General features: G+C 62.5%; 59 protein-coding genes. 19 read left to right on the top strand and 40 right to left on the bottom strand.

Annotation, left to right across the window (positions count from 1 at the left end):
- Positions 1–492 precede the first annotated feature (492 nt).
- From J3A72_RS02350 to J3A72_RS02265, 18 genes are all read right to left on the bottom strand, one after another.
- Positions 493–834: a hypothetical protein gene (locus J3A72_RS02350; protein ID WP_209571868.1), complete on the bottom strand. Its 342-nt coding sequence runs from the start codon at positions 832–834 to the stop codon at positions 493–495.
- 1,502 nt (positions 835–2,336) lie between these two features.
- On the bottom strand, positions 2,337–2,531 hold the full coding sequence (locus J3A72_RS02345) for a hypothetical protein (RefSeq protein ID WP_209571866.1): 195 nt from the start codon (positions 2,529–2,531) through the stop codon (positions 2,337–2,339).
- A 57-nt stretch (positions 2,532–2,588) separates the two neighbouring features.
- Complete coding sequence (locus J3A72_RS02340) at positions 2,589–2,816, bottom strand: hypothetical protein (RefSeq protein WP_209571864.1); 228 nt, start codon at positions 2,814–2,816, stop codon at positions 2,589–2,591.
- A gap of 31 nt (positions 2,817–2,847) precedes the next feature.
- Complete coding sequence (locus J3A72_RS02335) at positions 2,848–3,342, bottom strand: hypothetical protein (protein WP_209571862.1); 495 nt, start codon at positions 3,340–3,342, stop codon at positions 2,848–2,850.
- Between the two features lie 95 nt (positions 3,343–3,437).
- Positions 3,438–3,743, bottom strand: coding sequence for a hypothetical protein (locus J3A72_RS02330; protein WP_209571860.1), 306 nt, complete (start codon positions 3,741–3,743; stop codon positions 3,438–3,440).
- Complete coding sequence (locus J3A72_RS02325) at positions 3,743–4,066, bottom strand: hypothetical protein (protein WP_209571858.1); 324 nt, start codon at positions 4,064–4,066, stop codon at positions 3,743–3,745. The genes J3A72_RS02330 and J3A72_RS02325 overlap by 1 nt, the downstream gene beginning before the upstream one ends.
- A gap of 67 nt (positions 4,067–4,133) precedes the next feature.
- Positions 4,134–5,930 carry an autotransporter domain-containing protein gene (locus J3A72_RS02320; protein ID WP_209571890.1) on the bottom strand — a complete coding sequence of 599 codons (1,797 nt, stop codon included), beginning with the start codon at positions 5,928–5,930 and terminating at the stop codon, positions 4,134–4,136.
- A 204-nt stretch (positions 5,931–6,134) separates the two neighbouring features.
- Positions 6,135–6,968, bottom strand: a complete 834-nt coding sequence (locus J3A72_RS02315) for an LPD29 domain-containing protein (RefSeq protein ID WP_209571856.1) — start codon at positions 6,966–6,968, stop codon at positions 6,135–6,137.
- Positions 6,969–7,971: 1,003 nt separating this feature from the next.
- Positions 7,972–8,301, bottom strand: coding sequence for a hypothetical protein (locus J3A72_RS02310; protein WP_209571855.1), 330 nt, complete (start codon positions 8,299–8,301; stop codon positions 7,972–7,974).
- Positions 8,294–8,542, bottom strand: coding sequence for a hypothetical protein (locus J3A72_RS02305; RefSeq protein WP_209571853.1), 249 nt, complete (start codon positions 8,540–8,542; stop codon positions 8,294–8,296). The genes J3A72_RS02310 and J3A72_RS02305 overlap by 8 nt, the downstream gene beginning before the upstream one ends.
- Positions 8,539–8,766, bottom strand: a complete 228-nt coding sequence (locus J3A72_RS02300; protein ID WP_209571850.1) for a hypothetical protein — start codon at positions 8,764–8,766, stop codon at positions 8,539–8,541. Before J3A72_RS02300 ends, J3A72_RS02305 begins: the two co-directional genes overlap by 4 nt.
- An 800-nt stretch (positions 8,767–9,566) precedes the next feature.
- Positions 9,567–11,318 (bottom strand): DNA primase, encoded by a 1,752-nt coding sequence (gene dnaG, locus J3A72_RS02295; RefSeq protein WP_209571848.1) that lies wholly within the window; start codon positions 11,316–11,318, stop codon positions 9,567–9,569.
- A 5-nt stretch (positions 11,319–11,323) separates the two neighbouring features.
- Complete coding sequence (locus tag J3A72_RS02290; protein WP_209571846.1) at positions 11,324–11,761, bottom strand: hypothetical protein; 438 nt, start codon at positions 11,759–11,761, stop codon at positions 11,324–11,326.
- A gap of 488 nt (positions 11,762–12,249) precedes the next feature.
- Positions 12,250–12,510, bottom strand: coding sequence for a hypothetical protein (locus tag J3A72_RS02285; RefSeq protein ID WP_209571844.1), 261 nt, complete (start codon positions 12,508–12,510; stop codon positions 12,250–12,252).
- A gap of 47 nt (positions 12,511–12,557) precedes the next feature.
- Positions 12,558–14,537 (bottom strand): ParB/RepB/Spo0J family partition protein, encoded by a 1,980-nt coding sequence (locus J3A72_RS02280; protein WP_209571842.1) that lies wholly within the window; start codon positions 14,535–14,537, stop codon positions 12,558–12,560.
- A gap of 53 nt (positions 14,538–14,590) precedes the next feature.
- Positions 14,591–14,809: a hypothetical protein gene (locus tag J3A72_RS02275; protein WP_209571840.1), complete on the bottom strand. Its 219-nt coding sequence runs from the start codon at positions 14,807–14,809 to the stop codon at positions 14,591–14,593.
- 36 nt (positions 14,810–14,845) lie between these two features.
- The gene (locus J3A72_RS02270) at positions 14,846–15,157 is read right to left on the bottom strand and encodes a hypothetical protein (protein WP_245336350.1); all 312 of its coding nucleotides are present in this window, start codon (positions 15,155–15,157) and stop codon (positions 14,846–14,848) included.
- Positions 15,158–17,062: 1,905 nt separating this feature from the next.
- Positions 17,063–17,449 carry a hypothetical protein gene (locus J3A72_RS02265; protein ID WP_209571838.1) on the bottom strand — a complete coding sequence of 129 codons (387 nt, stop codon included), beginning with the start codon at positions 17,447–17,449 and terminating at the stop codon, positions 17,063–17,065.
- A 454-nt stretch (positions 17,450–17,903) separates the two neighbouring features.
- Here J3A72_RS02265 and J3A72_RS02260 point away from each other — a divergent pair, with 454 nt between their 5' ends.
- Positions 17,904–18,335, top strand: coding sequence for a GntR family transcriptional regulator (locus J3A72_RS02260; protein WP_209571836.1), 432 nt, complete (start codon positions 17,904–17,906; stop codon positions 18,333–18,335).
- A 591-nt stretch (positions 18,336–18,926) separates the two neighbouring features.
- Here J3A72_RS02260 and J3A72_RS02255 read toward each other — a convergent pair.
- From J3A72_RS02255 to J3A72_RS02175, 17 genes are all read right to left on the bottom strand, one after another.
- Positions 18,927–20,156, bottom strand: a complete 1,230-nt coding sequence (locus tag J3A72_RS02255; protein ID WP_209571834.1) for a DUF1173 domain-containing protein — start codon at positions 20,154–20,156, stop codon at positions 18,927–18,929.
- A gap of 7 nt (positions 20,157–20,163) precedes the next feature.
- Complete coding sequence (locus tag J3A72_RS02250) at positions 20,164–20,592, bottom strand: hypothetical protein (protein ID WP_209571832.1); 429 nt, start codon at positions 20,590–20,592, stop codon at positions 20,164–20,166.
- 670 nt (positions 20,593–21,262) lie between these two features.
- Entirely contained in the window at positions 21,263–21,742 is a 480-nt protein-coding gene (locus J3A72_RS02245; RefSeq protein WP_209571830.1) for a hypothetical protein, read from the bottom strand.
- 74 nt (positions 21,743–21,816) lie between these two features.
- On the bottom strand, positions 21,817–22,326 hold the full coding sequence (locus tag J3A72_RS02240) for a hypothetical protein (RefSeq protein ID WP_209571828.1): 510 nt from the start codon (positions 22,324–22,326) through the stop codon (positions 21,817–21,819).
- Complete coding sequence (locus J3A72_RS02235; RefSeq protein ID WP_209571826.1) at positions 22,326–22,859, bottom strand: hypothetical protein; 534 nt, start codon at positions 22,857–22,859, stop codon at positions 22,326–22,328. Before J3A72_RS02235 ends, J3A72_RS02240 begins: the two co-directional genes overlap by 1 nt.
- Positions 22,856–24,370: a hypothetical protein gene (locus J3A72_RS02230; protein ID WP_209571825.1), complete on the bottom strand. Its 1,515-nt coding sequence runs from the start codon at positions 24,368–24,370 to the stop codon at positions 22,856–22,858. The genes J3A72_RS02235 and J3A72_RS02230 overlap by 4 nt, the downstream gene beginning before the upstream one ends.
- Before the next feature lie 4 nt (positions 24,371–24,374).
- Positions 24,375–25,421: a type II secretion system F family protein gene (locus tag J3A72_RS02225; protein ID WP_209571823.1), complete on the bottom strand. Its 1,047-nt coding sequence runs from the start codon at positions 25,419–25,421 to the stop codon at positions 24,375–24,377.
- Positions 25,422–25,441: 20 nt separating this feature from the next.
- On the bottom strand, positions 25,442–27,322 hold the full coding sequence (locus J3A72_RS02220) for an ATPase, T2SS/T4P/T4SS family (RefSeq protein WP_209571821.1): 1,881 nt from the start codon (positions 27,320–27,322) through the stop codon (positions 25,442–25,444).
- Positions 27,322–28,122 carry a hypothetical protein gene (locus J3A72_RS02215; protein WP_209571819.1) on the bottom strand — a complete coding sequence of 267 codons (801 nt, stop codon included), beginning with the start codon at positions 28,120–28,122 and terminating at the stop codon, positions 27,322–27,324. The genes J3A72_RS02220 and J3A72_RS02215 overlap by 1 nt, the downstream gene beginning before the upstream one ends.
- 3 nt (positions 28,123–28,125) lie before the next feature.
- Complete coding sequence (locus tag J3A72_RS02210; protein ID WP_209571817.1) at positions 28,126–28,707, bottom strand: prepilin-type N-terminal cleavage/methylation domain-containing protein; 582 nt, start codon at positions 28,705–28,707, stop codon at positions 28,126–28,128.
- 16 nt (positions 28,708–28,723) lie between these two features.
- On the bottom strand, positions 28,724–29,737 hold the full coding sequence (locus J3A72_RS02205; RefSeq protein ID WP_209571815.1) for a type II secretion system protein: 1,014 nt from the start codon (positions 29,735–29,737) through the stop codon (positions 28,724–28,726).
- Between the two features lies 1 nt (position 29,738).
- On the bottom strand, positions 29,739–31,523 hold the full coding sequence (locus J3A72_RS02200) for a hypothetical protein (protein ID WP_209571813.1): 1,785 nt from the start codon (positions 31,521–31,523) through the stop codon (positions 29,739–29,741).
- Entirely contained in the window at positions 31,523–32,080 is a 558-nt protein-coding gene (locus J3A72_RS02195; RefSeq protein WP_209571812.1) for a TcpQ domain-containing protein, read from the bottom strand. The genes J3A72_RS02200 and J3A72_RS02195 overlap by 1 nt, the downstream gene beginning before the upstream one ends.
- On the bottom strand, positions 32,067–32,327 hold the full coding sequence (locus J3A72_RS02190) for a hypothetical protein (RefSeq protein WP_209571810.1): 261 nt from the start codon (positions 32,325–32,327) through the stop codon (positions 32,067–32,069). The genes J3A72_RS02195 and J3A72_RS02190 overlap by 14 nt, the downstream gene beginning before the upstream one ends.
- The gene (locus tag J3A72_RS02185; protein WP_209571808.1) at positions 32,324–32,554 is read right to left on the bottom strand and encodes a hypothetical protein; all 231 of its coding nucleotides are present in this window, start codon (positions 32,552–32,554) and stop codon (positions 32,324–32,326) included. The genes J3A72_RS02190 and J3A72_RS02185 overlap by 4 nt, the downstream gene beginning before the upstream one ends.
- Before the next feature lie 119 nt (positions 32,555–32,673).
- Positions 32,674–33,054 carry a hypothetical protein gene (locus tag J3A72_RS02180; RefSeq protein WP_209571806.1) on the bottom strand — a complete coding sequence of 127 codons (381 nt, stop codon included), beginning with the start codon at positions 33,052–33,054 and terminating at the stop codon, positions 32,674–32,676.
- Between the two features lie 34 nt (positions 33,055–33,088).
- The gene (locus J3A72_RS02175) at positions 33,089–33,691 is read right to left on the bottom strand and encodes a hypothetical protein (protein WP_209571804.1); all 603 of its coding nucleotides are present in this window, start codon (positions 33,689–33,691) and stop codon (positions 33,089–33,091) included.
- A 580-nt stretch (positions 33,692–34,271) separates the two neighbouring features.
- Here J3A72_RS02175 and J3A72_RS02170 point away from each other — a divergent pair.
- The 17 genes from J3A72_RS02170 (at position 34,272) to J3A72_RS22925 (ending at position 50,943) form a co-directional block, all read left to right on the top strand.
- On the top strand, positions 34,272–34,652 hold the full coding sequence (locus J3A72_RS02170; protein ID WP_209571803.1) for a hypothetical protein: 381 nt from the start codon (positions 34,272–34,274) through the stop codon (positions 34,650–34,652).
- Positions 34,653–34,677: 25 nt separating this feature from the next.
- Positions 34,678–34,980, top strand: coding sequence for a hypothetical protein (locus J3A72_RS02165; RefSeq protein WP_209571801.1), 303 nt, complete (start codon positions 34,678–34,680; stop codon positions 34,978–34,980).
- 30 nt (positions 34,981–35,010) lie between these two features.
- Positions 35,011–35,316: a VirB3 family type IV secretion system protein gene (locus tag J3A72_RS02160; protein ID WP_209571799.1), complete on the top strand. Its 306-nt coding sequence runs from the start codon at positions 35,011–35,013 to the stop codon at positions 35,314–35,316.
- On the top strand, positions 35,313–37,709 hold the full coding sequence (locus J3A72_RS02155; protein ID WP_209571797.1) for a hypothetical protein: 2,397 nt from the start codon (positions 35,313–35,315) through the stop codon (positions 37,707–37,709). The genes J3A72_RS02160 and J3A72_RS02155 overlap by 4 nt, the downstream gene beginning before the upstream one ends.
- 6 nt (positions 37,710–37,715) lie before the next feature.
- Positions 37,716–38,390: a type IV secretion system protein gene (locus J3A72_RS02150; RefSeq protein ID WP_209571795.1), complete on the top strand. Its 675-nt coding sequence runs from the start codon at positions 37,716–37,718 to the stop codon at positions 38,388–38,390.
- Between the two features lie 13 nt (positions 38,391–38,403).
- Positions 38,404–38,670 carry a hypothetical protein gene (locus J3A72_RS02145; RefSeq protein WP_209571793.1) on the top strand — a complete coding sequence of 89 codons (267 nt, stop codon included), beginning with the start codon at positions 38,404–38,406 and terminating at the stop codon, positions 38,668–38,670.
- Positions 38,671–39,002: 332 nt separating this feature from the next.
- Entirely contained in the window at positions 39,003–40,127 is a 1,125-nt protein-coding gene (locus J3A72_RS02140) for a type IV secretion system protein (RefSeq protein WP_209571791.1), read from the top strand.
- A 98-nt stretch (positions 40,128–40,225) separates the two neighbouring features.
- A complete protein-coding gene (locus J3A72_RS02135; RefSeq protein ID WP_209571788.1) occupies positions 40,226–40,960 on the top strand; it encodes a type IV secretion system protein in 735 nt (244 codons plus the stop codon).
- A 23-nt stretch (positions 40,961–40,983) separates the two neighbouring features.
- Entirely contained in the window at positions 40,984–41,805 is an 822-nt protein-coding gene (locus tag J3A72_RS02130; RefSeq protein ID WP_209571786.1) for a TrbG/VirB9 family P-type conjugative transfer protein, read from the top strand.
- Positions 41,798–43,078, top strand: a complete 1,281-nt coding sequence (virB10, locus tag J3A72_RS02125; protein WP_209571785.1) for a type IV secretion system protein VirB10 — start codon at positions 41,798–41,800, stop codon at positions 43,076–43,078. The genes J3A72_RS02130 and virB10 overlap by 8 nt, the downstream gene beginning before the upstream one ends.
- Complete coding sequence (gene virB11, locus J3A72_RS02120) at positions 43,075–44,121, top strand: P-type DNA transfer ATPase VirB11 (RefSeq protein ID WP_209571783.1); 1,047 nt, start codon at positions 43,075–43,077, stop codon at positions 44,119–44,121. The genes virB10 and virB11 overlap by 4 nt, the downstream gene beginning before the upstream one ends.
- Complete coding sequence (locus tag J3A72_RS02115; RefSeq protein WP_209571782.1) at positions 44,118–46,052, top strand: type IV secretory system conjugative DNA transfer family protein; 1,935 nt, start codon at positions 44,118–44,120, stop codon at positions 46,050–46,052. Before virB11 ends, J3A72_RS02115 begins: the two co-directional genes overlap by 4 nt.
- Before the next feature lie 135 nt (positions 46,053–46,187).
- Positions 46,188–46,868: an LPD7 domain-containing protein gene (locus J3A72_RS02110; RefSeq protein WP_209571780.1), complete on the top strand. Its 681-nt coding sequence runs from the start codon at positions 46,188–46,190 to the stop codon at positions 46,866–46,868.
- 75 nt (positions 46,869–46,943) lie between these two features.
- Positions 46,944–48,308: an LPD7 domain-containing protein gene (locus J3A72_RS02105; protein WP_209571778.1), complete on the top strand. Its 1,365-nt coding sequence runs from the start codon at positions 46,944–46,946 to the stop codon at positions 48,306–48,308.
- 57 nt (positions 48,309–48,365) lie between these two features.
- Complete coding sequence (locus J3A72_RS02100) at positions 48,366–48,623, top strand: hypothetical protein (protein ID WP_209571776.1); 258 nt, start codon at positions 48,366–48,368, stop codon at positions 48,621–48,623.
- Positions 48,620–49,726: a zeta toxin family protein gene (locus tag J3A72_RS02095; protein ID WP_209571775.1), complete on the top strand. Its 1,107-nt coding sequence runs from the start codon at positions 48,620–48,622 to the stop codon at positions 49,724–49,726. Before J3A72_RS02100 ends, J3A72_RS02095 begins: the two co-directional genes overlap by 4 nt.
- 776 nt (positions 49,727–50,502) lie before the next feature.
- A complete protein-coding gene (locus tag J3A72_RS22925; protein WP_245336349.1) occupies positions 50,503–50,943 on the top strand; it encodes a hypothetical protein in 441 nt (146 codons plus the stop codon).
- A gap of 174 nt (positions 50,944–51,117) precedes the next feature.
- Here J3A72_RS22925 and J3A72_RS02085 read toward each other — a convergent pair whose 3' ends face one another.
- Together J3A72_RS02085 and J3A72_RS02080 are read right to left on the bottom strand one after the other, a co-directional pair.
- Positions 51,118–52,320: a zeta toxin family protein gene (locus J3A72_RS02085; protein WP_209571773.1), complete on the bottom strand. Its 1,203-nt coding sequence runs from the start codon at positions 52,318–52,320 to the stop codon at positions 51,118–51,120.
- Positions 52,320–52,766, bottom strand: coding sequence for a hypothetical protein (locus tag J3A72_RS02080; protein WP_209571771.1), 447 nt, complete (start codon positions 52,764–52,766; stop codon positions 52,320–52,322). The genes J3A72_RS02085 and J3A72_RS02080 overlap by 1 nt, the downstream gene beginning before the upstream one ends.
- Positions 52,767–53,104: 338 nt before the next feature.
- On the opposite strand from J3A72_RS02080, the gene J3A72_RS02075 reads away from it, so the two are divergent.
- Positions 53,105–53,362 (top strand): hypothetical protein, encoded by a 258-nt coding sequence (locus J3A72_RS02075; RefSeq protein WP_209571769.1) that lies wholly within the window; start codon positions 53,105–53,107, stop codon positions 53,360–53,362.
- Between the two features lie 3 nt (positions 53,363–53,365).
- Here the strand turns inward: J3A72_RS02075 and J3A72_RS02070 are convergent, their stop codons facing one another.
- From J3A72_RS02070 to J3A72_RS02060, 3 genes are all read right to left on the bottom strand, one after another.
- Positions 53,366–54,400: a relaxase/mobilization nuclease domain-containing protein gene (locus tag J3A72_RS02070; RefSeq protein ID WP_209571767.1), complete on the bottom strand. Its 1,035-nt coding sequence runs from the start codon at positions 54,398–54,400 to the stop codon at positions 53,366–53,368.
- Positions 54,397–54,735 (bottom strand): hypothetical protein, encoded by a 339-nt coding sequence (locus tag J3A72_RS02065; RefSeq protein WP_209571765.1) that lies wholly within the window; start codon positions 54,733–54,735, stop codon positions 54,397–54,399. Before J3A72_RS02065 ends, J3A72_RS02070 begins: the two co-directional genes overlap by 4 nt.
- 657 nt (positions 54,736–55,392) lie before the next feature.
- The coding region (locus J3A72_RS02060; RefSeq protein WP_280953960.1) for a KorB domain-containing protein at positions 55,393–56,202 on the bottom strand (810 nt) is incomplete at its 5' end.

Here is a 56,202-nt window from a genome sequence, read left to right as displayed (position 1 = left end):
CGAAGCGCTGGAACGGCCGGCACATCTGCCGCGCAGCGGCCGCCTGCAGGCATGCACCTGGTCGGCGTCGGCTGCAGCCGGCGCGGGCCAGCACCTTGCCGGCGCCGCCGCTGCAGGGCGGCGTCGGCCGCGCCGGGCGCCCCATGCGCCTGGCGCTGGACCTGCAGGCGCGCAGCGCCGGAACGGTCGGCATTCTGGCGGGCGCCGCCCGCCTGCAGACGCACCTGGCCAGCGCCGGCGGCCGCCGGCGCTGGCCAGCTCCGGTCACACGCTCAGGCGCCCTTAGATCCAACTGTAAGCGCCCCCGACCGTAATGGCCGGTGGCGCGCAATCCTCACGAAGTGGGGCAGGGATTCGCCATAACAGCCGTGTAGTGGAGCCTGAAGCTAAATGTGGCGAGCCGCGTCGACGCATGTCCGAAATGGTTGGCCACAAATGCAGGGACCAGGTAGTGCCGCCGGTTCCTCAGATTCTTCGTTCGCAGGCGCGCTTTCATTCTTCGCCCGCCGCGCAGGTCAACCGCTCGCAAAGGGCATCAATGTCGGTGTCACAGATGCGGGGGAGCAACCCGCTATCGGTGAGGATGGCGTCGATGTCGGGCGGCAGCGTGTCGGAATTCTGAAGCAACCGCAGGCCCGCGAGCACCGCCGCCAGATGCAGCGGGTTACTGAGCTGGAATGCGGTCCCGCCGAGGGTGTCGGCGAAGCACTGCATGATGCGCTCCTGCTTCTCTGCCAGCATTTCCCCATTGAGCTTGACCGCAGCAATCCACCGGCCACCCTCGATCAAGGTGTAGTGATTCGCATCGCCATCGGCGTGATAAGTGAATGTCATCCTCTTCTCTCTCGTCATCGGGACCAAATCGCCCGTGGCTGCCTCCTCGCAAGGAGGCAGCGGCCGGCGATCTGACTTACAGCGCGACGGTCACACCGCCGAATGGCACCTCATCTACGGCACCCACCCGCCCGGCGAGCAGTCCCTGCAGGAGCTGTCGCATACGGTTTTTGTCGTAGCAAACGCCATTGCCCCACGCACCCGCGTATGTGAGCTGGCCGCTCACGGCCCCAATTCGCACCTCGACGCCTACCTCTCCGCTTGCAGCGCGGTAGCGCCCCACGACGTGGTAGCCGCAGGCTGAAATAGCCTCAGGGGTGGCCGGTGCGCTGGTGCCGTTCTGGCGAGTGTGCTGAGTGTTCATTCTGGTCCTGTCGGTTCAGTTGAGGGCTGTGCTGCTTGGCTGGCGGCCTGTTCACAGGCAGGTGTGCCGCGCGCACCTGCATGTGCAACCCCGGCCAGCCGGCCCAGGGGCGGGTCAAGGGGCACAGCGGCTTGCCGCTGTGAGTCGACGGGGACTGGCGCGGCCCGCAGCCGCAGGCGAGGACACGGGTCCACGGCGCGACCCTTGACGCGACACAGGGCGGGATGGCTTGCAAGGCCGCGGCGTCGCGGCCGCGCAGGCTGCGGGGCACCCGCGGCCGAAGTAGCGCTCGAAAATGCCCACGCGATCGCCAGGCGCGGTGCCGCCGGCGCCGCTGCAGAAGGCGCCATTCCTCAGTTGGTTGGGCAGGGCATTGGGACGTGCCTGCTGCTGCTTCCGCGTTTCGGACACAGCGGGTACCCGCGCTGGCCAGCACCAGCTGGGAGCCGCTTCACGCCCCGGCCGGCGTCAACCTGGTGGGCGGCGGGTCACGCCGGCATGAGCGGCATCGCTGGCGATGCGGCGCTCATGGCCCACCCTGGAAGCCGTGCCGGCTGAAGCATCCTCGACCCTGCGAGCTTGTGGCTACTTCCGTGAAGAGCGGCGGTTTGGAATCGCGGGAAGGCCACTGCGACAGCTCAGCCACGCTTCAATCCACCGAATGGCTTGCTTTCGGCTCCCAGCCACTCCGTGCAGCTCGCGGCCCTGCCACCGGATGCTGTGCGGCCATTTTCCGTTGACGTCGACGCGCATTGAGGCCACGCCTCGATAGTTGAAACGCAGATATGACCCGGTCGGGTCGTGATCCCAGTGGTAGGCAGCAGGCAACATGCGAGCAGCCTAACCGCCTCCAGTCGCATTGGGCGAAACGTCCCGCCAAGTAGCGGCTCCAAGCGTTTACCGACACACGTCGCGGACTGCCTTGATGCTTGCAAGCGGAGCGCGCAGCACCGGCTGCGCCGGGGCGAAGGGGCGAGGGCAAGGCCCGCAGGGGCGAGACGCCGCAGGCGGCTTGATGCGCAGCACCGCCGACCGTATGGGCGCGCAGCGCCCATCGACCACGCCAGCTGGGTCGGGGTGACTACCCGCAAAAAAAAAAGGCGGCCACAAAGGCCGCCCCCCCCACCGAATACCATCATTAACGACGAGCGAGGATCCATGTGACGAGGCCACTTCCGGCACCCATCATCAACGCCACCAGCAGCATTCCTGGCTTCGTCCATCCCCACAGCTGCATGTACAACGTGAATCGGGTAATCACGAAGTAGTAGACCGGCGTCATAACAGCGGTTGCCGCCAGCGCAATGAGAATTTGTTTGGTTCGGGTAATCATGTGGCCTCTCAGCGGAAGACGCGTTTTGCGGGGCCCGGGCCATGCCGGGCGGTAAGTCTACGACTTCACGTTCGTCCACTGGATCCGCGCAGTGAGGTGTTGAACCACACTAGCGCGGGTGTTGTCCGTCGAAGGCAAGGCGTCCCCGGCGAGGTCGGCCAATTCACCTGCCGACGCTGTTTTCAGGAAGTGCACCGCGAGTGCCTTCGGTTGAGCCAAAAGCGACGCTTCGAGCTTGTCGGCCAGTTGATCCCAAACGTCTGCATTCTGAACTTGAGCATCCATGAGAGTGTCCTGGTTGGGTAATGGAAAGCGGTCAGTCGGCCCGCGCGTGGCAGAACGTCGACGGCACCGCGCGCATGAGTTTGACGGTGGCGTCGGCCACGCGCAGCAGCACGGTGACAGGCGTGTGCCTGGTGAGGCACTTCTTCATGCCCACAGTTGTGGTTTCCTTGAGAACGGCGACGGTCTCGTTCGCTTCGCCTCCGCCGTTGAACACGTCCTCCACCGATCCCAGGTCGATGATGGTGGGAGCGCCTACAACGCCCGAGGCGGGAACTACGCGGATCTCTGCGGCTTCCACAACGCCCTTCTTCTTGTGGACCAACGAAACGGGAACTTCCACGCGCTCCAGGGTGACCGGAATGCTGGGGTTCGGGTTCGTCAGAAGGAGCTGCACACGTCCGTCCACGACGCGGGAATCGCTGTCGACGTTGCCGGCAGCCGCCACTGGGGAGACCAAGACGCAAGCGCATACGGCGAAACGGCGAGCCCACAGCGATGCTGTCTTCTGAATGTTGGTGCTATGCATGAAATCAATCCTTGTTTGATAGCGTTCGAGGCCGTATGTCGGTACTGGCCTTGCGCGTATGGTCATTAGAGCGGGAATGGAAAGTTGATCGTGTCTCAATTCTCGCGCGTGCTGCGCGGCGCTGCCTCCGTATATTCCTTGGCGGTGCCAGGATCCTTCTCAACCCTTTCCACCAGCAGAGTCAGGCGCTGCAAGTCCTCGTCGGAAGGCGACGGGTTCTCGTGGCGCCATTTATCAACCAACGTGCGAGCATCCTCAGTGCCCACGCGTTCCAATCTGGCCAGAAGCGCGCTTTGCGCCTCGGTATGGAGTGCCGGCGTTGTGCTTGCCAGGTAGAACGTTGCGACCACACAGCACAGTCCAGCGAACAGTACGCCCACGGCTAGTTCGAGCACGCGCATCAGCAGTCCCCGAATGGCATGCTGATTTTTTCGCAGAGCCGTGCTTTGGCGGCCGAGCGCGCCGCAGCGGTGTGCTCTTTCGCGGCGCCCGGATCTCTCTCCACCCTTTCCACCAGCAGAGTCAGGCCCTGGATATCGCCGGTGGAAGGAGACGAATGTTCGCGTCGCCACTCGTCGACCACCGTGCGGGCATCATCGGTGCCCACGCGTTCAAGCCTGACCAGCAGCGCAGTCTGTTGGACGTCCCGTTGATCTTGCTGCTGGGCACTCAGGTAGATTCCGATCACTGAAAGAATAAGCAGGCCGAGGAAGATCCAGCGCATACCTTGCTCCTGAGTTGGATTTTTTGAAGATGCCGCGCGGGCGATTAAGCCCGCGCGGCTGGGTTCATCAGAAGGAACCGGTGAAGCTGGCGAACACGGTCAGATCCTGAGAGCGATTCTGACCGAGGGTGCGGAGCAGGCCGATGTTGCTCTGCAGGCCGAAGAGCTCAGTACGCGCGCCGAGGATCGCGGTGCCGTAGCTCTGGTCAAAGTCCATCCCCGGAACCTTGTACATACCAACTTCCGGCATGCTCTGCAGCCATGCGCTGGCCTGCTGGCCATCCTCGAATTCGTGGTCGTAGGTCAGCTGCGCGTACGGCTTGAGGCTGCCGCCGTCAAAGCGGGCCTGCCAGCCGATGCGGCCGACCGTGGAGTCCACGTCCTGGTTGCCATAGCCCAATGCGGTGGCCAGGGTGCCGGCGTCGGCATTTTCGGTATAGCCGTCGATCTTGACCTTCTGCCAGATCACGGACGCGATCGGGCCGTGGCGGAAGCCGCCTTCGGTACCGAACTCGTAACCTGCATTCAGGGCGGCGGTCAGGTTGCTGCCGTCCGGCGAGCCGCTGTGCTGGCGGGTTGCCGGCCCGAGCTGAACCTTGCGGTTCACGTCATAGGACATCCACGTGTAGCTGACCTGGCCATTCACCCAGGCGCGTTCGCCGTACCACCCGGCGAACAGGCCCGCAGTGGTGTCCTGCTGGGTGAAGTCGCCACGGCTGTTTCCGAAGTCCGCGTCGACCTTGCCGAAACCTGCGAAGCCGCCGAGGACGATACCGTCCTGAGCCCAGTCCACGCCGAACAGGCCGGCAGGCGCCGCGCCGTCGTACACGTCGCCATGGTCGAAGCGCTGCAGGTCACCACGAACGCTGCCCCACCACGACAGGCCATCGCCCGCAGGACCAGCGCGATGCAGGTTGACCTGGTCGGCGCGGGAGCGGCCGATGGTCTGCGCCGAGCGGGTCAGAACCTGCTGCAGTCGGGGTGCTTCAAGAACCGACAGGGTGTACTGCCCGAGGATCTGGTGGGTCGCGGTGGTGGGATGGATGGAATCGGCGAACACGTAGGTATTGGCAGCATCCGGGGCGACGTAGTTCAGCGGGTTGCACAGCAGAGCCGACGGCGCGAGGAGGGGATTGCAGGCGGTGTCGCTGACGTTGGTGAAGCCGTAGGTCGTCGGCGCAGCAACGATTTCCTGCAGCATGTGGAAGGTGTCGACGGGGATCACCTGCAGTCCAGCCGCGCTCAACCCGTCGAACAGAGCGTCATTGTAGGCCGTGGCCAGCGCGGTGCCCTGCGCCATTCCGGCCGCGCCCAGCTGACGGAAACGCGGGGTCAGGCCGACATCGGGCAGGGTGGGAACGACCACGTACTGCGCGCCGGCATTCTTCAGGGTCGCGACAATGCCGACCTGGTCGCTCACGGCGGCGCCGATGACGGCCGGGGCCTGGGCGGGGGCAGTGATGGCCAGGAGGTCGTTGGCACCACCCCACACGCTGTACAGCGCGTTGGCGTCGGCCTTGCCGCCGTTCGCGGCCAGGTAGTTGGCGGTCTGCGTCTTGAGCGAAGGAGTGAAGCCGAGCGCGCCGGTCGAATCGGTGCCCACGCGGGCGCCGCCCACGGCGTAGTTGTCGCCGGTCTGGCCGTTACCGTTGGCGGTGGCATTCGTGCCGTAGTAATCCGCCACATGCTGCGCCCACACCCAGCCCGGGTTGGTGGTGAACTGGCCGGTCACCGGCTGCGCGGAGGCCGGCAGCAGCGGACGGAAATAGCCCTGGTCGGTCAGGCTGTCGCCGATGAAGACGGTTTTCGAGTAGGGCGACTGCGCCATTGCCGGCACAGCGGCAAAGGCGACGGCCAGAGCCAGCAGGGTACGAATCGGGCGGTTACGGGAAGTCATGGGAAAGCTCCTGTTTGCTTGTTTTGATGCGGCATTCCAGCCGCGATGGTGAATCGGAATATTGGAGAGAACTGGATATGGTAAGCGGCGGTATCGGCGGAGACCTCCTAAAGTTGAGTGCTGCGCATTCCAGGCGTGACCGGTGTCTCAGACTTGCCACGGCTTTGATGTCTATTGGGCCTGTGTGTGCTTGAACGACCGACCCACCGCTGCGGAACGGGAAATAGCCGTTGTGATCCAGGCTTGAAGGCTTGCAACGCCCGCCGGCAAACAAGCGCCATAGGCGTCCGAGACGTACAGACCGGCCCGATAGCCCTGCACGGTCAGTTCCTCGCCTGCGGGACCACTGACGTGCCCGAGCGCGTACGCAATCAGCTCATCGCTGCATTGCCGGGTGCAGCGGATGTAGAGGACGCTGCCAAACACTTCGCCCCATACGCTGTTGTCGAAAACGTAGCTTTCGGCCTGTCCGTCGTACCGGCCAGCTTTGAAGGGCCGGAGGAGCGCTGCCACGTCCGTCCACGCCGGCCCATCGCCCCAACCGACCACGACCGAGGAGTGCCCCATGCAGCGCACGGAAAACCGCACGCCCGGAAACTGATGCTTGAGGTGACGTCTGATGTTGGCCGCTACCTGTGCGGGCGACGGATCCCGGCCAAGTTGCACCAGATGGGCGTTCTCGACGGCGTCTCGAAGGCTGGCCACCTCGGCATAGCGGGCAGCTGCGGCGGCCGCAGACCTTGCGTCTTCAGCCTTGCAGTATTCGGCTGCTCGCTCGATGCAGGCCTCTACCTCTTCCGTGCATGCAATCTCGTCCAGGAGCCGCCACTGCCGCCCGCGCAGGGAAAAAACGGAGAGGCCATTCTTGGCGCGACCGTCAGAAAAGACGACGTCGTACAACTGGCCCGCCGTGGGATGGGGGCGGCAGCGAACGACAACGCCGGCACCGAACCCGCAAAGGTTGGTGTGAACAATCTGGCCAACGGGGATGAGGTCATTCTGCATTGGGACGACTCCTAATCTGTCTACACCGAGAGAGGGCTTTGCTTGTGGCTGGCGGCCTGTTCACCAGGCAGGTGTGCCGCGCGCACCTGCATGTGCAACCCCGGCCAGCCGGCCCAGGGGCGGGTCAAGGGGCACAGCGGCGTGCCGCTGTGAGTCGACGGGGACTGGCGCGGCCCGCAGCCGAAGGCGAGGACACGGGTCCACGGCGCGACCCTTGACGCGACACAGGGCGGGATGGCTTGCAAGGCCGCGGCGTCGCGGCCGCGCAGGCAGCGGGGCACCCGCTGCCGAAGTAACCGCCGAAATTGCCTGCGCGATCGTCAGGTGCGGTGCCGCCGGCACCGCCGTAACGCACCGATATTCGCTAGCGGGGCGCGGCCGGCATTTGGGACGCTCCCGCGCGTCCGAAGGAGGCGATGGCCACGGCGAGCAGGGCATCGCCGAGCAAGGCGGCGATGAAGCCGCCGCATAAATGCAGCTGGTCGACGTCGGCGAACGCCGGCGGCGGCCAGCACCGAGTCGAGGTCGGCGCCTGCAGGAGCGCGGCCGCCAAGTGGCGGACGTGATACTGGTGGCGCCGGGATCGACCGTGCCGGGCGTACTGCGCGCCCGGCACTGGACCTGGAGGCGCGGAGCGCCGGAATGGTCGACGTTCAGGGCGGCCACCGGCCGCCTGCGGGCGATGCCGCATGGACATTGGCGGCGGCGTCAGCTGCCGGCAACGTCCTGCTCCGGAGTCGCCCGCGTCGCCAGCCAGCGGCGCGGCCGCAACGGCGTGGACGCGGTGCTGGCTGGCGACGTGGGCGACGGTGCCGGGCGCGCCGGCGCACGGCACTGGACCTGCAGGCGCGGACGCGCCGGAACGGTCGGCAATTTGGGCGGCCGCTGGCCGGCTGCTGGCACTGCCGCAAGGACGTCACCGGCGGCGTGAGCTGCCGGCAGCGTCCTGCACCTGGTCGTCCCCGTGGATGACGGCCGCCTTGAAACGGCTGTGGCCGCTCCCTTACTGACCCGGTTCCAGCATGTCTATACCTGCATGTTCAAAGGATTCCACGATCAGTCGGATGCGGTGCTCGGCAGTGTGGGCGCACTGCAAGTCGGTGGTGTCCCGAATGAGCCTGTAGGCGAACAGGTCCGCCGCCAGCTGCTCCGTCAATGGTCCACGTGAGTACGTCTCAAAGGCGCTGTCAGCAATGGCGTGCAGTTCATCGTCATCTTCGTGCCCGGTGAAGCTGAAACGCGGTAGGCCAAGCTCGACTCCGGTCATCTGCGCTCTGTGGAGGTAGAAACCCGCCGCCAGTTCGACATCAACGATGTGCACGAATTTACTCATGGCGTTCAGCAACCTGCTCACGGGTAGATACCCAGCGGTGGAAATCACTCGAAGTCGAAATTTCAGCCCGTGGATGTTGCGCGTAGACGTGCGCCTCAATCAGGTGCACATGGTTTGCAATCGCCACCTGTACGGCATACACAAACTGCATGTGGTCCTCGAAGACCCACGTCTGCACGATGTTGCTCTCCGGCTCCTGGGACACGCTCAGGCCAAACCACTGCGGATCTGCTGCGCTCATGCTCGCGCTCCGGCCGACGCGCGCGCCACTACCGTGCAGAACCGGCCAAAATAGGTGCTGAGGCGGGTTCCGGCTTGCAGCGGAGGATGGTTGTTGTCATTGATGAAGCGCTTCACCCCCTCCCACCCGGCAGCAAACTCGCTCACTTCGTGAACCGTGTACGTGCGAGCGGGATATTTGCGCTTGCTGTCGGTCACTTCGACAGTAAATTCGGTCTTACTCATCTTCAAAATTGCTCCAGCGGGAAAGGGACGGTTGGCGCTCTTGATGTGGCTGGCTGCCTGTTCACAGGCAGGTGTGCCGCGCGCACCTGCATGTGCAACTCCGGCCGGCCGCCCCAGTGGCGGGTCAAGGGGCACAGCGGCGGCGCCGCTGTGAGTCGGCGTGGATTGGCGCGGCCCGCAGCCGAAGGCGAGGACACGGATCCACGGCGCGAACCCTTGACGCGCCACAGGGGTGGATGGCTTGCAAGGACGCGGCACGCGGCCGCGCAGGCGGCGGGACACCCGCTGCCGAAGTAACCGTCGCAAAATGCTCGCGTGATCGAAGGGCGTACTGCCACCGCCGATAAGCAACGCGGCTAGCCTGGTGATTGGGGCCGGCTCCCCGGACCCGAGCATCTGTAGGCGATACCCCTGCACTGACCGGTAGGGTCCGTGCAGCGGATGGCAGGGCGGCGGCTGGCGCCGCCGACAGGGTTATGCAGCTGGCCAGCGTCGGCGCAGCCGATGTCGGCCAGCACCTCGTCGACGTTGGCGCCTGCGGCGGCGCGGCCGTACCGGCTGCGCTGCTGGTGGGGGCAGGGTCGACCCTGCAGGACGCTCATGGCGTCCTGCAGCCTCTCGCAAGCGCAAGCGCGCAGCGCGCCGGCATGGCGCGCGGAGGGCAAAGGTGCCCGGGCCCGGAGGGTCGAGACGCTGGAAGCGGCTCGATGCGCAGCACCAGCCAAAGGCGCAGCGAAGCTGCGGGGACCGGGGCGCAGCCCGCCCCATTAGCTGATGCGTCAGATAATTAAAGGGGTGAATTAGGCCGAGCGGTGCCGCTGGGGCCGCCGTTTGCGGACTTTGGGCGCGCGGAACACCGCCAGCAGGGAACGTAGTTCCTCCTGGTCGGCCTCGGACAATACGTCCTGGTGATGGAGCAGCTCGATCCTGCGTCGCCGCGCACCCTCGTCAATTCGACCCATGACGCGGCCAAAGTCTTTTGACATCGCCTCTTCCGTAAGATCAAGTGGAAGCGCGGCCAAGGTCAGCAAATGCAGGTGGTCACGGTGCGACTCGAAGTGTTCAAGCAGCTGGGCCGGTTCCAGTTCCCGGGATTGGGCGCAGGCATCGATCAGGTCGGCCAGCAGGTCCATACCGGGCAAATTGAGGCAGCGATAAAGGCCGATTCCCTCGGCCCACCCGTGCGCAGCGAGGGCTGGCATGTGGAGAATTAGGGTGATCGCAGTTCGGACGTCGCTCTTGCGGAATGACACCTGGGTAGGTGTTGACCGCATCGCTGCGCGCAGGGTGGGGCTGTCATCGATGCGTAAGCCCGTCAGGCGCTCAACGTGCTGCCATAGCAGCGATCTGTACGCGCCTTCGGGAATCAGTTTGAGGCATGGTCTTGCGCGCTCGGCGAGCCGTGCTTTGCCTTCAATGCTGTCGAGTGAGATGCCATCCCGGAGCCTGTCCAAAAGGAACTGGGACAGGGGAACTGCGGCGCTCAAGACTTGGCTGAAGCCGTCGCGGCCGCGCTCTCGAAGGATGCTGTCGGGATCATGCCCGGATGGCAGGAATGCGAAATCGACCTGCCTGCCCTGCGCCATGTGGGGCAGCACGGCGAGGAGGGCCTTCCATGCTGCCTCCAGCCCGGCACGGTCCCCGTCGAAACAAAAAACAACGTCCTCGGTGTACCGGAAGGCAAGCCGGACCTGGGCGTCGGTAGTTGCAGTCCCCATCGTGGCCACCGCCGCCGTGAATCCGTGCTGGTGTGCAGCCACCACGTCCAAGTAGCCCTCAAGAACGATAAGCCGGGCGGGGCGCTTCTGCGCCTGGAGCACCTGCCACAAGCCGTACAGGTGCTCCCCTTTTCGGAAAAGGTCCGTCTCGGGGCCATTGAGGTACTTCGGTGTCCCCGACGTGGAAATGATTCGCCCCGCGAGCGCGACGGCCCGGCCGCGCGTGTCGTGAATGGGGAAGATCAACCGGCCACGGAACTTGTCATACAGGCGGCCAGAATCGGCGCGACTGACCAATCCAGCCGCTTCTTGCACAGCAGGCGTGACACCGTTCGCACGGAGGGCTGTTTGCAAGCCATCCCAAGAACCTGATGCGTAGCCAAGGTGAAAATCTGTTACGGATGTTTCACCAATTTCGCGTAGTGCCAGGTACTCACGCACTTCCGGCGCAGCGATCGCACGATGGTAGTGGTCAGCAGCGAACGCGCAGGCGCCATATAGCGATGCGCGTGCTTCGTCCTTCGCATCAGCCTGTTTGGTGTCCGGCTGGGGCATCGACACTGCTTGAGCAAGCGCAGATACGGCATCACGGAAAGACAGGCCATCGTGAAACATCAGGAACTGAATGGCGTTGCCGTGCTTGCCGCATCCGAAGCAATGGAAGAACTGCTTGGCGGGCGATACCGTGAAGCTCGGGGTCTCCTCCTTGTGGAATGGGCAGCACGACGTCATTTCCCGGCCCACACGCTTCAACGCCACGCGGCTGCCGATGACTTCGACAAGGTCCGTGCGAGCGAGCACTTCGTCAATGTAGGCGTTGGAAAGGAGGGCCATAGCGATTAGAGGTTGTCGATAACTCGGCGTTCGTCGGGTTCATAGAACCGCCCGCCTTTTGATAGGTGGTACCGCTCAACTGCCGTTTGGTCGCTCTTGCGGAGCCGCAGTCCTTCGGCGGTGTAGGGACGGAGAACTGCGCCGACCTCCGGACGTGCAATAGCGATCTGCGCGATGACCCGCAGGTCGTATGCGTCCAGGTCGCCGCCCTGGTATCGGTAACGCATCAGCAGCAGATACAGGCTCAGGAACGGCACGGTCATGGCAGCAAGATTCAGCAAGCCGCGAAGGAATGGGCCTGCATCGGGCACCGTCCACGCGTAGACCTCGGCAGCGAGCCAAGGCAGAAGCGCAATGACAGTCAGTGGCGCGAGCCAACTCGCGCCCAGACGGGCGACAAGTGATTTGGCTTCCCATGGGGTGTGCTCAAACTGACGGGCCATTGCGAGTCCTCCGGTGGGCTAGGGGAGTAACGAGCCAATCACGTCGGGACTCTTGCCTCCGACCCATTCTTGGCCGAGGCCATGCGCCTCTTCCCCCCGATCTGAGGGGAATTGTCCCTGAACTTCAAGGTCCGCGCCTGTCCAGCAGCGAAACCGCAGCCGACCGTACGGGCAACCTGGTTCTGGATCCACTTCGTAGCGCCTGGCCGCCGCATCGAAAGCTCTCGAAACCCGCCCCTCAAGCCCTTGGCCGCCGCCAACCTCCCGCGCCAGCACTCGGGCAGCGACCGGGATATGGGACAACCACGTTGGACCCAAACGGTCTACCGCCTCGGCCAAGGTCACACCGGCCGTAGGGAGCCATTCTGGCCGGTTAAGAGCGAATGCCGCTGCGATGACGTCGCCAGGAGCGAGGCCCTCCGGCCCGCGCGCAATCGCCTCGCGGGCCAGCTCTACGATGTGGTCGTGGACGGGGTGGGGGTGCTGATTCACCGCAGCTCTCCCCCGTGGGCGAACCACGTCACTGCCGCGATGAGATGCTGCCGCCTAGCGTCCGTGGGCGGCGTATAGCCGGTAGGCAGATACGCCTGCAGCTCATCTGCCACTGCGTGGCACGCATTCTCAATGGCCCGTTTCATCACGGCGTTATCGATCTGCGTCACACCCTGGTACTGGCCCTCCGGCAAGCTCACGCTGCCGCGTGCCTTGAGCGATTCGTATGCTTCCATCCAAAAAACGGTGTCAATCATGGTAGGTCCTAAGCGGGGCAGGCCGGTGGCCGGCCCCGCAGTGGTGGTTACTTCTTCTTGCTGGGGGCCTTCACCGGTGCCTTCTTTGCCGGGGCCTTCTTCGCCGCGCTCTTGCCGGGCTTCGGCGGCTCAATCGGCGCCCGTGCAGGGGTGCGGATGATGGCCGGCACCCAACGCGTGCCCTTCAAACGCTCGGCAGCAAGAGAAGCGAGGTCGCCCTTGCGCAGACCATCGACGTTCACGCCCTCGCCAACCTCGGCTTCCTGGAGAGCGTCGCTGACGATCTTCTTGGTCACCCGGCTGGTGAAGTTCTCAGGGGTAGCCGTGAAGTGGTCGGCCATGTCGAAGCCCAGCGAATCGAGCAGGCAGGCCGTCAGGCCGTCGTGAGCCGCCTTGGGCGCAACCGCCTTGGCGATTGCCATGGCGATGATGGCGTCAAGCTCGGCATCACTTTTGTCCATCAGGCATGCCCACAGCGCGGCTGCATCATCAGGCATCGTACCCACCTGCTTTTCCAGCGCGTCATAGAATTCCTCGGCAGCCTGCTTGACGCCACCGCCGAGCTGCCGCAGCCGACTGCGCAGCGACCAAGTGCTATGGATGCTCATTTCCAGCAGGGAGCTACCCCCGGATATTTCACCAATCGCCCATACGGCCTGCATCACCTTGGCAACCCGTGGATTCTTCGCAAGTTCCTTCTGCACAGCCAGAATGCGGTGCCCGTGGAGTTCATCAACCATCGTCTGCGAGAGCGCATCGGCACGCCTACCAGCGTCGTCGGTTTCACGGCCCCCAATCACCTCGGCACCCTTGGTCTGTCGGGTGGCTTCGTCCATGGAGCGACGATCCTCACGACGCACGTAGCCGCGCTCGACCATCAGTTCGCCATCGTAGTCCAGGAACACCAGTGCGCCCGCATACGACCGCTGCTCAGCCGTGAAATGCAGCAAGCTATCCGGATAGTCATCTACCTCCTGCTCTGCCTCGGAAACGGCGTCGGAAAGCTCGTACTCGTTGTCTTCCGGGAATCCGGCTGCCTCCGCCGCCTCGTAGGCCGCAATGGCAATCCGCACGCGCTCATTGATCGCGTCGAGCCGGGCGATGTCATCGGGCGTCGGATCACGGCGCACGGCGTTGGTGCGACCGTACTTCACCCGGACTTCTTCGATCTTGTCCATCACAACTTCAACCCACGCCCAGCCTTCGGACTGAACCTCAGCGGCTGAGTTCTGCATCTTGGCTTCGACCAGCTGCAGGAAGAGGTCGCCGTTGAGCAGGTAGGCATTATCGCTGAACAGGTCGCTCTGAACTTCACCGCCCGCCGCCTCATATTCGGCCACCGAAACCAACGTGAGGCGCCGGTCGGACTTCACGTTGATCTTGCCGGAGTTCAGGGCATCGCGCAGGTGAGTCGGCCCGTTCATGAAGGAAGAGTATTTCCGGGCATTCCACACCTCAATCTGACGGCCGTGGTCGTCCGTGGAAGCGAGGGCCGACAGTTGCTCCAGGTTCGGCGAATCCGACTCACGGTACGATTCCAGAAGCTCGGGAGCGACCGCCGCCAGCTTGAGGCGTCGTTCCACCGAAAGGGGGGTGGTGCCAAAGGCAAGCGCGATAGCTTCGATGGTCTTCCCCGACTTCACCAGCGACGCATAGGCGCGGAACTCGTCGAGCGGATGCATATCCTCCCGCATCGTGTTTTCGGAGGTCGAGACAATTTCGGCCATTTCCTGCGGTACCACGTCCACATCAATCTCATGGTCCTCAGGCAGGCGTCCATCGGCAATCAGGTGCTGCAGCGCCAACAGTCGGGTACGGCCGGCAACCACGCCGTACACCCCGTCGTCCATCAACTCCACAATGGGGTCATGGATCAAGCAGCCGATGGCGATGATGTTGTCAGCCGTGGCTTCAATCTTGGCAGCGCTCGGCGGTGCGGACTTGTAGCGCACGTTGCGCGGCGAGACGACCAGATCGCTGACCCGAACGGTGATGGTGTTCTTGATGTTGTTGATGTTCTTGCTCATGGGTGTTTCTCCAAAGTTGTTGTTGCTGATGGGTGCGCCGCTGTGTCGCGGCGTCACTTCTTCTCGGCGAGCCAGAAGCTCTCCAGGAAATTGCCAATCCTCGGCCCGCTCCAAAGCAGGCTCCCTGAGGATTCGATACGGACCTTCAAACCTCTGCCTTCCTGCGCCACGATGGCGCGGGAGTTCCACGACGGCCTGTCGGCCCGGGTGATACGTCCATCGGCTGCAATTTCGTAGCCGTACTCAGTGGCGTCGCGCTTCGCGGTGTCCATGAGGGAGGTTGCAGATCGCATAGACTTCTCCGTGCGTCAGGCGGACAGGCGGTGAAGGGTGTCGGCGACGGCGCGGGCCTTGCGGTCGCTGGTATAGAGCTCAATCCGCGAGGCGAAGCCGGAGAGCGTGTCGGTAATGCACGCGGCCATCGGAATGAGGAATCCGAAGTCGTTGACGGCCACCTGCAGGATCTCTGCCGTACGCGGCCCGACTCCACGAATGGGACTCAGCACCAGCTTGCTACCGGTGCGGACGATGTACCCCGGCGGTACGGCCGGCCCAGCGGCCGGACGGGAGGGCGGAGTGGTAGCGGTATTCGCTTTGGGCTTCGGGGTGCGCTTGTTCATTCGTTGGACTCCTTAAACTGTCGACTTCGAGGGAATGGCTTTGCTTGTGGCTGGCGGCCTGTTCACCAGGCAGGTGTGCCGCGCGCACCTGCATGTGCAACCCCGGCCAGCCAGCCCCGTGGCGGGTCAAGGGGCACAGCGGCTCGCCGCTGTGAGTCGACGTGGACTGGCGCGGCCCGCAGCCGAAGGCGAGGACACGGGTCCACGGCGCGACCCTTGACGCGACTCGGGGTTGGATGGCTTGCAAGGCCGCGGCGTCGCGGCCGCGCAGGCAGCGGGGTACCCGCTGCCGAAGTAACCGTCGAAATTGCCTGCGCGATCGTCAGGCGCGGTGCCGCCGGCACCGCCGAAAACCATCGACAACAGCCTGCTGGGCGCGCCCGGCGGTTGGGGCGCGGCTAGCTCTAACGGAGCAGTCACCCCGGAACTGCAACCAGCTCGGATCACCGCAGATGGACTTGCGTGGCCACGGCTGGGAGGTGGAAGTGCACGCATAGTGCAAGCGGAGCGCGCAGCGCTGGCTGGCCAGCGCGGAGGGCAAAGGTGCCCAGGCCCGGAGGGTCGAGACCACGCAGTGGGCTCGATGCGAAGCACCAGCCGAAGGCGCAGCGTAGCTGCGGGGACCGGGGCGCAGCCCGCTCCAGTGGAAAGCGAAGGTTGGTCAACGAGATTCGTTCTGACTTACGGTCCAGCCTCAGACAGAATTCGCCGCCCAGAAACTTTGTCCAGTTGAAACCGTTGCCCAGAAGAAGATCGATCTGAAAGTGACTATGGGTCTGATTGCTCAGAAAAAGGCCCACCAACAGTAAAACGTTTCCCATCAATCGCGCACATGGATTGAGCTAAAAGGCTTGGTCCTCGACAGACGCAACGTTTAGATGGACCGGCCACCAACGCACGCGTTACTGGCACGTCTGGTCGTAGGACATGGGCTGCAGTTGCTGAAGCTGGGCATGCGGTTTGAACCTACTAAACCGACTATGGGCATGAACAGACGGCCCATAATTCAGCACACAAATTTGATCCTGACACAGCGATTTGCAAAGACTAGGCAAGTGCGCGTTCGCTCTGTTGTACCCGTGGCGGTGCGTTCACTTTAGAGGCGTTTTCGCCAATGAAGGCTGATTCGACTTTGCAGCACAGTGGAGCGGTTCTCTCAGGGTTTGAAGTTGATTCTGATTGACGATCGGTTTCAACGATTCCCTACGCTCAAGCTTTTGGTGGAGTTCGCCTGCCTCAATGCGCCTCTGCTGTTGAGACCGCGATAGCAGCGGCAGAGCTGGCTGCTATCGACGATCCGAAGGCAATGAGGACGCAAAGCAGCCTGGCGCGGCCGCCTCGGCGGCGCGCGGCTGCAGGAAAGGGTGCTGTCGGCAACGCCGGCAGCGCCGATCGCCGGCTGCAGGCCGGCCGAGTGCCACCAGCTGCGGTAGCAGCTGCTGGCATTCCTCCGAAGGTTGCGAGGCGGACCCGGCAGCCTGGCGCGGCCGCCGGCCAGCTCCAGGGCAGGCTCCAGCCGGCAACGCCGGCGGCGCCGATTGCCGGCCGCAGGCCGGCCGAGTGACAACAGCTGCGTCAGCAGCTGCTGGCATTCTTCCGAAGATTGCGAGGTGGACCAGGCGGCCGGGTGCGGCCGTCCTGGATGCGGTGGCCAGCTGCAGTGCAGCCCGCTGCCGGCAACGCCGGCAGCGCCGATCGCCGGCTGCAGGCCGGCCGAGTGCCAATAGCTGCGGTAGCAGCTGCTGGCATTCTTCCGAAGGTTGCGAGGCGAACCAGGCAGCCTGGCGCGGCCGCCTTGGCGGCGGTGGCCAGCTGCAGTGCCGCCCGCTGCCGGCAACGCCGGCGGCGCCGATCGCCGGCTGCAGGCCGGCCAGTGCCAACAGCTGCTGGCGCAGCTGCTGGCATTCACCCGAAGGTTGCGAAGTGGACCACGCGGCCGGGTGCGGCCGTCCTGGATGCGGCGGCCAGCTGCAGTGCAGGCCGCTGCCGGCGCAGCCGCGGGCATTCACTCGAAGGTTGCGAGGCGGGCCAGGCGGCGGGGCGCGGCCGCGCGGCGGCCTTGGCCCCGCTGCAGGGCAGACGGCTGCCGGCAGTGCCGGCGGCGCCGATCGCCGGCTGCAGGCCGGCCAGTGCCAACAGCTGCGGCAGCAGCTGCTGGCATTCTCCCGAAGGTTGCGAGGCCAGCCAGGCGGCGGGGCGCGGCCGCCCTGGCGGCCTTGGCCAGCTGCAGGGCAGACGGCTGCCGGCAGCGCCGGCGGCGCCGATCGCCGGCTGCAGGCCGGTCAGTGCCAACAGCTGCGGTAGCAGCTGCTGGCCTTCTCCGGAAGGTTGCGAGGCCAGCCAGGCGGCGGGGCGCGGCCGCCCTGGCGGCGGCGCTGCAGGGCAGACCGCTGCCGGCAACGCCGGCGGCGTCGATCGCCGGCTGCAGGCCGGCCAGTGCCAACAGCTGCGGCCGGAGGTGCTGCGTCCCCCGAAGATTGCGACACGGGCCAGGCGGCGGCGAACTGCAGGGCAGACCACAGTCGGCGAGACCGGCCGGCGGCAAGTGCCTGGCTGCGGGCCGCAGGCTCCCAAGCCTACTCAGCCTGCACGGCCATCGCCGTATCATCGGACGGGTGTCCGGCCATGGTCGTTCAAGCTTCAGCCGCATAGCAGGAAACTAGCTGGAAATCTTCCAGCCCTGCCCCTATTCATGGTCAAATGGCTAGCTCACCTAGCCATCAGCCAATCGGAAAAGAACGAAACGATGTTGCGAATTCACGTCAACGAATCCAGCAACACACCGAGGTCGAAGCAGGTCGCTCAGGCGATACGCGAAGCTGTGTTTGCAGGACAGCTGAAGGCTGGTGACCGGCTGCCGTCCGTTCGTGACGGAGCGGAGCAATGGGGCGTAACGAAGGACAGCGTGCACCGTGCCTACAAACGGCTTGCAGAAGAGGGCCTCATCGCCGACAGCGACGACCGGGGAACACTTCCGCTGTACCAGGTCAGCGAAGAGGTCACCAAGCCGGGCGAAGCCGAACGTCAGCGTCGGCTGGATGGGATCGTGGTAGCCATGATCGCCCAAGCTCGGAAGCTCGGGTTCCAGCATGCCGAGATTCTGCAGACGATCGAGCGTCAGACGGCCAAGCTGAAAAAGCCGGCGCTGGGCAAGGGAACGAACAAAGCCGCGAAGTGAAGCGCGCGGTTAGAAGAGTCTCTCCGCCTCGACCGGCAGCAGGACATACGTAATCCGCAGCTGTGCGTCGGTGCAAACGCTGACGGATGCGGGCGTTGCACCGCCCAGCATAAAGCGCCCCTCGACCAGGATCCCGGCTCGCATCGCCGCGACCATCCGCTCACGCTTCGCTGCCGATACCGCCGGCCAAAGTCCGCGCACGTGCGCACGCACCAAGTCGACAGTCCGCAGCTTCCGGCTGCACAAAAGTTCCAGCGCTGCAGGGCTGACGACGACCAAGCCAGGCGCAAGCACGGGAGCTGCCCGGGCGCCGTCGCAGAGAGGGGGGGAAGAATCAGCAGGTTCAACTACCAGGGAATGGACGCTGGCCACAGAGGGAACCCCTGAAAGGATCGGCCCGTCGCGGAGAGAAGCGCTGGGGAGCCCCGCGACGGGCCTTTCCGGAGAAACGATTAAAGGATTGGCCCGTCGCGGAGGAAACAGGGGGGGAAAACTCCGCGACGGGCCGCACCGGAGAAACAGTGCCGATACCGCATGTAGATCATGCACAAGCGAAGGCCAGCCGAGACTGAACATGTGCGGAAAGTACGCTTAAGTAGCGACCACCGAGCCTATAGCTTGAGCCGTGTAACCATTCACAGCCGGCAGCGGCGGCATTGCGTCTTCTGCCTTCCAGAACCACGGGGACAGGCTGCTAGCCTCGACCACGTCGACAAGTGCAGCAGTGTAATCCTCATCGCCGCCGGCGGGAACCAAATACATGGCCACCGGTTCTGGCGTGGTGTCATTGGTCACCACTGACGCCAATGGTTTGGTGTTGGAGAGATTGAACCGAAGCCCCTTGATAAAACGTCGGTCCTGATCGACAAGCGCGCGCACAAGATCGAGCTCCACGACATTCTCGTAAGGGATCCATTCCTTTGAGACGACCATCAACGCGGCTTCTTCGAGGTTAGGAAGGCCCGACTCGGACACGCTAAAAGTCCCAACCATGACCAGGTGGCCAGCTTCATCTGCGTTGGCCAGCTCTAGCTCGTTCGCGAAAGCTTTCTCCACCTTGGCACCCATTTTTTCGTCCATGTAGAACGGGTGCTCGGGAAGATGCTTGAAGGTCACCTTCTGGCCGAACCGCGCGGATCCAAACTCCTTCACCTCCGCGATCACGATCTTGAGCATCCGCTTGCCGCCCCGCACGCCCTTAATGGATGAAAAGGTCTGACGCACCCGCGCCGCGATTGCGTCCTTCTGGTCGAGCACGAACGCCTCCGGAATGAAGAGCTGGTCGTGTAGCGGAGCACGCTTCGCATTCTTGTTCTGGGCGGCGCTGAGAAGGTGACGTCGCACGGTTGCGTAGCTCCTCTTGCCCTTCATGCCAGGGCTCCACCGGTTGAAGCCGGCTTCATCCCAGAGATAGTGAAGAACGCTGCGAAGCGTGAGCTTCGTGCCGTCCGACTTGACCGTGGTCGTTTCACCGTCTGAGGGTACCGGGGCGGCGCGAGCCGCCCCCTTGGACATGCTGAAAGCCAGCTTGAGGTCAGTAAGGCCGGATTCCGGATCCTCCTTGATCGCAGAATCCATCACCTGGCCGAGCCCGGACAGCTCCGCCGGCGGCTCGTAGCTGTCGCAGTCCGGCGCGTGCTTTACGCCTGAGCCAGGCATTCGCTTTACCTGGTACCCGCCATCGTACTTTGCGATGTACATCGGGATTGCGGGCGTTCGGCATGGGCACAGTGGCCGTTGACCCGCCGCGTGCGCTGCAGCTACCCGGTTGCGCCCTTCTGCAGTCGCCGGATCAACCTGCAAGTTGTTGAGTAGGTACATGCGCGCCTCAGTCCGGGAATACAGTGCAGCCGTAGGCAACCACGGCGTTGTCACCCGCCGCCCTGTTTGCCCAAGCTGCCTCCCCATTGAAGCCGGGGGAGAGCTGCTGGGCGAGCGTTGCGACCTCGATCACCACGTCGAAATTGCCCGAAAGATGGGCAGGGTACGCGCTGGTGCCGGCGTCGCATGTTCCGGAACGGCCGGCATACACCTTCCAGCCCTGACTTGTGCACTGGGTCGTCGAGATCCAGTTGCACATCGCACCGAACGAGCTGACGTTCCACATGATCTGCGCGAACCGCCCCCGATTGTTTGCGGTACAGGCGTCCGGCGGGGTGGCGTAGTTGGGGAAGCGAGCGACGGCAGTCGAGGCTCGGAATGACTTCGCAGCGCCAGCAACGCAGACGGCGGGTTGTTCCGGCTCGGGCTGCGGCACGGGTTCCGGTTCCGGCGGCGGCGGCGGCGGCGGCGGGGGAGGGGCCGTGCAGGAGTTGTTCTGGCTGCGCACGGCACCGGTTGCGGCCCAAGCGCCACCACCGACTCGGCGTTCCTCCGCCTCCCAGGTGTTGGACCCGCTGTATCCTGCCGGGCACCCGCCATTCTGGGCGACCCAACGGGTTTCTACTACAGCGGTACAAGACTCGACATAGCTGCGAACGGCGCCACTGGGTGCCCAGGCGCTCGTGATGGTCGAAATCTCCTCGGCTTCCCAGGTGATGCTGCCGGTGTAGTAGGGCGGGCAGGAGCGGCTCTGTGGGATCCAACGGCTAGTGGCCCCATTCCTAACAACGGTTGGAGCAGCCACAGCGGCGCCCCGGTTGACGTTCACGTCCCCCGCTTTGGGGTTGAGCTGAAGGGTCTGGCGTCCGGTCGAGGTTCCCACTGACAGCTCCCCGGTTGCCGGCGCGACCCAATCCGTTCCGGTCTGGCGCTTACTACTGACGATCACCAGAGGCGGCATCGCGCCTGGCTGAGTGGTACCGGCTGACCGATCCGACTTGCTCACAGCAATTGACCCATCAGCAGTCCGCTGCGTGCTGGCCTGCTGCGCGAGCACAGGCGCGATAATAGCGAGTAGGGCAATGCCCAGTGTCGACCGTTTCATTTCATTCTCCCTTGAGTTGAGCCCAGTAGTACGACGCGAATGCGAGGTCTACGATGTTCGTTGGCGGGTTTGGGTCGGGCTGTGCCGCTCCAACCTCGATGAGGGTGATATTGAGCGGCTTGCCGTCAATCCAGACCACGGATTTGTCCTTGTCGTAAATCTCAAAACGCGCGTCGCGAAACCTCGCATTGCGTACTACGCTGTCGGCGGCGTCGGAAGACCGCACCACCACATCGGCGAAGTGCAAGCGCACCTCCTCGAACTTATCGCCCTCTGGTATCGATGCGACAACTGCACCGTCAGAGAAACGGACGACATTCCCGTACCTCACATCAAAAGCCAGCCCCTCTGACGACGCATGAATCAGCGAGCGGCCGTACCAATAGGTGGCGTTCTTCAGAGCGTGCACGCGCCGCTGCCCGCCTGTGACGCCAACGGCTTCAAAGAACTGGTTCTGCGGCAGTATGAGGAACACAGACACCACGCCTCCTACTACAAGCGCGGTGACGGTCAACCAGTACAGGCGGGGACGGTCGTACCTGAAGTCCGCGACATTCATTGCCACCCCCCCGGCCCCGGCACCAGCACCAGCGCATCACCGCCGACGTCAAAAACGACACGGTCGTCTCGCGCGGCAACTAGTCGAGGTACTACTGTGGAGCCTGCTTCACCGGCCGTAGCAAGCGCCTCAATCGAGGATCCCACCGCGTAGAACTTGCCGGAAATAAAGACGCCCGTGGAGCTGATGCCGTCGACGCGCACGGTAGGGCGCACCAGCTCGGCATAGTTCGGACGCTCCACTACCTCCTCCTGCGCGACCCGACCAGCGAACGCGGCGTCAACGTCGCCGGCTGATTCGGGTGGGTTGGCCCGTGTTGCCCCCTCAACCCAGACGGGGTAGATGGCTTTGACGACAGTTGCCGGCGCTTCCTGGTCGGCCTGCGTGGCTTGCTGAACCGGCAGCTTGGCGAGGTTCTTGTTCAGAGAGTCGGCGACCATCCATACGCCCGCCAACAGCGCCGCAGCCAATCCAATCCGGGTGAGCCCAGAATTCGCGATGCTCATCAATTTGGCTCCACTCGCAGAAGCAGACAGAAGTCCGTGAGAATTGCCTTGGGTCGGTCACCGGTTCCAAGGATCGACATACCACCGACGTAGATGTCCGGCCGCTGCGCCAGGCGACGTACGCCGTCCAGAAGGCCGGCGTACGTAGGCGCATCAACCTGCAATCCCGCCGTACTGTTGGCAGCTGTCGAGGCCAGGCAAATCTTGGCGAGCCTGATGTCAACGCCATTGGCCATGACCGGCGCTTTGCTGATGATCGAAATCGTGTCGGGGCTGGAACCCAGACCGACATCCTGCAGGCGCAAGGAACGATAGAGCCCCAAGGTGTCGTTGAAGTCGGAGAGGTTCGGGTAGCGGGCCTCCCACTGGGAAAGCGAGGCGTCCAATGCGCGGTACGACTGCTTCCAGCGGGCGACGGCCTCCGTCGCTTCTGACTGCTGAGCGGCCTTTGACCGCAAGGTCACGAAGCCCTGGTAGCCCATATAGACAAGCAGGGCGGCCGCAGCCGCACCCAGAATAGTGGTCTTCTTCACTTAATCATTCCTTGGATGGTGAAGGTGCGCGTGCCTGCCGCGTCGTCCTCGCTGGCGCCACCTGGTGCCAGGCGAAGGGCCATACCGCTGGCGGATCCCACCTGCTGCATTACGGCTTTGGCCTGGTCCAGCGCATAGGCGCCCGTCGACGGCACCACGATCACCATTGATACGTCGGGGGACGAAGCGGCGTCCCCCGCTGCACCAGCGTCGGACGAAGCAGGTGCTTCGCTGACCGGACCTGCAGGCGCACCGAACTGGCCCGGCTCATTCCCAGATGCGCCCGCATGGAAAGTCAGCGAGTTGATCTTCACACCAGGCACTGAGGCCACGGCTGACACAATCCGGCGGCTACGCTGTGTCAGCAGTTCTTGCGGGCGCGCGGCCTCCATGAAGAGACGCTGCTGCTGCATTTCCTCAAGTGCAGAATTCGAGATTCCGCCTGACTCCTGCAGCTGCGGGTCAGCCGCCTCCATCTCGTAGGACTTCACCGCGCCGGTATACATATTCCAGCCCACGCCAAGAAAACCTGCGTAGACGGCGACCCCAACGGACGCCACAATCGCGGCGCTTTTTGCGCCAGCCACACTGCTGACCTTCACGCTAAGCGGCGCAAACCGAAGACCACGCAGGGGGGCAAGCCCGAGGTACTCGACGCCTGGATGACCCCAGTCCGGAAGCGGGCTGGCCGCGACAATCCGCGGCTGCGCGTAGCGCTCTGTCAGGGAATCCAGCAGCGTTGCCAGGAAGGCAGAAAAGCGCGCGTCGAGATGACTCGGGAGCTCGTTGCTTTGAACTTCGACAAGCACGTTGTCCTGAAACACGAGTACGTCAAGATATGTATTGCCGCCATCCTGCGCGCCGCCCAGCAACACTGTGGTGCCGCGCCCATGCCGCAGACCCCAAGAGACATAGCCATCGATCGCAAAGGCGAAGCGAGTCCGCTGCCGGTCGAACAGCCTGTGGTCGACGGCAAAAAGCAGCGGCTTTCCGCGCGCCCCAAAAATGCCCTTCAACGCCGGGGCCGTCACCCGAGGCGCCTGCGGGATCATCCTGCCCACCTGGCCCTGAGGATCCACTGCGGCCGCCAAGGCGGTAGAGTCCAACGTGGCCATGATGCAGTCACCACACACCAGCACCTTGCGATGGGTGACGCCGTCGAGCGCACTCGGGTGTGCCAGCACCTGATAATCGCCCGAGCGTTGATGCTCACTGCGGGCGTGACTATCTGCCGGCTTGGTCTTTCGTCGCTTTGAAGGGCGGTCTTCCACGCCGCCGGCGGCAGGAGACTGAGGCGTTGGCTTAGGCCGCTGCCGTTGGAAAAGACCCTTCGACTTGGCGGGACTCGGGGGAGCTGTCGACTCGGTCGCCGCGACCTCTTCATTGGTCGCAACGGGCGGTTGAGCAGTCACGCCCAGGTCAAGGTCAGGCAGGCCGTCAAGAATATCGGCTTGGGCTGGTGGCTTTCGGAGGCGGGCCGGGAGAAGCCGGAGCAGCGAATTGCGATTCATTAGGTCACCGAATGTTCTTGAGGCCGGTCAGCATGGGCATGTAGGTAAGCAGCATCGTCCCGAGAACGAGGAGGCCAGCGAACGCGGTAGCGCCGTGCTTGCTCCACGTAATGGCGTGCTCAAATGAACGTTCGCCGCTGCGTATCAGCTCATCCGAAGCACGAAAAAGCTGCTCCTCCAGACGGCCAGTTTCCTCGCCCTGCATGAACGCATCTGAGACAAATCCGGGCCAGCTCGCTCGGGGATCATTCACCGGCAACTTCTCGGGGTCGACCGAATCGCCGAGGGTTTTGTGGTGCACGGCCAGGTCGCGCACCAAGGCGTCGACGCCAAGGCGGAACGGCGTGGGGAGAACACCCGCCGTCTGCTTTAGGGCATCGGTTGTCGCCATCCCGGCCGAGCAAGACATCGCCACGTAGCGGGTCCACAGTCCGAAGCTGAGGTCCGCGATTGCAGATCGATACAGCGGTGCCGAAACAAGCATTCGGGCCAGTTCCGCCCGAACCTCAGGCGACCTCAACCACGCGTAGACCCCGTACACCAGGATAATCAGGCCCACAAGGCAGGTCATCCAGTTGGCAACCAGCCACTGCTGCGTAGCAAGACCAGCGCCCGCAAACCCGGTCGGCGTCCCAGCATGGCCGCTTGCACGCTGCATTGCAGTGGCAACGGTTGGAATGACGGTCACGAATACCCCGAGGGATATGACCAGGGCGCTAACCACAATCGCGACTGGGTAGTACATCTTCTTTGCGGAGGCGGCGAGACGGCGCCGGAGTTCGATAGAGGCGCAATACTGCTCTAGGACCGCAGGTAGCTTGCCGCTGCTTTCGCCTGCCATAACCACGGCAACGCCTTCTGTTGGCCATACCTCAGACAGGAGCGTAGACAGCATCACACCACTACGCATGCGCTGCGAGGCTGAAGCCCAGAACTGCGCATACTCGGGTTGACGCTTAATCAGCCGAGACGTCGCCGTGGCAAGTGGAATGCCAGTAGTGAGCTGTGAACGGATGAAGTTTGCGCAGTAGCTGAGTTCTTTGAGGTTCATCATCTTTTCCATGACCGGCCTCACAGGTACAGGACAGAGCGAAGGTCCACGACGCCGTCCTTAAGCCGGCGCAGAGCGGACTCCACCATGGTCAGCGTTCGATTCTTGGCCATAGTCGCGCGCGCTTCCTCGATCCCGCTTCCCCGGGACGCAAGTTGGCCTGCGGCAGTTCTGACTTCGCGGTTGAACGGCAACACCTCACAGACCACGGAATACCCCGAGTAGCCGTCCTCACAATGGGGGCATTTCGACTCCGCGTTCTCTACACGGCGTGCAAGCTTGGTGGGTAATTTGTGGCTTTCACCGACCATGTCCATGTAGCTTGCCCACAGCTTTCGGTCGCCCTGGGTGACACCGCTTGTGACCTTGCAATGCCCGCAAAGCGCGGGGACGAGTCGCTGGCTGACTACCAGCGCGACGGCTTCGGATAGCTGAAACCGCTTGTTGGGTGCGACCCACTGGCTGAGCACGTCGAAGGCGAGCACACAGTCCTTTGCGTGAATGGTGGACAGCGAGAGGCACCCCGTCACCGCGCTGGTGACGCAGAAATCAGCCGTTTCATCGTCGCGCACCTCGCCTACCCAGAAGACGTTTACGTCATGGCGCTTCAACCCTCGGAGGAAGATGTTGAAACGATCGCTTCCTTCAACCATCTTGCCGTCCTGGCCGAGCATGACGGGTGGTACGTTGACTTGGATCAGATCAGGAAGGAAGCGCTCGATTGGCTCCTCCACGGTCACGCGCTTGAGCGTTTCGCCGTAGACGTCAACGTGGCGCCCCAGTGCGCCCGCAATGGTGGTGGACTTGCCCGAGTTCATCGGCCCGGCTAGGAGAATCGCTCCGGCTGGCATGCGAATAGCTGCGTCGATCGCGTCCACAACCTCCTCTGGCAGTCCCAAGCTATCGAGGTCAATCTTGCTCTCACTGTGGGAGAACAGACGAATACTGACCGAAGGCCTGGACTTGACCTCGCCTGGATGGTTCAGGGGAACGAATGAGAGCCGCAGAAATGCCTCGCCCACGGTTGATCGGTAGCTGATCTGTCCGTCGCGGGGGGACCGATAAATGGTCTTGCTGGGGTTTGCACCGGACTTGTCCTCAAGCACACCGATGACATCCGCAGCCATCTGCTGGTTCCATTTGCCAGCTGTGCGGGGATCCACCAACGCGCCCCAGCGGCGGATCTTGACGCTGTAGGTGCCATCGCGCCGGGGGACTAGTGCAATGTCGCTTGCGCCCTTTTCAATGGCATGGTCAAGCAGCCGCGCCAGCTCACGCTGCGCCTGGCTACTCTGAGTCTCACTGGAAGATGCGTGCCACACCTGGGCTTGCTCGGCGGCGAAAACTTCCGAGCGGCCGCCTGATTGCGCAATGATTGCCGAGATGTCGTCTCGGGATCCGACCGCAAGCAGTGGCTCTTCGCCAGCCTCCTGTAGCAGCGGGTCCTGCTGCTTATCCTTACGGCCCAAAATACCGAACTGCATCATGCTCTTGTGGCTGGAGAACACGATTACGGGACGGCTGCTCTCAATGAGCATGAGCACGCAGTCAAGGGCCTCGCAGCGCCGTACGACGTTGGGTGCCTTCATTCCAGCGTGTGGGTCAAGCACCTTGAGCTGGGCATAGAATGGCTGGCGGCTGGAAAGGGCCAGCACCTGCTCCACGTAGGGCTGCACCTTGGCTGGCTGCTCAACCACGGCATACTCAATCACGGAGAGGTGGCCAGGCTTAGTCTCTAACAGACGCGCCAGCGTGGCGCGATCCAGGACATCCAGCGATCGAAGCACAGCACCCTGGTCACCTGCTGAATCGTCCGCAATCCGGGCGATGCGAACGACCTCCTCGGGGGGATTGGACCAGCCCCAATGCGCCGTCAGTTGAACGTTGGTCGACAATGTCATTACTCCTGCACGGAAAGCGGGGTTGCGATCACCACCTGGATCCCGTTCGCAGCTCGGAACGGGGTCTCGGTGGTCAACACGATGGATGTGGTGGATTGAAACTGGTAAATCACCGGCGATCCCCAGTGGTCGAACAGCGCGCCGCAGTCGAGCGGGATCCCTTGCCAAACAAAGACGCCCGCGCATGTGGTGGCTGCTCCGGTGAAGCCAGCCAGTTGAGCCAAGCTGCGCTGCTGCCCAGCTCCCAGCCCAGCGCCGTCGTTGCCGGTTGAAGGGAAGGATTGGCGCGCGGTCCAGTGATCAGCGAACAGTTGCAGGGTCCGCATTTGCCTTACGCGCTGCGATGCGATCGCAGTGTTGTAGTCCTCCCGCGTCTCGCGCCTGAACCAGACCCCATCCGCCGCGCCGCACCAGCTCGCGGCCGTCGCCACGCTACCCGTGCCGCAGGCATTCTCGGTCGGGTAGCTGGCCCCTCCGTCCTTGCGGAACGTCGTCCAGGAAGCGGCGCGCTCAAACTGCCACACACCATCGTTCAGGCCATTGCCATTGGCGTACTTCTGCCAGCGGTTTCGGGCACTGCGCAGATGCTCGAAACCGTCCTCCTGGACAAGGGCGTCAAGCGACGCCGGCGGATAGCCCTTTATTGCCATGTACTGCTCGATCCCTTCCGCAATCTTGGCCTGGTCAACCAGCGCTGACTGCTCCTGCATACCCTCGGCCCGCGTGGTCTGGGTAGCCGTGAGCCCGTAAACGCCGGCCGCGATCGCAAGGAAGAGGACGATGACCACCGCAGGAAACACGGTTTACTCCAGGATCACGGTAACGGTTCTGGTTCCACCCGACGCGGCGCTGTAGCGAACAACGTCGCTCGTAGTGTCGGATGCGGCCAAGGCCGTCAAGTTCGTGTTGTACTTCTGCGCCATCGCAAGCGCGACCTCGTCCGGTACTTGCTGATAGATGACGTTGAACTTGGTGCGGGGACCGCCGCCGGTCAGCTGCACCGGGTATTCCTCAATCTTCCAGGCGCTGCCGGAACGGTTGGCCGTTTCACGCAATGCGCGGACAGATGACTCGTAGTAGCAGGCTTGGTAGGCAGAGGAAACGGCGGTGTCGCCCTCGAACACCACGTCCAGAGCGGTTTTGCCGGCAGCCGGAACGGGGTTGCCGGACACGGTGTAGGAGACCCCGCAGGTTCGCGCGACCTGGCCGAAGTTCTGAGTGATCGAGCTGGCGGTCTTGATCAGCATGGCGGCACGGGGGCCGTCGGTGTTGCCGTTCATTGCGCGGACAAAGAGGATTGTGAGCACGGCGATGATGACGACCGCAATCATCAGCTCGAACAGCGTGAAGCCGCGCTGCTTACGGGAGAACGAGTAATTTTTCACTTAGGAATTCCTTTCTTCAGAGGGTGAGTACAACGTTGTTGGAGATGACCATCGGGTCGGGCGGGGAAGCACTAGAGACGTCTGCGTTGAATCGGACTGCTGCGGCGTGGGGTGGGGCGTTCGGTGACTTGTTACCCAGTGGGTCGAAATCGGCGCAGTATTCAAATCGGCCGCCCCAGGCCGTGACGCCGAACTCCTGCTGGGATAGGCCAACCAACGGCAGGATCTGGGTGCTGTCTAAGGCATACCAACCATCCCTACACCCTTGATTGCCAGCCGGGCTCTTGCCTGCTAAGGCGCTGCCGGGATACCAGTTCGTTGTATCGGTCGCGGCCGCCGAGATTTGCTTTCCCCTGTAGTAGGCGAGCAACGCATCGCGCACACGGTCCGCGCGTCGCGCTGTAGCTGACAACATCTCGACTTCATGGGGGAGGGTAGACACGAACTTCGCGCCGATGTCTGGCGCGACTGCGGTCCAGGTGTTTCTGTTTGCAGTGGTGAGGGCAGGGGACGCTCCCGGCCGGCCCGTTGACGGGGACGGATTGCACGAGCCTCCCGAAAGCGGGCATTCCGTCATGTACAGGACGCCGAGGTCGTAGGTCAGCCGTACGGCCGGCCCGGAGCGCACGTATAGCGGCATATCCTTGGTAAGACCGCCCACCCGCTGGTACACCCGGACATTCCTGGCGGCGGTTCCGTCATCGTTGATTGAAGTGCGGGACAGTGACAGGTCGGAGAGTGCTGCACGGAAGCTGACCTCGGCCGCTGATGTTCCGAGCGGGTTGTGCACAGTCATCGTGTAGCCCGCTCCCGTGTAGGGCGCCGGTAGATGTCCGCCATTCGCCTTCGCCCACTGGACCATGGCGTCAGCGATGGCCTGATTGTCCTGCTGCGCCTGCTCGCGATAGGCCGCCCGCGTGGAGGTCACGTACTGGGCGAAGAGCGGGGACAGCAGCAGTATCAGGATGCCGACAATGACGACGGCTATCAGGAGCTCGAACAGAGTGAAGCCACGGACGGCGCTGCGCATGTCAGCGTTCCTCGACGTGCACGCGAAGCGCGAAGTAGTAGGTCTGCTGGTCGCGTGCCGCTGCCTTCTTCCCGGTGATGACGCTCAGAGGATTCCGCCCGACTGGAAGGCCGTCCTCTGACAAGGTGCGGTTCTGCTTGTTCAGGCCGCCCACAATGATGAGGTCGCCATCGCGCAGAAGTGCTTCGCCGTTGTAGGCCATTTCCGTTCCGAGGGGGACGGTGGTTGGAATGGTGGTTACGGAATCGCCCGAGTTGATCGTCTGCTTGATTTCCTGCGTGCCGTTCGGCAGCACGTGATTAAGGTTGATCTGAGCCCGAATCAGACCTGTCGAGTAGTCGAACCTCGGGTTGATGGTCAGCTGGGTGCCGAAAGACTTTGACTGCAGCGTATTTCGCGTTGCGCTCACCGCACCGCCAATGCCGCCGGATGCCGTTTCCTGAGAGACCAGGTTGAAGTACACCGGTGACTTGTTGCTGAACTCAGCAGGCACACCCGACGTCGTAGTGACAACGGGCTCTTCGACGATGGAGACGCGACCGGCCTCCGACAGCCACGCGCTGAATACCTGCAGGGAATCAGCGGCTGATGTCACCCCGATCAGCGCGCCGCCAACGGTCTGCGCCCCTGCGCTGACGGACGGTATGCCGCCTCCGTTTGGCATCGACACGGTGACGCCGCCCAACGCATTGTTCTGGATTACCGCGCCATAGCGTCCCGACGCAAACTTTGCGAAGGAGGAGATGTCGAGACCTTCGGTGTCGCTCCTTTTCCTCGACACCATGAGGATTTCACCTTTGAACGTGATCGAGGCGTTGTACATCGCCTGGACCTTGGTCATGTAGGTGTCCAAGTCTGCAAGGACCCAGGCAGGACCGGAGACGGTCACGGAACCGGTCTCTGGGTTGATTGCATAGGACCCGATCCAGCTGCGCGTGCCTTGGCTGGACCCGGTATCTCCCGCAGGCGCGACTGCTGCGCCGCCCGTAATCGGAGCGGGGGCCAGCGGCGCCGCGGCCGATCCGCTCGCCTGGCCAGCCACCACTCCCTGGCCGGCTGGCGTCCTGACCTGCAGGCGATTGTCCAGCTCGGTCCGGAGCGACTGCCAGAAATTGTCAGCCGAGTAGATCCGGGCACCAACGCCAGCCTGCTGACCATTGGCTCCGCTGGTTGCGCCCATGCCCCTCCCGGAGATACCGCCACTGCCGGCGCTGGTAATGTCCGTGTCGTTGGCGCTCAGGCTGGTCGCGTTCGCCCCGCCGCTGGCAAACGTCGTCGAGCGCGGGCCGACGTTCAAGGTCCACGTCCTGGAACGCACTGGTCGCACCGTTACCAGACGGCGCCCTTCATCAACGTCGTAGTCCAAGCCCACGCCGCCCAGCACGACCCGGAGGACAGTGTCCAGGTCCGCATTGTTGATCCTGCCCGACCACGTGTAGCTGTCGAGGGAGATGTCGCTGACGACGTTCACCCCTTCATCGTTGACCATGTTGAGGACGGTGCTCAGTGGCACCGCGTTGTCCAGCTTGAGGTTGACGCGCTTCGAGGCGAGCCAAGAGCTGCGCTGCTGATTCGCCGTCAGCTTGACCCGACGAACAGGTATGAAGAGCCGTTCGTTGACCTGGACAGAGTGGGTGCTAGGTACCACCGGCTGCTGCGCGAACGCAGACCTGACTTCATGCTCCTGGTTGTCAATCTCGCGCCTGACCTCGGTGGACAGGCAGCCCGAGAGCGCGAGGCTCAGAAGGGTGGCACCGGCAATCTTGATGCTTGTGTGTCGGCGCATTAAAGGTTCTCCTCTTTGCCATCGCTTATGGCTGTCTGCCTACGGGTTGCTTCGCTGACGTGAAGCAGCTTCGGGTTGTTCGCACGGTTGAACGTGAGCGCGATGCCAACCTCTGGCGGTAGGCCTGCAGCGAACTTTCGCGCGGCTTCCTCGAAGTCGTTGGCCCGGAAGGTCACGTCCACCACGGTGACCCAGTCGGTTGTTTCGTCGACCTTGGGCCAGTAGACCTCCCAGCCCTCCTGCCGGGCCCACGTGGCCAACACCTGGCGTAGCGATGTGTCGGCCGGCACCTTCCACTGGGGGATGATTCGCGGCGGCGGAGCTGGTGGTGCCGGCGGCGTGTAGACCGCGTCTTCCACTACTGCGAAGGCTTCGTCTGCAGCTGGCACGGGGGCCACGGTCGCGAACGTCTGGGCAGCGGGGGTCTCGGTCGAGGGTTTGGGGGCAGCAGTTGCTTGGCCGCTGCCGCCTACGCCGAGTGCCAGCGAGAGCATCAACGCGGCGGTTGCACCGAGGCGCCCGCGCGCGACGGAGCCGGTCATATCAGTTCGGGTCATTGGTCGACAGCTCCAGTTTTTGAGCAGCGAGCCGCGACAGCTCGACAGCGGTAAGGATTTCGGATTCGCTCATTTCCAACGCCCGGGCGAGGGCGGCTCGCATCACCAACAGCGCCGTATGGGCCGTCGCGGGGGAGGGGCTCAGGTCATCTGAGATACGGAGAGCGAAGGCCAGGTCGGCGGCCCGGACCGGGTCGCAGAAGAGCTCACTGAGCCACCGGGTGCGGGTTGCGTCATTCATTTTCATGCGGATGACTTCACCGACATCTGCAGCCCCATGACCGACGAATCGGCGATCGCATCGGCATCAGCCTGGTCGATTCCCAGTGCCGTACGGACCACGGGGTCGTCATCGAACCAACCGTTGCCCGTAAGGCCCAGCACGTCCTCCAAGGCGACACACACGGCCACGCCCGCAGTCGCCGGCGAGGCCTCTTCGATGGCCGATTCGATTGCGTTACGCAACACTCCCATTATTGAACTCCTCGGTTTACATAATCCGCATTATGCGAACTAAGCGATTGATTTTAAAAGGTTTTTTGGTTTGACAGCAGCGCTAGCACTGTGCTTGGAAGGCTCCCGCCTTCTGGTGGTCAGTCGGTGATCGGGTAGCGGTGCACCAGCCCCGCCAGCACCTGGCGGTCGGTCGGTTCCAGCGTTGCGACGGTCGTGGGCTCGGCACCAAAGCGATCCACGGTTGTCTTCGCCAACGAGAACGCGCGGCTTACCTGGGCGCTCCTCGATGACACATTGCCGCCGACTAGAGCGTCTGCCGAAATAGCCTCGATTGAGGCGTTGAGCTGCGACACAGCAATCCAGATGTCTGGCTCTGGCTGTGGCTCTTGCGTCGAAGCGATGCGCTCCGCGAGCGCTTGTACGGCCCAAGCGCATGACCGAATGGCGAGGAGTTCGGACGACGCCAGATCCTCGCCTCCGATGCCAACGACCGTTCTTGCTGTGTGTGTCTGCTGCATTCTGTCCCCTCCCCCTACGCCTGACGGCGTCAGGTCAGTTAGCCCTGCCCTCGCCCGCAATCGGGGCTGGAGCGGATGCGAGAGGCAGGGGCGACGCTTGCGGAACGTCGCTCGCGCGTACCTGGATGATCTTTTGCTTCGGAAATGCAAGAACTTGAAGCAAGGTTCCGCTCTCGCCCTTGGGCCCCTTCCACTGCTGACGGGTTGCGGACAAGGCCTTGACGGCATCCATGAAATCGCCACGGACTTGCACGGAAGGCCCTCGCGGATCGCTTGGCGCATCCCATTTCAGCTCCCAACCTTCAGGCAGCCACGTCCGCAAGGTCGCCTGGACCGGTGCGCCCGCCAGCGCCACCCAAGTAGGCGCCGCCGGCGCGCTTGGCGGCTGAAGCGTGTTGCCCATCACATTTTGCGATGCCGCTTGGGCAGCGCCCTCAAGTTCTCGCGCCGGCGGCCGAGTACACACCGGGCGAACTGCCGCCTGGTCGGTGACAAAGATCACCGCATCCTCCGGACAACCTCCAGCGCTGCCGACAAGGCTGAGAGATTCACGATCAATCGATACGGCAACTTGGCCCAGTGCGGGCTGGGATGAAGCTACCAAGGCAAGGAAGAAGGCAGTACGCGTGAAGTTCATGGATGTTGCAGCAGTCGCGCCGAAGAGCTGGCAAGTGCGCGCACGATACCGGAGTTGCGCTAGTGTCGCAACTATGCGACAGTGTTCTACATAACGTCGTTTCTGTAGAAATGTCGCCTGATGAAATGGGGATTCGCCATCGCTCTTCTTGCCGCCTTCGGGACCTTGGTTCCTGGGCGCGGTTTCGCACGCCCGCCTGCAGCCGGTGGAGATGCGGAGAAGGTGGTGGCAGCAGCAATGGCGCGAGCAAACGCGCGCTCCAAGGCCGGCGACGATCCACGCATGATCGAAGCGGAACTCATGTGGACCCTGGGCAAGGCGAACCTTTCCCCGACCGCAGAACAGAGTGACCCGGCACCTTGGGATACCTACGGGCGGGCAAAAGCTCGCGAGGTATACGCGGCGCCTCCACCCCGCCCTGCCCCCGCCCCCCCTGCTGCAGCCGAGCCCGGCTTTGCGCCAAATCAGGCCGACGAGGGGGAGATTTCGACCACTTATCCATTGCAAAACAACGGCTTGACGAATTCGGGTGTCCCGGGCGGCTATTCTTTGCCTCCCGTCAACCCAGCAGAAGGCCGCCATGGCACCGAACAACCAGGTGATCGTCGAACAGGTGCTCGTGTTCGGATCCAAGTACCGACCCAAGGGGGTGATCTATGAGGTCGAGCTGTTGGTACTCCAACAGCGAAAGGCCATCAAGCAGCTGACGGTCACGAAAACCACGGCCGGTTACTGGGTAGCAGTCCTACCAACAGAACGCGTGGAGTTTCGGACCAGAGCAGGTAAGCGGAGCCAGAAGGTAGTTCCTATCCGCCAACCTGCCGAAGAAGGATTCCTGGTTCTGCACGTGATGCGTGGCAGCCAGGTCAGGTACTTCAAGTCGTTGGACACCTTGCTCAACAGCTTGGAGAAGTTCGGCGATCTGCCCTTTGTCCATGTTCGGAACGGGGCGGTCGTCTAAAAGACAACCCCGTTTCGAGGAAAAAATGAACAACGTAGCGAAGATTGAAAAAGCAGTGTTTTGGACCGCCATCGCCTTCACCCTGCTGCTCGCTCTCCTGCCCGAACTGGCACATGCCCAATCCGGTGGCAATATCGTAAAAGGCAAGATTGACGACGCGCGCACGAACTGGGTGTTGCCCATCGGTATCGGCATTCTTGGCGTCGGTGGCACCGTCTCGGTGCTCCTGTGGGCCTTCAAGGTCGTCGAGTGGACCGACATGGCGCGCTGGGTATTCGCCGGCGCAATCGTCGGTGTGATCGTGACTGCAATCGGCATGTACGTCTAACCGGGCCTAGCCTCAATGGCCGGAGATCCCGTGTTTAAAGGCATGACCCGCCCGGTGACGGTCGCGGGCGTGCCCCAAGTCGTGCTGGTGGTGCTGCTTCTCACCATGATCCTGGGGGCCTGCCTGGTCTTCCTACTGGGCCTGTCAGCGTTCTTCGCACTGGCAGTCGTCGGCGTGGTCGTCCTGCTTTGGATCGCCGCACGGGTGGAATGCGAGAGAGACCCTCTCGCATTCCGCTACATGTGGCTGAAGTTTGCAGCATCACGTCGCATCACCACACAGCGGTACTGGGGCGGCAATCGCTCCCTGGCTGCCAACCCGATGAGAAAGCGATGAGCGCAGCTTCAACCACCGCATGGTTCAAGAACGAGGTAAGCCTTGCGAGCTACCTCCCCTACGCGGGCCACATTACCCCTGAAATCGTGCGTCTCGACGGAGGCGCACTTTTCTTCGTGCTGAAAGTAGCCGGAGTCACAGCAGAAACGGCAGGAGACGAGCAACTTGTCATTTGGCATGAGGCGCTACACAACGCCCTGACTGCGATCGGGGCACCGGACGTGTTCATCTGGCGCACGACGTACCACTACCGCATCAGTGACTTTGCCCCCGGCACTTTTGAACCGGGCTTCGCAAATGACCTGAACGAGGCGTACAAGGCGCGCTGTGCCAAGGAGGAGCTATTCGCGAATGACTTGTACATCTCGGTCGGCATTCTTGGGCCCGAGAAGCTCGACAAGCTGTTCAAAAAGAAGAAAGACGCCGAGGGTGCCAACGAAGGCCTAGAGGAACGAATTGAGAGAGTCAATTCCCTCAAGGACCGGTTGATCGCGAGCCTGGCCGTGTACAGACCCTCCGCCTTGTCCTTGTACCGGGAACGCGATGTCGTGTTCTCGGAGGTATACAGCTTCCTCGCACTGATCGCCAACGGCAAGACCTCCAAGGTGCCGCTTACGCCACATCGAGCGGGCGACATCATCGCGCGCTCGCGGCACACGTTCGGCGTCAACGCCTTTGTGCGCGACTTCGCGACTGAGCGCCAATTCGGCGCAATTCTCTCCACGACGACGTACCCCAATCACACCTACGCCGGAAACCTGAACAAAACGCTGAACCTCCCGTTCCCATACCTGATGACCAACAGCTTCACCTTCATGGGTAAGCAAGCAGCAGACCAAGCCGTGATTCTGCAGGCCAAGCGAATGGAGGCGAGCGGAGACGCCGCCAAAGACGAAATCGAGGCCTTCGAGAGCCTTCGTGCAGAGCTGCAGGCGAACAACGTGTCGCTTGGGAGGCACGAACTTCACATGATGGTCCTGGCCGATACACGCGAGGAGCTGAGCAAGCGACTCAGCCAAGCAGAAGAGAACCTCATGGACTGCGGACACGTCGCAGCGCGTGAGGATAGTGCCCTGCTCCCTGCCTACCTCTCGCAATTCCCTGGCATCTTGAAGTGGCGCCCCCGGCCTGCACCGATTACGTCGCGCAACTTCGCAGGCCTCTCTTCCTTCCACGGCCATCCGATGGGCCGAAGGGACGGCAATCAATGGGGCCCTGCCACAACCATGTTCTTGACCGAGGCCGGCACTCCTTTCTTCGCATCGTTTCACGACATGCGCAAGAGCCGCACGAAAGCGGGTACGGAGGCTACTGACGATAAGGCACCCGGAAACACGCTCATTCTTGGTCCCACCGGTGCGGGCAAGACGACTGTTCAAACCTTCATGGTCGCGCAACAGGACAAGAATAAGCCTACCGTCTTCACCTTCGATAAAAGCCGAGGGCAGGAAATTTTCGTTCGTGCCATGGGCGGCAAGTACTCCGTCCTTAAAACGGGCCAGCCAACCGGCTTCAACTTTCTGAAGCTTGACCCGGCCGAGCATCTTGCCTTCGCTATCGAAATGACGCTTCTGCTGGCAGCCGGCGAAGACCGCCTGTCGCCTGACGAACAGAAGAGCATTGTCGAGCGCACACGCTTCGTGATGACCGAAGAAACGTACGAACTGCGAACGCTTACCCATCTTGTCAATGGCCTGGACCAGCGAGCTAACAGCACCATTCGCATGAGGCAGTGGACTGAGGGCCCGCATGCGTGGGCATTCCACGGCGGCGATGACGTCATTGACTTCAGCAAGGGTCGCCATTTTGGATTCGACAATACTGACTTCATGGACAACCCGGTCGTCAGCGGGCCGTTGGTCAAGTACCTGTTCCACCGCGTGGATTCGCACCTCGGCAAAACCCCGTCAATCATCAACATTGACGAACTCAAATCGTTCCTGAGGTACCCCTTCTTCAGGCCGTGGATTGACGCAAAGCTCTTGCTCCTTCGCAAGTTGGACTCGCTGGCGTTCCTGGGAACGCAGATGGCAAGCCAGATTCTGGAATCCGAACTAGCCTCGACGCTGGTCGAACAGACGGTGTCCAAGCTTCTGCTCCCTAACCCCAACGCGAAATACAGCGAGTACGTGGATGGCCTGGGCCTGACGGATGCAGAGTTTGAACTGTTAAAGGTGGAACTACCGCAGTCCAACCCCCGCGGATTCCTCTTCAAGCAGCCTGGTGTAAGTGCAGTTTGTAACCTCAACTTGGCCGGAATGAACAGGCACCTGAACGTGCTTAGCGGAACGGACACTCTTATCGCCCGCTGCGAGAGGGCGCGGCGCGAGGCCAATAGTGACTATCCCGACGACTGGCTCCCCATCTTCTATCAAATGACCGCAGCAGGATAAAAAACGATGAACGCCAAGAAGACTCTTATCGCCCTTGCAACTGCACTGGCTCTCGCAGCACCCCTTGGGGCCGGCGCCCAGCTCGTCACCCTGGACCCCACGAATCTGGTGCAGAACATCGTCCAGGTGCAGCAGGCCATCAAGCAGATGGAAGCCCTGAAGCGCCAGATCGAACAGGCTGAGGACCAGGCGAAGTCGTTCAGCGGTGCGCGCGGCATGGGCAATCTCAAAACAGACCTCAAGCGCGACTACATCCCCAAGAACTGGAAGGAGACACTTAGCGCTGCTGAGCAGGGCTCGGAGTACGCGAATCGACTGAAGGCGATTCGTCAGATGGCCGGCGACATTGGAAAAATTGACCTGGCCACCATGCCCGAATCAGTCCTGAAGGCCGCCGAACGCAGCGCCGACCGCGAAGTCCGCGCGCAAGCATCCGCGAATGCCGTTTACGACCGTGCCAACGAACGCTTCGATGAAATCGGCAAGCTGGGCGCCCGCATCGAGACGGCCCAGGATCCCAAGGCCATCCAAGACCTGACAGCTCGCATTGGGATTGAGGTTGCCAATCTTAACAATGAGCTCGTCCGATTGGTTTCCCAGGGCCAAGCCATTGACGCTGAGCGAAACATGGAGCGCCAGCGCGTCAACCACGATTACCGCAAGGCCTTGAACGGCCTTTAATAGGAGACGATTCATGAACCACAAAATCCTCGCAATCTGCATCCTGGCCACTGCGGGCCTTGCTGGCTGCCAGAAGCCTGCCGACACCCTGCCCCTGGCCGACGGCCGCAGCCTCTCGCTGCCCTCCGACGTGGACGTCAACGCATGGGGTGCCGAGAACATTAAAGACACCGACCTTCAACTGGCGGAGCAGGCCTGCAAGGCCAGGCAGGACAAATCGGACCGGCTTCGCGAGCTCTGCAGCACCGTCGAACGCCGGCATTCCATCAACTCGCTGTGATTGGCGTGCGCGTACAGCTGTTGACCGACGTGGCCGTGCTCGCCGTCGCCGGCGCCTGCGTCGCCCTGCAGGTGCCCCCAAGCTCCCCGCCTGCTTTGCCCGCCGCCCTATGCGTTGGACTGTGGGGCGGCTACGTCTGCTTCACAGCCGCAGCATGGTGGGCCTTCGATACCGCCGAGCGCGCGGGACTGGTGCGGCCCGTCGAAAGGACTGCGGACGGCACCGAAATCGTCTACTTCATCGCAAATGAGTGTGCCTTTCAGCCGCTGGTCCGCCATTACATCCGGACCATGCGATAGCAGGCCTCAACCACGGAACAGGGGAATACGACCATGGCCGAAGCGTGCCAGGTGGATCTAAAAATCGTTGAGTTCCTGACGTCGGACGCCACGATGCAACTGCGCCACCAGGTGGAATCTGGCGCAGCGGCAGTCGGCTCCTGGGCGGCAGGGATTGCGGCCGCCGGCGTGTCCGCATACTCCATCATCTGGGTGCTGAACTTCGCGCGAGGCGGAGCCGGTGGCTCTGTCAGCGACCTAATCTGGTGGTGGGCCAGGGCCATGGTGTTCGCCACGGTGGCCGGCACGGCTTCCTACTACAGCGCCTTCGTCACTGACACGTTCTGGACCGCCCCGTCGCAGCTCGCGCAAGTCGTGGCTGTCGGCAGTTTCAACCCTGCTGATATCCGAATGGACAACGAGGGGCAAATTCAGATGGGGACGGCCCTGGACCTTGCCGCCAACCGTGGTTTCTGCAACGCGACCAATCTGTGGAAGGCAACGTCGTCCTGGGACCCGATTGATGGCATCGGATTCTTCCTGATGGGCCTTCTGCTCATTGCTGCCGTCGTGGTCTTCGTCGCGATCGCAGCCGGCCTGATCTTTATCGGATATGTCAGCCTGGGCATTGTGACCTCCCTCGGTCCGCTCTTCATCATCGCCGGCATATGGGACACAACGAAACCGATGTTCGAGAGCTTCATTCGCACAGCGACCAACTACGCGCTCTACGGTGTGGTGGTGATGATGATTGTCGGCATCACTCTGGGTCTGATCACTGCGTTCAGCAACAGTGCGCTCGGCGCCGCAACCTCGGGGATGGCCATATCGGAAGCGATCGTGCTTGCCGTTCGCACCGCCATCGTCTTCGCCATCGCTGTGGCGATGCTGCTTAAAGCCGACGACATAAGCGCAAGCCTGGTCGGTGGCATCAGCCTGGGCGCCGGCCACACGCTCAAGGCAGCGGCCAAGGGCGCAACGCTGCCGGTCAAGGCTGCAACCTCTGCCGGGCGTTTTGCTATGAACCCGGCCAAAGGCGTCGGCCAGTTCCTCGGTGGCGATTTCCACCGCGATATGCGCAGCGGAAAGATGGTCTACCGATCAGCTGGGCAATCCGCCAACGAGCATGGCGCAGCTCTAGCAAACGCAAGGAAAAAGAACAGTGTCAAGAAAACATAAGCTTCGGATAGCTGTGCTTGTTTGTGGGCTGCTCTGTTTGACCGCCTGCAACCCGTATTACCCGATCAATAAGCCGAGCCCCCCGGGCGGAATGACCCATGCAAACCCCTGACGAAAACCTCAATGGCGTGCGGTCGGACGCCGCCCTGGATCCGTTTACCGCCGCGCTCCTCAAAGACGCGCGGCGCTATGACGCCGACGCCGTAGCGTCCGCACGCCAGCAGGTGAAGAATTCGACCATTGTTACGATCGGCAGCCTTGCGGTCGCGGCGGTGGCCATTGCCGTCGCTGGCTGGCTGGCGGTGACGAAAAAGGAAGTGCAGCCGTTCGTCATGGGTCTGGACTACACCACCGGCGAGGCACGCCAGCTCGTCAAGGTGGAAGAACGTACCCAGACCTGGAACGAAACCCTCGACAGCGCCTTCATCGCTACCTACACCCGTGCCCGGGAGGAGTTCTCTGACCCTACCGTGGAGCACAACTACGAGACCGTGCGTCTGTTCTCCTCGCCCGAGGTCTTCAAGGAATATCAGCTCTGGATCCATCCAGACAATCCGGATAGCCCGATTGCAAAGTATCGAACAGGTATTGTGGACATTCAGATCCGCAACATTTCCTTCATCGGCAAGGGCGCCGCTCAGGTGCGTTACACCCGGCGCGTCAAGGACTCGAAGGGCGGCACTCAGCCTACCTACTGGATCGCCACGATCGCGTATGAGTACCAGAAGCGCGAAATGACAATCGGGGCAAGGACCATCAATCCGCTTGGCATGGTCATTCACGACTACCGTCGAGATGAAGAAATCCTCCAGACGCCGCCGGGGGCAAAGTGATGTCGAGGTTCGGAGCCTGCGTGATGACCGGCCTGCTTGCGGCTCTAATAGCGTGTCCGGCGGCTGCGGCGCCCAGCATCGACGTGAACAAGCGGGAGACCAAGTCACGATTCGACCCACGAATCCGTGTCATCGAGTACAACCCGCTTGCCATCGTGACCATTCGGGGCGTCTTCGGCTATTCGACCCATATCCAGTTCGCAGCTGACGAGGAGGTAACGGATGTTGCCTCGGGCGACTCTCTTGCGTGGGAGATTGCACCAAGTAAGAACCATCTCTTCGTTAAGCCGCGCGAGCCGGATGGCCGGACCAATGCGGCCGTCATCACCAACAAGCGTCTGTACCAGTTTGTACTTGACAGCGTGGACCGCGCGTCGGCAAAGCCAGAAGACATCCCGCTCTTCATCATCTTCACCTACGAATCCGATCCGGCCATCAAGCAGACCGCCCAGGTAGTTGCCAGCCAGGTGAAAGAGACCGTGACCGCGATGGAAGCGAAGCCAGATCCCGTCAACCGGGACTATGCCGGCTGCAGGAAGAACGCCGGTCTCAACCCGGCCGAGGCGTGGGACGACGGTCGCTTCACCTACTTCCGTTTCGGACAGGGCCAACCGCTGCCGGTGATCCACACAACACTCCCTGACGGCTCGACCGCGATCCCGAACGGGCGCATCGACGGGAAAACCATGGTCATTTTTGAGACGTCGCCGAAGTTCATCGTGCGACTGGGTGATGCGGAGTCCTGCATCGTCAACCACGGATACGGCAAGGATCGAGTGGAGCCCGTAAGCGGTTCCTCTGTTGATGGCGTTATGCGTACGCTGCGGAGCGGAAACAATGAGTAAAAAGGCAATGGAGCTGGGTGAGGTTCCGCCGCTTCGGGCGAGTTCCGGCATCTCAGGCAAGACGATCTTCGTCCTGATTCTCATCGTCGGAGTGATCTTCGGCGCTGCCCTCGCGGCGTACATGTGGAAAACGTGGCAGGAAGGGCGCGAGCAGGAGTCGCATGACTCCGTCGGTCAGGAGAAGAAGCAAGCGAGCGCGCTTCCCAGCGACACCGCGCCTCTGCCCGATGACCTGCAGGCGGCGATCGCGAAGGACCTTCCCTTACGCGGTGACGAACCGGCCGGCGACCCGGCCGACGCCGCAGACCCTGCAGAAGGATACGAGAATGGCGTTTCTGCGGCCCCGGGATCGGCCGCAGCAGCCGGCCCGGCCCCTGCACTGACCGAGGCCCAGCAGGCGGAGCTCGACCTGCGTGAACGGCGCATTCGCGCCCCGGTGCTCGCCTTCAGCTCCCAAGGGGCACCAGGAGCAATGGCGGGCCAGAAGGCCCCAGCCGCCGCCCCGGTCTCCGAGGAAGATATGTACATGCAGGCGGTGAACGCGGCGCTCAAGGCCAGTGCCGGCGCCGGTGGCGGTGCGGGCGCAAAGGGGTTGGACTCCGACGCGCCGCCCAGCCTCGCCTCGCAGCTGCAGGGCGACAAGTTCGCCGCCGCGACGGCCAGCATGATGCTCGATCAGAACTTCACCATGCCCCAGGGGACGGTTGCTCGTTGCGTACTGAAAACGGCATTCAACAGCCAACTGTCCGGCTTCGCATCGTGTCAGCTCAGTGAGCCGGTTTACTCCGCCAACGGCAGGTTCGTGTTGCTTGAGGCTGGGTCCGAGGTGGTTGGGACCTATCAGACAGGCCAGATCAAGGCCGGCATGAAACGCGCCTTCGTGCTGTGGAACACCGTCCGCACGCCCTATGGGGTCCGCATCGACCTGGACAGCCCGGCCGCCGATGGCATGGGCAGAACCGGCATCAATGGCAAGGTCAATAACCATTTTTGGCAACGGTTCGGCTCAGCGATGTTGGTCAGCCTGGTTGACGACGTCGCCCGTTTTGCCACGTCCAAGCAGTCCGGCGGCGAGAACACAAACATATCGTTCGGGTCAACGGCTGAGTCGTCACGCGACGCTGCCTCGATCATCGTGGAGAACTCAGTGAACATTCCGCCCACCCTGTCCGCCGAGGCGGGTGCCGTTGTGAACATCTTCGTGGCCAGAGACCTCAACTTCGCCTCGGTCTACGGCTTCAAACTTCAGAACGGCTCAGGCACCAAGCAATGAACGCACAACTGTCAAACGATGCCTGGAACAGCGTTAAAGGATCCATGGCAGAGCTGGCTCCCATCTTGGAGCGTGCAACGGGGGAGGTCATCATCAACCGTCCCCTGGAGGTGCTCACTGAAGGCCCGAATGGGTGGGAGACGATCCATTGCCCTTCCCTCTCGTTCAATCGTCTCAAGGCGCTGGCACAGGCGATTGCGGGCGCCACACAGCAGGCCATCAGCGAACGCGAACCAGTGCTTTCCGCCTCGCTGGATACCGGGGAGCGCGTCCAGATTGTGTTGCCCCCGGCGTGTAGCCCCGAGACGGTGTTGATGGTCTTCCGCAAGCCTACGACCCAAGACTTCCCTTTGGATTTCTACGAGGCTCACAACTACTTCGAGGGTATCCGCCTGTCGGTCGACCTGAGCGAGCAGGCCCTGAACCATCCAGAGCTGCTGGATCACGAACGGCAGCTCCTGGGCCTGCTCGCGGCCGGCCAGTTCACCGACTTCTGGCGGCACGCCATTCTGTCAAAGCAGAACATCGTCATCAGCGGCGCTACCGGCTCGGGCAAGACGACCTTCATGCGGAGCATCGCGAACGTGATCCCTGTTTCGGAGCGCCTGGTCACGATCGAGGACGCCAAGGAGCTTGTACTTCCGAACCACGCCAACGTGGCCAACCTGTTCTACAGCCGTGGCAACCAAGGCGTCAGCAACGCGACGGCAAAATCCCTCCTTGAATCCACGCTTCGCATGTTCCCGGATCGAGTGCTGTTGGCAGAGCTCCGAGGCGAAGAGGCCTGGTACTACGTGCGCAACGTCATGTCCGGGCATCCTGGGAGCATTACTTCCATGCACGCAGCGGACGAACTGACCGTCTTTGACCAATTGACGCTTCTCATCAAGGAGTCCGGTGCTGGTCAGCAGATCGATCGCGACGACTTGAAGCAGATTCTCTTCGGGGCAATCGACGTGACGGCGCAGATTGAACGCACCACCCGCGGTCGCCGCTGCACCGGCATTTACTACAACCCGTTCAGAAAGCGAAGTCTGAAATGACAGATGCCAAACGCCGCTTCATTGCTGCAGCGCTGTGCCTGCCGATCCTTAGCGTGGCTGCTTCCTACGTGGCGGGCTTGATCTTCGTGGCGATGGTCTGGAAGGGGAAGATGCCCTTCGTCGTCACCCCCCTCACAATCTTCACCTACGCGCACGACTACTGGGGGGTTGCCCAGCTCCGGCCGCAGTTCCTCACCGCGATCGCAATTGCCGCGCTCCCGATTGTTGTGCTCCTCCTGCTAATGCTGTTCTACCGTCCACGAGCCACGCTCTACGGCGATGGCCGGTGGGCGAATGGTAGCGAGCTGAAAAAGGCCAAGATGCTGGCTGGTGGTGGGCTTGTGCTGGGGCAGCTGCCGGGCGGAGACGTTGTGTGTGCTCACCCGGAGCACCACGTGGACGTCCGCGCTCCTACCGGGCAGGGCAAAGGTACGGCGATCGTGCTGCCGAACCTCTACACCTGGCCAGGGTCGTTGGTGGTGAACGATATCAAGGGGGAAAACTTTGAAATGTCCTCAAGGTTTCGACAGAAGTTCGGCCAGGACATTTTCGTCTTCAACCCGTCAGATGAGGAGCGGCGAACCCACCGCTGGAATCCATTCACCTACGTCGACCATGACCACATGCTGCGTGGCAAGGGCATCCAGCGAATCGCCGCAATGCTGTGGCCACCAAGCATGGATGATGGAGAGCCGTGGAAGCCAGGCGCCCGCAACCTGTTCTTCGCGTGCTGCGTCTGGCACATGGAAAAAGGGATGGACCTCACTCTGCCTATCATCGGTGCATTCGGCGCCATCATGGACGAGAAGGCGGTAAAGAAGGAGATTGACGATCGGCAGAAGACTGATGATCCCTTCACCGAAGAGCTGGTTGTCTCGATGGCCAAGTTCCTCAAGCTGCCTGACAAGACCAAAGAGTCCATCCGAAACGAGTTCAACACCGGTCTGGAGCTGGTAACGAAAGACCGGCTGCTTTCGCTTGCCCTGAGCGGCAATGACTTCGACTTCCGGGAGCTGCGTTCCAAGGCGATGTCCATCTACGTCGTCACGCCGGGTCCGGACCTGGGTCGCCTGAGAGGGCTGCTGAATCTGTTCTTCCAGCAGGCATCGCAGTGCAATACGGATGTGGAGTTCGGCCAGGACCCATCACACCGTCACCAATTGATGTTCATGCTGGACGAATTCTCGTCTCTCGGCGAGCTCGATGAATTCATGGGCAACATCTCCTTCTACCGAAGCTACGGCGTCAAGCTCATTACGATCTATCAGAGCAAGGGTCAGGTCATCGATATCTACGGCGAGCAGAAGGCTCAGGTGTTCTTCGAGAATCACAAGACCCGAGTCGCGTATACGCCTGTTTCGTACCAAGAGGCGAAGGACATCAGCGAGGAGCTCCCCAAGACCACAAGCTACAGCGTCAGCAAGTCCGGGAAGCCACTGGAACGCAAGTCGGTTACCCACTCCGAGGCGCAGAGAGCGCTGCTCTTGCCGGACGAAGTCCGGTTGTTCCCGGATGACGAGCTGATGGTTTTCGCTCCTGGCATATACCCCGCGCGGCTGCACAAGATGTTCTATTTCAGTCACAGCATGCTGCTGCCGCGCCTCAAGATGACGAGTGCCTACCTGAGTGCCATTAAGGGCATTCCCAAGCACGAAGACTTCAAAAAAGCGCGGATGCTGGGTGAGCTGAAGGTCGAGATACCCCAGCTGGCGATCCCTGCCCGGGCGAAGGCTGCAACCGTCAGCTGGGAGGCGGCGCAGACCGACCAGCCAAAGTTCCGCGCTGTCACGGCCGTGGATGACATCGAGAATATGGACCTGAGCGACGTGCGGGTTAATGGCAAGGAACTACCTCCGGCCCCGCCCAAGGAAGCGACTGACCAAGAAAAGAAGGACTATGCCAATGGCATCTTGGATCGGATGTTCGACTAACGCCAACCATGCCCCCGCGCCATTTGTCAAGGGATCGGGCGCATGGTATCGTGGGAGTGTCGGGATAGTCCCGATGGTCGCTATCGAAACTGCCTGTTCGGTGGCGCTAGACCAACGCCCACGGAGGACGTTCTTATGGCAAGCAACACCCGCAACGCGGCGAGTGCGCCGCTCAATGAAATTGTGCGTACCGATGGCAAGAACTCGCCCGAGGGTATTTTGCCTCTGGCCGCCAAGTACGCGCCGCATTTCATCCGTGACAAGAACAGCTATCGGTCGGCGAACTTCCCCGACCAGATTGAGTTTGTCGACCGCAAAGACCGCATGCACAGCTATGGCAAAGCCACCCCTTTCAAGGTGCGCGCCATGGTGGAAACGGCGGCGGAGCGTGGCTGGGAAAAGATGGAAGTCCGAGGCCGCAACCCGGTCTTCAAGAGCATGGCCTGGCTGGAAGGCACCGTTCGGGGCATTACGGTGGACGGTCACACGCCCAACGACAAGGACATCCAGGCGCTGGAACGTCGGCACACGCGCGAGTCCGCGCAGGCCAATCCGGCCGTCCAGGCATACCAGAACGCCACCACAGCTGCTGACCGCAAGGCCGCCATCAAGGAGTTCCCCGCACTTGCTGACGCATTTGCGGCCCGTGCTGCAGGCGAGAAGGTCATCAAGGGCGCGGTTACGTCCGTCGACCAGCAGAAGGAACTGCTCGCCACGCTCGACGACAAAATCACTCGCAAGATCCACAACAACGAGCCCATGCCTCAGGTCCAGGTGCGATCCGAACACCGCCTGCAGGACGTTGAACGCGAGTAAGCCAGCTCGGCAAACCGATAGCCATTCCCACGCCCGCAGCAGCGGGCGTGCGTCCACGTGCGGGAGAAATTACCCATGAGCAACCTCCAGAACGAACATGGCGGCAATTCGCCGCTGCATTCCCTGTCCAAGGCCCAAGTGGCGCAGCTGGCCCGTCTGGTGCAGCGATCCGAAGCTGCAGCGGCCGCCACGCTGAAGCATCGCGCTACCGTCAAGGAACAGCGCTTTGTCGTATCCAGTGCAATGTCCCCGGCGAAGACGACCGCAGCTGTGAAGCTCATTGAGGCTGCCGAAAAGGCCCTCAGCAAGGCGAGCCTGGAAGATGAAAAGGTCGGAAAGGCCTTGGAAAAGAATCCGATCCTCAAGGAACGATTTTCGCAGTACCAGGAGCTGGTCAAAGCCGCCGCCGGAAACCACCCCGACGCGAAGGCGCTCCTAAAGGAAGTCACGACGGATTTCACCATCGCGACGGCAAAGGACGGCAAGGCCAAGGCCGATCCTCTCCGCGAGGTCGCAGCTGCTGCACTGGTCAACGGGATTTCGGCAGTCGGTCTTCCCGTAGCCGCCCAGGTTGCTGCCGGGCCGCATGCAGCAGCCGTCGCCCCGGTCACGCAGGCGGTTGGGCAGGCAGCGCAAACAGCGAGTTCTTCAGCACAGATCGAGGCCCAGGAGAAGAAAGCCGCCAAGGGCAAGGATGAAGAGAGCGATTCAGCCGATAAGCCCAGCGCCGCCGGCGAACGCCAGCGGAAGGAACCCAACGAGCTGCAGCAACCTGGTCCTCGCTTCCCGCAGCATCTGCTTAACCGTTACCAGATCAGCGGATCGGAAGTGAAAGACAAGCGGACCGACGCCGTGGTCTTCGTTGACAAGGGTAACGAGCTGAAGGCCCCGCTCGCCGTCGACCAGGAAGCTATCAAGGCGATGGTTGATACCGCTGAAACGCGTGGCTGGGGCGCCATCAAGGTCAATGGCACCGAACAGTTCAAGGCCGCGATGTGGATGGAGGCGGCAAGCCGAGGGCTCGAAGTGACTGGCTACAAGCCGAGTCCCGAAGAGGTCTCGTTGGCCGAAGCCAACCGGAAGCTCAATGGGAAGGAAAACTCGATCAGCCAAGGTCCGGCTAAGAGCAGCGATACCCAGAAGCTCAATCCTGCTGCCGAGGTAGTGGAGAAGTTCACCAGCGCACGCACCCAGCGCGACCGCCAAGCCGCTTCCAAGCAATTCCCGGAGCTGGCCAAGGCGTTCGCCATGCAATCTGTCATGGATAAGGCTCTGTCGCAGGCGCTGGGCAAGAACTCCCCTGCATACGACCTCGGCATGCAGGCATTCCGGGAAAAAGTCTCCGATCGACTGCAGAACGGCGAGGTCTTGCCTTCGGTGGAGGTCCGCGATCGGGCCCAAGAACGCGCCCCACAACAGAGCGACGGTCCGGTGCAGTAACACCGGGGTTAAGGCTGGGCTGGCCAATCTCGGTCAGCCCATTCAAGGAGAAATGCCATGACTGACCACAACGAAGACCTTCCCATTTCGCATGGCCTGGCAACTGCGGTCCTTCGCGCCAGGGCGCTGGAATCGATTGGGGCTGCAGGCGGCGCACTTCGCGAGCTGCAGGGTGAAAGCGATCCTGTCGCTCTGGCGAAGGCGGAAGCTGCGCTCAGGCTCACGGTGTCGGGCCTGCGTGCGCAGGCGACGCTCACAGATGACCAGGCGCGTGCAGCGCTCGACCGACAGGGGGTGACCCTGTGCAGCAGATGACAGACATTCCTCACGCGCAGCGCCAGGAACTGGTCGCCTTCACCTACGAGGTGCTGAGCCAAGGGGTAGATCGGTCTGACCGCCCTACCCTCTCCGTCGTCGTCGGCCAGTCGGGCGCGCCGGTACAGCCAGTCATGTACGACATCGCCGAACGCGGTCGGTCTGCAGGCGGCGCGATGGTCATCAGCGCCGGCGACATGCAGCACATCACGGCCGGCTACCTCCGGGGGGCAATGCCCAATCAGGAGTTGGCCAACAGCATGGCCAGCGATGTCGCCGCAATGGCAATGGCGCACGGCCGTAGCGTCGTCTTCAACCCCGCCCCGGGAGTTGAAAATGGGGCTATTCCCGCGATTCAAGAAGCGAAGAAGACCGGGCACCGCGTCGAATTTTCGGCTTTGGCTGTAAATTCGGCCCTGTCGGCGGCCCAAGCTTGGCAGCGCAGCCTGGTGGATGGGCAGGCTCAAAACGGGGCGAGCAACCGTGAGCTGCGTGGCGAGCTGGCGGTTGTTGAGAAGCAGCTGCGCCGAGTGGAAGCAAGCAACATGGTGGATGCAATCTCCATCCTGGATCGCGGCGGCCGCCATATCGAGAACATCCATGGCGAGGCCACGCATTCGGCAACCTTCGCTCGGCAAACCAGCCAGATGAGCGGCGCTGAGAAGATCAGTGCGGCGGCTGCGTGGGAAGAAGTCAATGAGGGGTACGAGAGGGCCGGCCAGAGCCTTCCCGATGCGGCAGAAGTGATGCGGCAGCAGGCGCATTACCAGCTGCGTGCCGACAGGGGTGCTTCTCTCGTTTTCGATGACCGGCACCCGGAGCATTCCCACACGAGCAAGGATCTGGCCGCACAGCATGGCCAGCGCCTCGCGGACCTGTTCCAGCGGGGAGACGCGATGGCGGCGGGAGAGTTCCCGGAGCTGACCGCTGCCTTCGTAAACCAGCGTGTGGCCGAAAGATTGGGCGAGGCGTCAGGTATCAAACTTGGCAGTCAGGCCGCTGACCGCATCGCTGCCAACCTGAGGGACGGCCTGCCAATCAAGGAGGCTAGTTTCGAGATCCTGGATCGGGAACAAGTACAGGAAGCAGTCAACGAGCGGTAGACGGGCCTGCCAGGTCCGCTGGCTGACACCGTTGTAATACCCAAGCCCGGCTTCGCCGGGCTTTTCTTTGGTTCGACCTGCAGGTTCGTTCTCGCTTCCAGCGGCCTAGCTGCCGGGATCATCGGCAACGCGTGCAATCTCTAACGCGGGTCTTGCCCATGCGCGCCCTGCCCCGCCAGCTGCTGCAGGACGCCACAGCGTGCGGTTGGGGCCCGGCCGCGGTGACTGGATCCGCATAGCTGGCGGCCGCTGTGACGGTTCTTTGGCCCGCCGGCGCTGGCGCGGCGCGCTGCTGACCCGTCGCCTCGGCGTGGCCACAGTGCGCTGAATCTGTCTTGCGGGCCAGCGTCAGAGATGCCGGCGCGTACGTCGGCGGGCACTACGGGCGGCACGTGCAATCTCTAACGCCTGGTCTTGGCCAGTCACTACCCCGCCAGCTGCTGCAGGACGCTGCACCTGCCGCTAACGACCTGGCCACTGCCCACTGGCCCTGAATTCCAAGCGGCGGCCCTGGCGGCCGCCGGGGGCGGCTGCGGAACCCGCCCCGCGCGCCAGCAGCACGCTGAATCTGTCTTGCGGGCAGCGCCCGTCTGGACAGGCGCGGTCGCCTGGAGGCTTCACCGTCGGCGCGTGCAATCTCTAACGCCAGGCCTTGCCCCCTACCCCACCAGCTGCAGCACTGTGCCCGCGCACGTGGCCGGCATCACTGGAGAGGCGTTTCGCGCCGTGTTGATCTGGCAACGCTCACGCTGAGCAAGTCACATGAGGCCGCTGAAATGCCCAAGACCCGCCAGCAACTTGAAACTGCCCTATCCGACCTTCAGGCCGAGCTGCCTGAGGTCGGAACGGTTGAGGATGAGCAATTCGACTACCTAGACTTTCAGCAGCGAGCCCAGCTGCTTGTCGAGTCGGCGACGAAGGAAGATCGCACGTACATGCACTCGCGGGTGTCCTGCGTTCTCGCCTCCGCCGGGATCATACCTTCGGAGACGGAGGGAGAACCGTGTCTTCCAGGTTCGCAGCTCGGGCGCATCACCGCCGAGCTAGACAAGCTAGAGCAAGAAATCCCCACACTTCAACGCCAGTATGGGGAGCAGTTCTGGTCAGCTTTCGCGGGGGAAGCGGACGTTATTGAAGATAACGCGGGGCCCCACGGTGACTACGTGGCCACTAGAATTTCTGAAATGCTGGCTCGGCATGGCCTTGATGAGTCGTGACCGCCCAGCAGCACGGGCCAAAGGCCTCTTCCTGAAACATAAGGGGAGCGCGCTGAAGAACCCCCCGCAGCCCGCCCAAGCCTCGTAGCGCGCCGCCTAAGGCCCACCCCGCCACAGGGGTAGCTGCCGGTCGCAACGCCCCCTAGACGGCGCTTGCAGGCGGCAGAACGCCCATTACCTTTCGGATCCGGAATCAGGGTCATCCAAGCCGGGAAGTTCCCGCGTTCGAGTCCGATCCGCTCGGATGGAGAATTGTGGAAGCGGTCGCCGCTCCTCGATCAGCGCAGCCATTTTTTCCATCGCACTGTCGATCTGGTCTTTGGTCGCAGGATGTCCGGCCTCTCGCATCACCGATTCAAAAACGCGCAATGCAGCGTAGCTATCGGCAAGCTTCGGGTACTGCGTGATCGCCTCTCTTGGATCCGATGAGCGAAACGTCTGGGCCATTGCACGACTTTCAGGCGTGCTCCGCGAAGCAACACTGTCAGGCTGGAGGTTGGCAGATTTTCCAGCCGCGTCGTACGTGATCCGAACGCGGTCACCCACCTTCGCATCAACAGCAACGCGCTCTTTGAAATGCGCGATTGCGGTCTTGCTGCTACCGATCTGCTGGATGAGATGTAGGTCAGTCTTAGCCAACACTGGACCCCGGTAGTCGCCACCTGGCTGCGCGACATAAGTCCTCGCATCCGCGCCCAATAGGCCCAGCGTCAGCGCGTGTGCGTGGGCAAAGCTATGGGCCGGCCCGTTCACCCGCTGAGGGGCGAGCTTTTCAAGTTTTTCCTGGTACAAGTCCCGCGCCCAGGACGGGACGTTGGACGCCATTTGCAGATTCCCGCTCTTGAACGCAAGCGCCAAACGGTGATGATCGCCGTACGCGCTGTTGTCGTAGACGAACGCGCGATCAGCTTTAAGGACTGCATCCCGGATCAGAGTTTGACTGCGCTCGTAGCGCTGACGGACTTTGTCGTGATCGACCCCGTGCCCACCCTCTCGAACGCGTGCATCGACACGCTTGATGGCCAGCTCCGGGTTGGCCACATTGACGTGATAAACGAACACGTTGAATCCGCGATCACGTGCCGAGTCCAGCAGGACGTTTTTGGAGGGGTGGCTGAAGACGCTCTCCGTAAAGAAGGACTGCTTCGCCTCGATGAGCTGCTCGCGCCGAGCGTCTGCGAGCTGCTGTCCCTCCTTGGCCTCCTCCTCCGTCACCGCCGGGCGTCCGAGCTTTTCTTCCATCATGACGTCAGCGTTGACGAACGGCAGCCCAGGATGTCGATGGGCCAATTCGTGCTTGTACAAAGTAGATTTGCCGGCCCCATTGGGACCGGCAATCATGTGCAGCGTCGGCTTCGACTTGTTTCCGTTGTTCATCAGGTGCCCTGGTCGATCCGCTTCGTCCCGCCGCCAGGGACTCCTTCCACGAGTCGACCACTGTCATCCAGTCCAACGGCTCCGCCGCGTGCCCTCATTTCAGCAAAGAACTGCTCCGCCTGAGGCATGGGCTTTGCCATCGGGAACAGGTCGTAATACACCTCCTGCTCCACATCGTTGAGGTCTTCAACTGGCATCAGACCGTCCAGCGCAGCCTTGACTCGCAGCATCTCAGTGAACTGTCCCGCGTTTACGTTCCCAGCAAGGGCGTCCTGCAGCGCAGGCGCGGTGGTGCCGCCAAAGGCGTCCAGCGCTTTCCCCAATGCTGCCCAGTAGGTCACTTGGGCGCCCTGGGAACGGTGACTGACCGCGCCTGCCATTTTGGCTGCGCTAGCCAACGCCGAATCAATGCGCACGACAGCAGTATTAGTGACGGCAACGTTCATGGCTTCAACCCTCTTGCGGTGTTACACAATGTAACTCGCCTCGTCCGGTGGCGCAATTCTCTCATGTGGTCCTTGTTGGCGAGGGTTTATGAGTACGGCGGCCGTACCGCCATGGGACATAGCCGCGCCCTGCTCCAGCCACAGCCGCCTCCGCGTGCAATTATTATGACGCGTCAGAAATAACAACGGATTCAATGTCTTCTGGCCGACGCATCTACGCTCCAGGCGCACTACCCGTTCTAGAACGACCCCACGCAACCGCCCCTCCGGAGAACAACAGACATTTCCTGATGCGTCATAAAACATGATATTCTGACGCATCAGATAAGGATGCTGTTATGACCGAGAACGACACGCCTAAGCCAGCACCTCGTAAGCGTGGCAGGCCGCCGATTGCCGACGCCCCGATGACCCCTGCGGAACACAGCCGCCGGTACCGCCAGAAGCGGGCGGCTCAGACGATTGGCAAGCCATCCATTGCGTCCGATATGGCGTTGATTGACGTATTGCGCCGTTCAGTTAGCTCCGGAGATAAGGAGCAGGCGGGGCGTGTGCTTTACTTCCTGCTGGAGCGGTACCCCATCCCTCGCACCTGAGCCCTACTCCCGTTCTTCCACCTGCCGCACGGTTGCGTCCGCCCTGCCCTGCTCCGTTCGGGCAGCGGCGATCAAACGCTCGCGCCGGGTCATAGGTTCGGGCATACGGGCGACCATCTCGCGAATAGCCCCAGCGTCTTTGACAAACAACGCCCCTGACGAATCTCCATCGTCCATAGATTCCAGGACGTCGGCATAGTCCAACCATGCCGCTCGCACACGGGCCTGGCGGTTCTTGGAAGCCACTTCCCACGGCCTCTCACCCGCTTCAATCTGACCTGTGGCGATCGCAACGGCTTCCCTCAGTTCATTGGCACGCCAATCGGATGTGGCGCCCCTGCGCTCAATGTGGAACAGCGCATTACGCGGTCTTAGCTCGACAACGCCGCGCAGGTCGCGAGGCGTCGACTCAGCTTCCACTCCCCTCTCCCGCAGCGCCTCTGCAAACTTGTCCCTCCACGACTGCAGATCCTCTGGACCAGGGTTCAGGCGCTTGCCACTCTTCCCCCGTGACAGCACCGTCAGATGAACATGCGGATTGTCCGTATCCGTGTGCGTCACCATCACGTAGTCGAACTCTTCCCCGAAGATCCGCCCAGCTGCCAACCGAGTCGCCTCCGTGACCGCCAGACGCGGCGTACCTGATGGCATCGAGAACACACAGTTGACCGTGTCCTTCGACCGCCGCTGTCTGTCTCCGACCCCACCTTCCCTCCTGGCAAACCACTCACGCGCCAGCTCAGACACCCCCTCCTTACCGATGACCATGGACCCGTCGGCCATTTCACCCTCAAGCTTTCCCTTCCGGTGAATGTAGGCCAGATGCGCGCCAATGTGCTTCAGGCCTTGCGTGCCGCCGGTGATCCGAACCATGACCTCTGGGGCGCGCCGGACAATGCGGCCTACCGACTCCACTGAGCCGGGCGAACGTTTCTTTCCCCGCCCTCCGCCCAGAGTGACTGCCTTAGCGCCCAGGCGCTTGATCGGTTGAGGACCGATGAACAACCCAAGATCAGGTTTTTTCTTGCGCGTGCTCATAGGTCGTCCGCCCGATCCAATGCCTGAGAAATTACGCCTTCAACCCGGGCCTTGAGTAGCTTCACAGACGCCAAGAGGTCGACGTACAGCTTTTCATTCCCGTACCAGCGACCTTCGCGGTGAAGGCGATGAACCACCGTATTTAGGTTTCGTCCAACCGGCCCCAGTGCCTTGACCGCTTCCAACAGCGCCTCCGTTTCAGGTCGCGCCATCAGCGGGGCTTTTCGGATCAGGGAACGAACGGCAGCCGTCACGTAACCGGTGACGGTATGACCCATGAGCGAGGCATGCGCCGACAGCACCGCGCGATCCTCGTAGCGGATACGCAATGTCACCTTGCTTAGTTCCTTGGCCGATGGCGCGCCGTCACCTGGCGCGGAGGCGGGGAGCGCAACGCCCGATCCGGTGACCCTGCTTCCCATAGCCTCTAGGAGACCGTTGGTCGACACGCCTTGCGCTGAGGCCAGGGCGTCCAATTTCGCCCAAAGGTCGGGGGGCAGACGAATGGAACGCGCAACCCGCTTTGGCTGGGGCTTTGAGGGAGAGGGAGAGGGAGAGGGCACGGGGTGCATAGCGTGATTTTACGCTATGTGATACCACCGTGCCATACAAAACAATATCCGGCCCTCACTCCCTCTCCCTTGCTTGGAAGTACGGCGGCCGTACTTTCAAGCGTGCTTCGGTTGGTTCTTTGCCGTGCAGAGCACGGCTCGCGTCATCAGGGGGGTGAGATGGCGCGCGGGCCGAAAATTTCGGTCCGCGCCAAAGTTGGAAGGGGCATAAACGGCAAGGCGCCCAGGCCATGGGACCGGAGGACGGGCAGGGGACGGTCACCGTTCCCTCCTGCCGCCAGGTGGGTGGCGGTGCATCGAGCGTGAGCCCGTGCCGGCGATGAACCAGGACAACGCGGCGGGCAGTCAGCTGGTGGGATGGAAGCACAAAAAAAAGGCGGCCCGTAGGCCGCCTGGAGAAACCCCAGAGGGGAAATTGATTCAGGCCCGGCGAATCATGCGCAGCATGTCGACCGGGTAGGCGGTGCGCTTGCCATCTTGGGCAACGACGAACACGTGGCCCGGGATGGGGCAGGGCGAGAGGTCGAGAATGCCCGCTTCTTCGTCCTTGCCGGCCTCGGCAACCACAATCTGGACGGCAGCGGCCTTGGGCTTGCCGACGCCGGGGGGCGTAGCAGTTTGTTCGCCGGAGCCGGCGGCAGGGCCCTTGATGTCCTGGTTGGGCGCAACACCGGCGCCCCCGTCTGCTGCCGCACCCGGAGTGCCGCCGCTGTGGAGCTGCTGCCCCTCTCCGCCGCCCGTGCCTTGGCCGCCGTGGGTTTGGGGGCCGTCGTTGGCAAACCCGCTGCCCTGGGTGTGCGCGACAGCGGGCGCGCCGGTCGACACGGGAGGCTGCTGGGCAAGGGCGATGGCCGCACGGACCGCGCTTCGAGAAATGGGGCGTTCCGCAGTGGAGTTCGCGATCAGATCACGCACCAGTTCCGGGTACTGCGTGCGTGCACGCCACAGCTCAACAAGCGGGGAGATGCCTGTCACTCGACCTTCCGCAAGCGCCTGGCGGTACTCGGGATCCATCTCGGCGACAGCGAGATATTCCCCGATGACCTGCTTAGACCGGCCAACCATCTGGGCAATCTTGGTCGCGGTCAGGCCGAAATCCCTGGCCAGCTTGGTGTAGCCATCGACCAGTTCCATCGGCGGCACTTCTTCGCGCTGGACGTTCTCAACGATCTGGATCGCCGTGCGCCTTTCGGCGTCGTCGTTCTCATCAACGATTGCGTTGATCGTTGG

Source organism: Stenotrophomonas sp. PvP093 (assembly GCF_017876915.1).
Lineage (GTDB): Bacteria > Pseudomonadota > Gammaproteobacteria > Xanthomonadales > Xanthomonadaceae > Stenotrophomonas > Stenotrophomonas muris.
The sequence above is the reverse complement of the archived record's forward strand: the minus strand, read 5'-3'. Positions and strand labels throughout refer to the sequence as shown.

Coding starts and splice junctions, on each gene's coding strand:
- J3A72_RS02350 (WP_209571868.1), bottom strand. CDS start 834: ATGACATTCACTTATCACGCCGATGGCGATGCGAATCACTACACCTTG.
- J3A72_RS02345 (WP_209571866.1), bottom strand. CDS start 2,531: ATGATTACCCGAACCAAACAAATTCTCATTGCGCTGGCGGCAACCGCT.
- J3A72_RS02340 (WP_209571864.1), bottom strand. CDS start 2,816: ATGGATGCTCAAGTTCAGAATGCAGACGTTTGGGATCAACTGGCCGAC.
- J3A72_RS02335 (WP_209571862.1), bottom strand. CDS start 3,342: ATGCATAGCACCAACATTCAGAAGACAGCATCGCTGTGGGCTCGCCGT.
- J3A72_RS02330 (WP_209571860.1), bottom strand. CDS start 3,743: ATGCGCGTGCTCGAACTAGCCGTGGGCGTACTGTTCGCTGGACTGTGC.
- J3A72_RS02325 (WP_209571858.1), bottom strand. CDS start 4,066: ATGCGCTGGATCTTCCTCGGCCTGCTTATTCTTTCAGTGATCGGAATC.
- J3A72_RS02315 (WP_209571856.1), bottom strand. CDS start 6,968: ATGCAGAATGACCTCATCCCCGTTGGCCAGATTGTTCACACCAACCTT.
- J3A72_RS02310 (WP_209571855.1), bottom strand. CDS start 8,301: ATGAGTAAATTCGTGCACATCGTTGATGTCGAACTGGCGGCGGGTTTC.
- J3A72_RS02305 (WP_209571853.1), bottom strand. CDS start 8,542: ATGAGCGCAGCAGATCCGCAGTGGTTTGGCCTGAGCGTGTCCCAGGAG.
- J3A72_RS02300 (WP_209571850.1), bottom strand. CDS start 8,766: ATGAGTAAGACCGAATTTACTGTCGAAGTGACCGACAGCAAGCGCAAA.
- dnaG (WP_209571848.1), bottom strand. CDS start 11,318: ATGGCCCTCCTTTCCAACGCCTACATTGACGAAGTGCTCGCTCGCACG.
- J3A72_RS02290 (WP_209571846.1), bottom strand. CDS start 11,761: ATGGCCCGTCAGTTTGAGCACACCCCATGGGAAGCCAAATCACTTGTC.
- J3A72_RS02285 (WP_209571844.1), bottom strand. CDS start 12,510: ATGATTGACACCGTTTTTTGGATGGAAGCATACGAATCGCTCAAGGCA.
- J3A72_RS02280 (WP_209571842.1), bottom strand. CDS start 14,537: ATGAGCAAGAACATCAACAACATCAAGAACACCATCACCGTTCGGGTC.
- J3A72_RS02275 (WP_209571840.1), bottom strand. CDS start 14,809: ATGGACACCGCGAAGCGCGACGCCACTGAGTACGGCTACGAAATTGCA.
- J3A72_RS02270 (WP_245336350.1), bottom strand. CDS start 15,157: ATGAACAAGCGCACCCCGAAGCCCAAAGCGAATACCGCTACCACTCCG.
- J3A72_RS02260 (WP_209571836.1), top strand. CDS start 17,904: ATGTTGCGAATTCACGTCAACGAATCCAGCAACACACCGAGGTCGAAG.
- J3A72_RS02255 (WP_209571834.1), bottom strand. CDS start 20,156: ATGTACCTACTCAACAACTTGCAGGTTGATCCGGCGACTGCAGAAGGG.
- J3A72_RS02240 (WP_209571828.1), bottom strand. CDS start 22,326: ATGAGCATCGCGAATTCTGGGCTCACCCGGATTGGATTGGCTGCGGCG.
- J3A72_RS02230 (WP_209571825.1), bottom strand. CDS start 24,370: ATGAATCGCAATTCGCTGCTCCGGCTTCTCCCGGCCCGCCTCCGAAAG.
- J3A72_RS02225 (WP_209571823.1), bottom strand. CDS start 25,421: ATGAACCTCAAAGAACTCAGCTACTGCGCAAACTTCATCCGTTCACAG.
- J3A72_RS02220 (WP_209571821.1), bottom strand. CDS start 27,322: ATGACATTGTCGACCAACGTTCAACTGACGGCGCATTGGGGCTGGTCC.
- J3A72_RS02205 (WP_209571815.1), bottom strand. CDS start 29,737: ATGCGCAGCGCCGTCCGTGGCTTCACTCTGTTCGAGCTCCTGATAGCC.
- J3A72_RS02200 (WP_209571813.1), bottom strand. CDS start 31,523: ATGCGCCGACACACAAGCATCAAGATTGCCGGTGCCACCCTTCTGAGC.
- J3A72_RS02195 (WP_209571812.1), bottom strand. CDS start 32,080: ATGACCCGAACTGATATGACCGGCTCCGTCGCGCGCGGGCGCCTCGGT.
- J3A72_RS02190 (WP_209571810.1), bottom strand. CDS start 32,327: ATGAAAATGAATGACGCAACCCGCACCCGGTGGCTCAGTGAGCTCTTC.
- J3A72_RS02185 (WP_209571808.1), bottom strand. CDS start 32,554: ATGGGAGTGTTGCGTAACGCAATCGAATCGGCCATCGAAGAGGCCTCG.
- J3A72_RS02180 (WP_209571806.1), bottom strand. CDS start 33,054: ATGCAGCAGACACACACAGCAAGAACGGTCGTTGGCATCGGAGGCGAG.
- J3A72_RS02175 (WP_209571804.1), bottom strand. CDS start 33,691: ATGAACTTCACGCGTACTGCCTTCTTCCTTGCCTTGGTAGCTTCATCC.
- J3A72_RS02170 (WP_209571803.1), top strand. CDS start 34,272: ATGGCACCGAACAACCAGGTGATCGTCGAACAGGTGCTCGTGTTCGGA.
- J3A72_RS02165 (WP_209571801.1), top strand. CDS start 34,678: ATGAACAACGTAGCGAAGATTGAAAAAGCAGTGTTTTGGACCGCCATC.
- J3A72_RS02155 (WP_209571797.1), top strand. CDS start 35,313: ATGAGCGCAGCTTCAACCACCGCATGGTTCAAGAACGAGGTAAGCCTT.
- J3A72_RS02150 (WP_209571795.1), top strand. CDS start 37,716: ATGAACGCCAAGAAGACTCTTATCGCCCTTGCAACTGCACTGGCTCTC.
- J3A72_RS02145 (WP_209571793.1), top strand. CDS start 38,404: ATGAACCACAAAATCCTCGCAATCTGCATCCTGGCCACTGCGGGCCTT.
- J3A72_RS02140 (WP_209571791.1), top strand. CDS start 39,003: ATGGCCGAAGCGTGCCAGGTGGATCTAAAAATCGTTGAGTTCCTGACG.
- J3A72_RS02135 (WP_209571788.1), top strand. CDS start 40,226: ATGCAAACCCCTGACGAAAACCTCAATGGCGTGCGGTCGGACGCCGCC.
- J3A72_RS02130 (WP_209571786.1), top strand. CDS start 40,984: ATGACCGGCCTGCTTGCGGCTCTAATAGCGTGTCCGGCGGCTGCGGCG.
- virB10 (WP_209571785.1), top strand. CDS start 41,798: ATGAGTAAAAAGGCAATGGAGCTGGGTGAGGTTCCGCCGCTTCGGGCG.
- virB11 (WP_209571783.1), top strand. CDS start 43,075: ATGAACGCACAACTGTCAAACGATGCCTGGAACAGCGTTAAAGGATCC.
- J3A72_RS02115 (WP_209571782.1), top strand. CDS start 44,118: ATGACAGATGCCAAACGCCGCTTCATTGCTGCAGCGCTGTGCCTGCCG.
- J3A72_RS02110 (WP_209571780.1), top strand. CDS start 46,188: ATGGCAAGCAACACCCGCAACGCGGCGAGTGCGCCGCTCAATGAAATT.
- J3A72_RS02105 (WP_209571778.1), top strand. CDS start 46,944: ATGAGCAACCTCCAGAACGAACATGGCGGCAATTCGCCGCTGCATTCC.
- J3A72_RS02100 (WP_209571776.1), top strand. CDS start 48,366: ATGACTGACCACAACGAAGACCTTCCCATTTCGCATGGCCTGGCAACT.
- J3A72_RS02095 (WP_209571775.1), top strand. CDS start 48,620: ATGACAGACATTCCTCACGCGCAGCGCCAGGAACTGGTCGCCTTCACC.
- J3A72_RS22925 (WP_245336349.1), top strand. CDS start 50,503: ATGCCCAAGACCCGCCAGCAACTTGAAACTGCCCTATCCGACCTTCAG.
- J3A72_RS02085 (WP_209571773.1), bottom strand. CDS start 52,320: ATGAACAACGGAAACAAGTCGAAGCCGACGCTGCACATGATTGCCGGT.
- J3A72_RS02080 (WP_209571771.1), bottom strand. CDS start 52,766: ATGAACGTTGCCGTCACTAATACTGCTGTCGTGCGCATTGATTCGGCG.
- J3A72_RS02075 (WP_209571769.1), top strand. CDS start 53,105: ATGACCGAGAACGACACGCCTAAGCCAGCACCTCGTAAGCGTGGCAGG.
- J3A72_RS02070 (WP_209571767.1), bottom strand. CDS start 54,400: ATGAGCACGCGCAAGAAAAAACCTGATCTTGGGTTGTTCATCGGTCCT.